The sequence below is a fragment of the Hydrogenophaga sp. UC242_53 genome, assembly GCF_042696965.1.
GTDB lineage: Bacteria > Pseudomonadota > Gammaproteobacteria > Burkholderiales > Burkholderiaceae_C > Hydrogenophaga.
The window spans coordinates 2,181,572-2,239,242 of the sequence record NZ_CP170552.1 but is presented as its reverse complement, the minus strand read 5'-3'; the positions used below and the strand labels follow the sequence as shown (position 1 = coordinate 2,239,242).

General features: G+C 68.6%; 40 protein-coding genes and 8 pseudogenes (2 of these 48 running past the window's edge). 31 read left to right on the top strand and 17 right to left on the bottom strand.

Annotated features, from left to right (window positions below):
- On the bottom strand, window positions 1–350 hold the 5' end (the start) of the coding sequence (gene dapC, locus ACFJI0_RS11170) for a succinyldiaminopimelate transaminase (protein ID WP_382324963.1). Its footprint begins 874 nt before the window's first position; 350 of the gene's 1,224 nt are visible here — the first part of the coding sequence; the start codon lies at window positions 348–350; the stop codon falls past the left edge of the window.
- A gap of 150 nt (window positions 351–500) precedes the next feature.
- On the opposite strand from dapC, the gene smc reads away from it, so the two are divergent.
- Genes smc through ligA form a run of 3 tightly spaced genes read left to right on the top strand, consistent with a single transcriptional unit; the run spans window position 501 to window position 7,243 of the window.
- Window positions 501–4,019 carry a chromosome segregation protein SMC gene (gene smc, locus ACFJI0_RS11165; protein ID WP_382324961.1) on the top strand — a complete coding sequence of 1,173 codons (3,519 nt, stop codon included), beginning with the start codon at window positions 501–503 and terminating at the stop codon, window positions 4,017–4,019.
- A 14-nt stretch (window positions 4,020–4,033) separates the two neighbouring features.
- Entirely contained in the window at window positions 4,034–5,170 is a 1,137-nt protein-coding gene (locus ACFJI0_RS11160) for a cell division protein ZipA C-terminal FtsZ-binding domain-containing protein (RefSeq protein ID WP_382324959.1), read from the top strand.
- A complete protein-coding gene (ligA, locus tag ACFJI0_RS11155; protein ID WP_382324957.1) occupies window positions 5,171–7,243 on the top strand; it encodes an NAD-dependent DNA ligase LigA in 2,073 nt (690 codons plus the stop codon). It abuts the gene before it with no gap.
- 4 nt (window positions 7,244–7,247) lie between these two features.
- Here the strand turns inward: ligA and ACFJI0_RS11150 are convergent, their stop codons facing one another.
- From ACFJI0_RS11150 to ACFJI0_RS11140, 3 genes are all read right to left on the bottom strand, one after another.
- A complete protein-coding gene (locus ACFJI0_RS11150; protein ID WP_382324955.1) occupies window positions 7,248–8,780 on the bottom strand; it encodes a ShlB/FhaC/HecB family hemolysin secretion/activation protein in 1,533 nt (510 codons plus the stop codon).
- 186 nt (window positions 8,781–8,966) lie between these two features.
- Entirely contained in the window at window positions 8,967–9,977 is a 1,011-nt protein-coding gene (locus tag ACFJI0_RS11145) for a collagen-like triple helix repeat-containing protein (RefSeq protein WP_382325620.1), read from the bottom strand.
- Entirely contained in the window at window positions 9,928–10,431 is a 504-nt protein-coding gene (locus ACFJI0_RS11140) for a hypothetical protein (protein WP_382324953.1), read from the bottom strand. Before ACFJI0_RS11140 ends, ACFJI0_RS11145 begins: the two co-directional genes overlap by 50 nt.
- Before the next feature lie 459 nt (window positions 10,432–10,890).
- Between ACFJI0_RS11140 and def the strand changes: the two genes are divergently transcribed.
- The 4 genes and pseudogenes from def to ACFJI0_RS11120 all read left to right on the top strand — a co-directional run bounded on the left by def (window position 10,891) and on the right by ACFJI0_RS11120 (window position 17,277).
- Window positions 10,891–11,430, top strand: coding sequence for a peptide deformylase (gene def / locus ACFJI0_RS11135; RefSeq protein WP_382324951.1), 540 nt, complete (start codon window positions 10,891–10,893; stop codon window positions 11,428–11,430).
- Window positions 11,431–11,551: 121 nt separating this feature from the next.
- Window positions 11,552–12,877: pseudogene (locus ACFJI0_RS11130) on the top strand (efflux transporter outer membrane subunit); the annotation flags it as partial.
- A gap of 292 nt (window positions 12,878–13,169) precedes the next feature.
- Window positions 13,170–14,102 carry an efflux RND transporter periplasmic adaptor subunit gene (locus ACFJI0_RS11125; protein WP_382325618.1) on the top strand — a complete coding sequence of 311 codons (933 nt, stop codon included), beginning with the start codon at window positions 13,170–13,172 and terminating at the stop codon, window positions 14,100–14,102.
- A 10-nt stretch (window positions 14,103–14,112) separates the two neighbouring features.
- Window positions 14,113–17,277 (top strand): efflux RND transporter permease subunit, encoded by a 3,165-nt coding sequence (locus ACFJI0_RS11120; protein ID WP_382324949.1) that lies wholly within the window; start codon window positions 14,113–14,115, stop codon window positions 17,275–17,277.
- Between the two features lie 275 nt (window positions 17,278–17,552).
- On the opposite strand, the gene ACFJI0_RS11115 is transcribed toward ACFJI0_RS11120, so the two are convergent.
- Complete coding sequence (locus ACFJI0_RS11115) at window positions 17,553–20,240, bottom strand: [protein-PII] uridylyltransferase (RefSeq protein ID WP_382325616.1); 2,688 nt, start codon at window positions 20,238–20,240, stop codon at window positions 17,553–17,555.
- Window positions 20,241–20,244: 4 nt separating this feature from the next.
- Window positions 20,245–21,069 (bottom strand): type I methionyl aminopeptidase, encoded by an 825-nt coding sequence (map, locus tag ACFJI0_RS11110; protein WP_382157755.1) that lies wholly within the window; start codon window positions 21,067–21,069, stop codon window positions 20,245–20,247.
- Between the two features lie 127 nt (window positions 21,070–21,196).
- Between map and purL the strand changes: the two genes are divergently transcribed.
- The 4 genes and pseudogenes from purL to ACFJI0_RS11090 all read left to right on the top strand — a co-directional run bounded on the left by purL (window position 21,197) and on the right by ACFJI0_RS11090 (window position 27,316).
- Window positions 21,197–25,207 (top strand): phosphoribosylformylglycinamidine synthase, encoded by a 4,011-nt coding sequence (purL, locus tag ACFJI0_RS11105; RefSeq protein ID WP_382324947.1) that lies wholly within the window; start codon window positions 21,197–21,199, stop codon window positions 25,205–25,207.
- Window positions 25,177–25,494: a DUF2164 domain-containing protein gene (locus ACFJI0_RS11100; protein ID WP_382324945.1), complete on the top strand. Its 318-nt coding sequence runs from the start codon at window positions 25,177–25,179 to the stop codon at window positions 25,492–25,494. Before purL ends, ACFJI0_RS11100 begins: the two co-directional genes overlap by 31 nt.
- A gap of 3 nt (window positions 25,495–25,497) precedes the next feature.
- On the top strand, window positions 25,498–26,331 hold the full coding sequence (locus tag ACFJI0_RS11095) for a phytanoyl-CoA dioxygenase family protein (protein WP_382324943.1): 834 nt from the start codon (window positions 25,498–25,500) through the stop codon (window positions 26,329–26,331).
- A 12-nt stretch (window positions 26,332–26,343) separates the two neighbouring features.
- A pseudogene (locus ACFJI0_RS11090) lies at window positions 26,344–27,316 on the top strand (DUF808 domain-containing protein).
- A 5-nt stretch (window positions 27,317–27,321) separates the two neighbouring features.
- On the opposite strand, the pseudogene ACFJI0_RS11085 reads toward ACFJI0_RS11090, so the two are convergent.
- A pseudogene (locus ACFJI0_RS11085) lies at window positions 27,322–29,288 on the bottom strand (U32 family peptidase).
- Between the two features lie 69 nt (window positions 29,289–29,357).
- Between ACFJI0_RS11085 and ACFJI0_RS11080 the strand changes: the two are divergent.
- Window positions 29,358–30,182 (top strand): alpha/beta fold hydrolase, encoded by an 825-nt coding sequence (locus ACFJI0_RS11080; RefSeq protein WP_382324941.1) that lies wholly within the window; start codon window positions 29,358–29,360, stop codon window positions 30,180–30,182.
- Window positions 30,170–30,865, top strand: a complete 696-nt coding sequence (locus ACFJI0_RS11075; RefSeq protein WP_382325614.1) for a heparan-alpha-glucosaminide N-acetyltransferase — start codon at window positions 30,170–30,172, stop codon at window positions 30,863–30,865. Before ACFJI0_RS11080 ends, ACFJI0_RS11075 begins: the two co-directional genes overlap by 13 nt.
- 68 nt (window positions 30,866–30,933) lie before the next feature.
- Here the strand turns inward: ACFJI0_RS11075 and ACFJI0_RS11070 are convergent, their stop codons facing one another.
- The 3 genes from ACFJI0_RS11070 to ACFJI0_RS11060 all read right to left on the bottom strand — a co-directional run bounded on the left by ACFJI0_RS11070 (window position 30,934) and on the right by ACFJI0_RS11060 (window position 32,702).
- Complete coding sequence (locus tag ACFJI0_RS11070) at window positions 30,934–31,713, bottom strand: peptidylprolyl isomerase (protein WP_382324939.1); 780 nt, start codon at window positions 31,711–31,713, stop codon at window positions 30,934–30,936.
- 100 nt (window positions 31,714–31,813) lie between these two features.
- The gene (locus tag ACFJI0_RS11065; RefSeq protein ID WP_382324937.1) at window positions 31,814–32,092 is read right to left on the bottom strand and encodes a BolA family protein; all 279 of its coding nucleotides are present in this window, start codon (window positions 32,090–32,092) and stop codon (window positions 31,814–31,816) included.
- Window positions 32,093–32,153: 61 nt separating this feature from the next.
- Window positions 32,154–32,702 carry a septation protein A gene (locus ACFJI0_RS11060; RefSeq protein WP_382324935.1) on the bottom strand — a complete coding sequence of 183 codons (549 nt, stop codon included), beginning with the start codon at window positions 32,700–32,702 and terminating at the stop codon, window positions 32,154–32,156.
- A gap of 140 nt (window positions 32,703–32,842) precedes the next feature.
- Between ACFJI0_RS11060 and ACFJI0_RS11055 the strand changes: the two genes are divergently transcribed.
- Complete coding sequence (locus ACFJI0_RS11055; RefSeq protein ID WP_382324934.1) at window positions 32,843–33,802, top strand: YcjF family protein; 960 nt, start codon at window positions 32,843–32,845, stop codon at window positions 33,800–33,802.
- A 91-nt stretch (window positions 33,803–33,893) separates the two neighbouring features.
- Here the strand turns inward: ACFJI0_RS11055 and ACFJI0_RS11050 are convergent, their stop codons facing one another.
- From ACFJI0_RS11050 to ACFJI0_RS11020, 7 genes and pseudogenes are all read right to left on the bottom strand, one after another.
- The gene (locus ACFJI0_RS11050) at window positions 33,894–34,919 is read right to left on the bottom strand and encodes an LLM class flavin-dependent oxidoreductase (RefSeq protein ID WP_382324933.1); all 1,026 of its coding nucleotides are present in this window, start codon (window positions 34,917–34,919) and stop codon (window positions 33,894–33,896) included.
- Complete coding sequence (cysK, locus tag ACFJI0_RS11045; protein ID WP_382324931.1) at window positions 34,916–35,836, bottom strand: cysteine synthase A; 921 nt, start codon at window positions 35,834–35,836, stop codon at window positions 34,916–34,918. Before cysK ends, ACFJI0_RS11050 begins: the two co-directional genes overlap by 4 nt.
- The gene (gene msrB / locus ACFJI0_RS11040; protein ID WP_382324928.1) at window positions 35,833–36,252 is read right to left on the bottom strand and encodes a peptide-methionine (R)-S-oxide reductase MsrB; all 420 of its coding nucleotides are present in this window, start codon (window positions 36,250–36,252) and stop codon (window positions 35,833–35,835) included. The genes cysK and msrB overlap by 4 nt, the downstream gene beginning before the upstream one ends.
- An 11-nt stretch (window positions 36,253–36,263) precedes the next feature.
- Window positions 36,264–37,751: a YdiU family protein gene (locus tag ACFJI0_RS11035; RefSeq protein WP_382325612.1), complete on the bottom strand. Its 1,488-nt coding sequence runs from the start codon at window positions 37,749–37,751 to the stop codon at window positions 36,264–36,266.
- A 44-nt stretch (window positions 37,752–37,795) separates the two neighbouring features.
- A complete protein-coding gene (locus ACFJI0_RS11030; RefSeq protein WP_382324926.1) occupies window positions 37,796–37,936 on the bottom strand; it encodes a helix-turn-helix domain-containing protein in 141 nt (46 codons plus the stop codon).
- A complete protein-coding gene (locus ACFJI0_RS11025) occupies window positions 37,937–38,524 on the bottom strand; it encodes an AraC family transcriptional regulator ligand-binding domain-containing protein (RefSeq protein WP_382324924.1) in 588 nt (195 codons plus the stop codon). It abuts the gene before it with no gap.
- 109 nt (window positions 38,525–38,633) lie between these two features.
- Window positions 38,634–38,792: pseudogene (locus tag ACFJI0_RS11020) on the bottom strand (AraC family transcriptional regulator ligand-binding domain-containing protein); the annotation flags it as partial.
- Window positions 38,793–39,011: 219 nt separating this feature from the next.
- Between ACFJI0_RS11020 and ACFJI0_RS11015 the strand changes: the two are divergent.
- The 17 genes and pseudogenes from ACFJI0_RS11015 to ACFJI0_RS10935 form a co-directional block, all read left to right on the top strand.
- Window positions 39,012–40,736 (top strand): carboxylesterase/lipase family protein, encoded by a 1,725-nt coding sequence (locus ACFJI0_RS11015; protein WP_382324922.1) that lies wholly within the window; start codon window positions 39,012–39,014, stop codon window positions 40,734–40,736.
- 181 nt (window positions 40,737–40,917) lie between these two features.
- Window positions 40,918–42,561, top strand: a pseudogene (locus tag ACFJI0_RS11010) (3-(methylthio)propionyl-CoA ligase).
- Between the two features lie 136 nt (window positions 42,562–42,697).
- On the top strand, window positions 42,698–43,933 hold the full coding sequence (locus tag ACFJI0_RS11005) for a branched-chain amino acid ABC transporter substrate-binding protein (protein WP_382324920.1): 1,236 nt from the start codon (window positions 42,698–42,700) through the stop codon (window positions 43,931–43,933).
- Window positions 43,934–44,014: 81 nt separating this feature from the next.
- Window positions 44,015–45,049 carry a branched-chain amino acid ABC transporter permease gene (locus tag ACFJI0_RS11000; RefSeq protein WP_382157790.1) on the top strand — a complete coding sequence of 345 codons (1,035 nt, stop codon included), beginning with the start codon at window positions 44,015–44,017 and terminating at the stop codon, window positions 45,047–45,049.
- A 3-nt stretch (window positions 45,050–45,052) separates the two neighbouring features.
- Entirely contained in the window at window positions 45,053–46,345 is a 1,293-nt protein-coding gene (locus tag ACFJI0_RS10995; RefSeq protein ID WP_382324918.1) for a branched-chain amino acid ABC transporter permease, read from the top strand.
- A gap of 2 nt (window positions 46,346–46,347) precedes the next feature.
- On the top strand, window positions 46,348–47,130 hold the full coding sequence (locus tag ACFJI0_RS10990; protein ID WP_382324916.1) for an ABC transporter ATP-binding protein: 783 nt from the start codon (window positions 46,348–46,350) through the stop codon (window positions 47,128–47,130).
- The gene (locus tag ACFJI0_RS10985) at window positions 47,130–47,825 is read left to right on the top strand and encodes an ABC transporter ATP-binding protein (protein ID WP_382157796.1); all 696 of its coding nucleotides are present in this window, start codon (window positions 47,130–47,132) and stop codon (window positions 47,823–47,825) included. The genes ACFJI0_RS10990 and ACFJI0_RS10985 overlap by 1 nt, the downstream gene beginning before the upstream one ends.
- A 342-nt stretch (window positions 47,826–48,167) precedes the next feature.
- Window positions 48,168–50,283, top strand: a pseudogene (locus ACFJI0_RS10980) (3-hydroxyacyl-CoA dehydrogenase NAD-binding domain-containing protein).
- A 31-nt stretch (window positions 50,284–50,314) separates the two neighbouring features.
- A pseudogene (locus tag ACFJI0_RS10975) lies at window positions 50,315–51,491 on the top strand (acetyl-CoA C-acyltransferase).
- Window positions 51,492–51,502: 11 nt separating this feature from the next.
- Window positions 51,503–51,940: a PaaI family thioesterase gene (locus ACFJI0_RS10970; protein ID WP_382324914.1), complete on the top strand. Its 438-nt coding sequence runs from the start codon at window positions 51,503–51,505 to the stop codon at window positions 51,938–51,940.
- Window positions 51,941–51,953: 13 nt separating this feature from the next.
- Window positions 51,954–53,778: pseudogene (locus tag ACFJI0_RS10965) on the top strand (acyl-CoA dehydrogenase).
- Window positions 53,778–54,080, top strand: a complete 303-nt coding sequence (locus ACFJI0_RS10960; RefSeq protein WP_382324912.1) for a Dabb family protein — start codon at window positions 53,778–53,780, stop codon at window positions 54,078–54,080. Before ACFJI0_RS10965 ends, ACFJI0_RS10960 begins: the two are co-directional and overlap by 1 nt.
- A 27-nt stretch (window positions 54,081–54,107) precedes the next feature.
- Window positions 54,108–54,899 carry an SDR family oxidoreductase gene (locus tag ACFJI0_RS10955; protein WP_291119432.1) on the top strand — a complete coding sequence of 264 codons (792 nt, stop codon included), beginning with the start codon at window positions 54,108–54,110 and terminating at the stop codon, window positions 54,897–54,899.
- Window positions 54,900–54,906: 7 nt separating this feature from the next.
- Complete coding sequence (locus ACFJI0_RS10950; protein ID WP_382157808.1) at window positions 54,907–55,335, top strand: PaaI family thioesterase; 429 nt, start codon at window positions 54,907–54,909, stop codon at window positions 55,333–55,335.
- Between the two features lie 29 nt (window positions 55,336–55,364).
- A complete protein-coding gene (locus tag ACFJI0_RS10945) occupies window positions 55,365–56,381 on the top strand; it encodes an NADP-dependent oxidoreductase (protein ID WP_382157810.1) in 1,017 nt (338 codons plus the stop codon).
- 16 nt (window positions 56,382–56,397) lie between these two features.
- Window positions 56,398–57,453 carry a fatty acid desaturase family protein gene (locus ACFJI0_RS10940; protein WP_382324910.1) on the top strand — a complete coding sequence of 352 codons (1,056 nt, stop codon included), beginning with the start codon at window positions 56,398–56,400 and terminating at the stop codon, window positions 57,451–57,453.
- A protein-coding gene (locus ACFJI0_RS10935; RefSeq protein ID WP_382324908.1) for an isovaleryl-CoA dehydrogenase crosses the window boundary here: on the top strand, window positions 57,437–57,671 show its 5' end (the start). 1,415 nt of this gene lie beyond the right edge of the window; only the first 235 of its 1,650 coding nucleotides appear in the window; its start codon is at window positions 57,437–57,439; its stop codon lies beyond the right edge, outside the window. Before ACFJI0_RS10940 ends, ACFJI0_RS10935 begins: the two co-directional genes overlap by 17 nt.

Sequence of the window (57,671 nt, the reverse complement as noted above, 5' to 3'; positions counted from 1 at the left end):
CCCGGGCGCGTCGGGTCGATCACGGTCTGCGCGAACGCGAACAGCGCCTCGCGCGAGCCATTGACGGGCAGCACCTGGGTGGCCGCGTCCAGCGCCACGCCGTAGCGCCGCTGCACCCAGGCGGCACAGGCCTCGCGCAGCGCCGGCGTGCCCGCCGTGGCGGGGTAGCTGCTCAATCCGGTGTCGAGCGAGGCGGCCAGGGCCTGTTTCAGGAAATCGGGCGCGGCGTGCTTGGGCTCGCCGATGCCCAGGCTGATGGGGCGCAGGGCGGGGTTGGGGGTGATGTCGGCAAAGAGCTTGCGCAGCCGCTCGAAGGGGTAGGGCTGCAGGCGCGAGAGCAAGGGGTTCATGGCCGACGATTATCGGGCTTGGCGCAAAGGGTGCACCGTACCGTACCCCGGGGCGCATGCACGGTATCATCAGCCACCCCTCCATCGCGCCTGCGATGGAGGAAATGCCTTTGAAATCAAACACTTGGCTATGCCAGGGGGCCTCCCAGCGTGCGTCTCAACTCGATCAAGCTCTCCGGCTTCAAGTCCTTCGCCGAACCCACCAACTTCATGCTCCCGGGCCAGCTCGTGGGTGTGGTCGGGCCCAACGGCTGCGGCAAGTCCAACATCATGGACGCGGTGCGCTGGGTGCTGGGCGAGTCCAAGGCCTCCGAGCTGCGCGGCGAATCCATGCAGGACGTGATCTTCAACGGCACGACCTCGCGCAAGCCCGCCAGCCGTTCCAGCGTCGAACTGGTGTTCGACAACAGCGACCACCGTGCGGGCGGCCAGTGGGGCCAGTTCGGCGAGATCGCGGTCAAGCGCGTGCTCACGCGCGACGGCACCAGCAGCTACTACATCAACAACCAGCCGGTGCGCCGCCGCGACGTGCAGGACGTGTTCCTGGGCACCGGCCTGGGCCCGCGCGCCTACGCCATCATTGGCCAAGGCACCATCAGCCGCATCATCGAGAGCAAGCCCGAAGAATTGCGCCTGTTCCTGGAGGAAGCCGCCGGGGTTTCCAAGTACAAGGAACGCCGCCGCGAGACCGCGCACCGCCTGGCCGACACGCGCGAAAACCTCACGCGGGTGGAAGACATCCTGCGCGAGCTCAACGCCAACCTCGACAAGCTGGAGAAACAGGCCGAGGTGGCCGCGCGCTACAACCACCTGCAGGCCAGCGCCACGCTCAAGCAGCAGCAGCTGTGGTTCCTCAAGCGCAGCGAGGCCGAGTCGGACCAGGTCAAGGTGAAGACCGATGCCGCCCAGGCGGTCAACGACCTCGAATCGCGCACCGCCGACCTGCGCCGCATCGAATCCGAGCTCGAAACCATCCGCCAGGCCCATTACGCGGCCGGTGACCAGGTGAACCAGGCCCAGGGCAAGCTGTACGAGGCCAGTGCCGAGGTCGGCAAGCTCGAGGCCGAGATCCGCTTCGTGGTCGAGGGTCGCCAGCGCGTCGAACAGCGCCTGGTGCAGCTGAAAGAACAGATGGGCTCCTGGGCCACGCGCAGCCAGGACGCGGCGGTGGAGCTGGAGCAGCTCGCCGAGTCCATGGTGCAGGCCGAGGACCAGTCGATCGTGCTGGCCGCGCAGGGCGAAGAGCAGTCGGGCGCCTTGCCCGCGCTGGAAGACCACCTGCGCCAGGCCCAGACCCGGGCCAACGAGCAGCGCGCCAGCGTCACGCAGGTGCAGCAGCAGATCCAGGTGCTGGCCGCCGAGCAGCGCAACGTCGAAGAACAGAGCCGCACGCTCAACCAGCGCCGCGAGCGCCTGGTGGCCGACCGCAATGCCCTGGCCGCGCCCGACGAGGCGCGCCTGCTCAGTGCCCAGACCCAGCTGGCCAGCGCGCAGGAGACCGCCGAACTCAACGACGCCGTGCTGCACGAGCTGCAGGACAGCGTGCCCCAGCTCGACGAGGCGCGCCGCGCCGCGCAGCAGGCGGTGAACCAGGAGTCCGCGAAGCAGGCCGACCTGTCGGCCCGCATGGAGGCGCTCAAGGCGCTGCAGGACAAGGTCAAGACCGACGGCAAGTTGAAGCCCTGGCTGGCCAAGCACGGCCTGGACAGCCTGCAGGGTTTGTGGAGCCGCATCCACATCGAAACCGGCTGGGAAAACGCCCTGGAAGCCGCGCTGCGCGAACGCCTGAGTGCGCTGGAGGTGTCTCGCCTGGACATGGTGCGCGCCTTCGGCAACGACGCGCCACCGGCCAAGCTGGCCTTCTACAGCCCACCGCCTGGTGCGGCCGCGAGCAGCAGCGCCACCGGCCTCAAACCCCTGGTGCAATGGCTGCGCCTGAACGACGCCGGCCAACAGGCGCTGTTGGCCGAGTGGCTGCACGGCTGCCTGACGGCGTCCAGCCTGGAAGAGGCGCTGGCCCAGCGCGCGCAGCTGCAGGCCGGCGAGTTGATCTTCGTCGCCAGCGGCCACGCCGTCACGGCGCACAGCGTGAGCTTCTACGCGCCCGACAGCGAGCAGGCCGGCCTGCTGGCGCGGGCCCAGGAAATCGAGAACATCGACAAGCAGCTCAAGGCCCAGGTGCTGATCGCCGAGCAGGCGCGCTCATCCCTGATCCGCGCCGAGGCGGCCTACACCGACGCTTCGCAGCGCCTGGTGAGCGCGCGCCGCGACGCCGCCGAGTCGCGCAGCCGAGCGCACGAGCTGCAGGTGGAAGCCCTGCGCCTGACACAGCTGGCCGAACAGACCCGCGCGCGCAGCGAGCAGATCGGCGCCGACCTGGCCGAAGTGGACGCCCAGCTCGACGAGCTGCAGGAGCGCCGCGTGACGGCCGAGGCCCGCTTCGAAGAGCTGGACATGCAGCTGGCCGACAGCCAGGAGCGCCACGCACAGTTCGACGACAAGGTGATCGAAGCCGAGCGCGCGCTGAACCAGGCGCGCGAGCAGCAGCGCTCGCTGGAGCGCACCGCGCAGGAAGCCGTCTTCGCGCTGCGCAGTCTGCAGGCGCGCCAGAGCGAGCTGCAGCGCGCCATGGAAACCGCGGCCACCCAGGAAAAATCGCTGGCGGACGAGCAGCAGCGCGCCAGCGACGAACTCGCCCGGCTGAACGACGCGGCGGCCCAGGCCGGTCTGCAGAACGCCCTGGCCATGAAGCTGGAGCGCGAGCAGGCCCTGGGGGCGCTGCGCAGCCAGTACGACGAACTTACCGCCAAGCTGCGCGCCAGCGACGAGCGCCGCCTGCAGCTGGAACGCGAACTCGAACCGCTGCGCAACCGCATCACCGATTTCCAGCTCAAGGAGCAGGCCGCCCGCCTGGGCGTGGAGCAGTACAGCCAGTTGCTCGAAGAGGCCCAGGCCGATCTGGCGGCGGTGGCGCAAAGCATCACCGAAGGCAATGTGCGGCTCGCTGGCCTGCAGGGCGAGATCGACCGCCTGCACCGCGAGATCCAGTCGCTCGGCGCGGTCAACCTCGCCGCGCTCGATGAACTCACCGCGGCGCGCGAGCGCAAGACCTTCCTCGACGCGCAATCGGCCGACCTGGTCGAGGCCATGAACACGCTGGAAGACGCGATCAAGAAGATCGACAACGAAACCCGCGAACTGCTGGGCAGCACCTTCGAGACCGTCAACGGCCACTTCGGCCGAATGTTCCCCGAGCTGTTCGGGGGCGGCAACGCCAGGCTGGTGATGACCGGTGAGGAGATCCTCGATGCCGGCGTGCAGGTGATGGCGCAGCCGCCCGGCAAGAAGAACCAGACCATCCACCTGCTCTCGGGCGGCGAGAAGGCGCTGACCGCCATCGCGCTGGTGTTCGCCATCTTCCAGCTCAACCCCGCGCCGTTCTGTCTGCTGGACGAGGTGGACGCGCCGCTGGACGACGCCAACACCGAACGCTATGCGAAACTGGTGACCGCCATCGCCAAGGAAACCCAGTTCCTGTTCATCAGCCACAACAAGATCGCCATGGAAATGGCCGAGCAGTTGATCGGCGTGACCATGCAGGAGCAGGGCGTCTCCCGCATCGTGGCGGTGGACATGGAATCGGCCGCCGGCATGCTCGAACCCACCTGATCACACTCCACACCATGAGCACATTGCAAATCGGTCTGGCCGTCATGGGCGGTCTCGTACTGGCGGGCCTGGTGGCCTACAACGCCTGGACGACCAGCCGCAGCGCGCCGCGCACGGCCCGCGAACGCAGCGAGGCGCCGCGCGACGAAGTGGCTGGCGACGAGACCCTGCCTTACACGCCGGCCGACCTCTCCGAGCACGAGATCCAGCGCATCGACCCGGTGCTCGGCGACATGCCAGGTGCCCCCGCGCCGCCCGATCCGGCGGCGATCGCGCAAGCGGCCGCGGCGGTGAGCCTCAACCCCCTGATGACCCAGCCGCTCGAGAAGCGCCCGGGCCTGGACGCGCTGATCGACATCATCGCGCCGCTGCTGCTGGAGCACGAGGTCTCTGGCGACGCCTTGCTGGCGGCTCTGCCGGGCACGCGGCGCGTGGGCAGCAAACCGTTTGCCGTGGAAGGCCAGAGCGAGACCACCGGCGAATGGGAAAGCCCCCGCCTGGGCCAGCGCTACCGCGCGCTGCAGGCCGGCGTGCAACTGGCCAACCGCTCGGGGCCGCTCAACGACATCGAGTTCTCCGAATTCGTGGTGAAGGCCCAGGCCTTCGCCGACGCGGTCGGCGCCTCGCCCGATTTCCCCGACATGCGCGCCGAGGTGGCCCGGGCCCGCGAGCTGGATGCCTTCGCCAGTGGGCACGATGCCCAGCTGGGCTTCACGCTGCGCGCGCGCCGCACTGCCTGGAGCCCGGGCTATGTCGCGCAGCACGCGTCCAAGCTCGGCTTCGTCGCGGGGGCCCTGCCCGGGCGCATGGTGCTCTCGGGCAGCCAGAGCGGCCAGGCACCGATCCTCAGCCTCATGTTCGACCCGCAGGCCGCCATGGCCGAAGACCCCGAACAGACCGCCCTGCGCGAGATCGCGCTCTCGCTCGAAGTCACGCACGTGCCGCGCAGCGAACAACCCTTTGTGCGCATGCGCCAGGCCGCCACGGCGCTGGCCGAGGCCATGGAAGGCGTCGTCACCGACGACGGCGGCCAGCCGCTGTCCACCGACACCATGGACCGCATCGGTGCCGACCTCGAAAGCCTGTACGACGCGCTCGACAGCCGCGACCTGTCCGCCGGTTCCCCGCAGGCGCGCCGACTCTTCTCCTAAATGACCGCTGACCTGTTTGCCGAGCCGCCGTCGCCGGCCGCGCGCGCCGCCGAATTGCGCGCGCAACTGCACCACCACGCCCACCGCTACTACACGCTCGACGAACCGGAGATCCCCGACGCCGAGTACGACAGGCTGTTCCGCGAGCTGCAGGCCATCGAGGCCGCGCACCCCGAACTGCTCATGCCCGACTCGCCGACCCAGCGCGTGGGCGGTGCGATCCTGAAGGAACTGGTGCCCGTGCGCCACGCGGTGCCGATGCTCAGTATCCGCACCGAGACCGACACCGAAGCCACGGGCGCGGTGGCCTTCGACGCGCGCGTGCGGCGCGAGCTCAAGCTGAGCGAAACCGATCCACCCGTCGACTACCTGGCCGAACTGAAGTTCGACGGGCTGGCCATGAGCCTGCGCTACGAGCAGGGCGTGCTGGTGCGGGCCGCCACGCGCGGTGACGGCGAGACCGGCGAGGACGTGACCCACAACGTGCGCACCATCGGGCAGATCCCGCTGCGCCTGCCCGAGGGCGTGCCGGAGGTGCTCGAGGTGCGTGGCGAGGTGTACATGCGCCGCGACCAGTTCGAGCGGCTCAACGAACGCCAGCGCGAGAAGATCGCCAGTGGCGCGAAGGGCGAGAAGACCTTCGTCAATCCGCGCAACGCCGCCGCCGGGGCCGTGCGGCAACTCGACTCGAAGATCACGCGCGACCGTCCCCTGAGCTTCTTCGCCTATTCCTGGGGCGAGGTGCTGGGCGATGCCGAGCCGCCTGCGACGCAGTACGACTGGCTCATGCGCCTGAAGGCCTGGGGGTTCCCGGTCGCCGAACAGACCACGCGCTGCCGCGGTGCCGATGAGCTCGTGGCCTTTCACCGCCGCATCGGCGAACTGCGCGACACGCTGCCGTTCGACATCGACGGCGTGGTCTACAAGGTCGATTCCCTGGCGCGGCAGAAGCAGATGGGCTTTGTCACGCGCGAGCCGCGCTGGGCCGTGGCGCACAAGTACCCGGCGCAAGAACAATTGACCACCGTCCAGGCCATCGACGTGCAGGTCGGCCGCACCGGCAAGCTCACGCCGGTGGCCAAGCTGGCACCCGTGTTCGTGGGTGGTGTCACGGTGACGAACGCCACCTTGCACAACGAGATGGAGGCGCGCCGCAAGGACGTGCGCGTGGGCGACACGGTGATCGTGCGCCGCGCGGGCGATGTGATTCCCGAGGTCGTCTCGGTGCTGACCGACAAGCGCGTCGGCGATCCTCCGCCGTTCACCATGCCCGCCCAATGCCCGGTGTGCGGCAGCGACGCGGTGCGGGAAGAGGGCGAGGCCGACCACCGCTGCACCGGGGGCCTGTTCTGTGCCGCGCAGCGCAAAGAGGCCATCCTGCACTTCGCGCACCGCCGGGCCGTCGAGATCGAGGGCCTGGGCGACAAGCTGGTGGAGCAACTGGTCGACAGTGGCCTGATCAAGACGCTGCCCGATCTCTACAAACTCGGTTTCACCGCCCTGGCCGGGCTGGACCGCATGGCCGAGAAGTCCGCCAACAACATCGTGGCCGCGCTCGAGAAATCCAAGCGCACCACGCTGCCGCGTTTCCTCTTCGGCCTGGGCATCCGCCACGTGGGCGAGGCCACGGCCAAGGAACTGGCGCGCCACTTCGGCCAGCTCGACCGCATCATGGACGCCAGCGTCGAAGCCCTCTCGGAGGTCAACGACGTGGGCCCGGTGGTGGCGCAGAGCATCCACACCTTCTTCGAACAGCCGCACAACCGCGAAGTGGTGGAGCAGCTGCGCGCCTGCGGCCTGAGCTGGGAAGAGGGCGAGCCCGCCGCGCGCGCGCCGCAACCCCTGGCCGGCAAGACCTTCGTGCTCACCGGCACCTTCCCCACGCTCAGCCGAGACCAGGCCAAGGACCTGCTCGAAGCCGCGGGCGCCAAGGTGGCCGGCTCGGTGAGCAAGAAGACCGACTACGTGGTGGCCGGCACCGAAGCCGGCAGCAAGCTGGAGAAAGCGCAGACGCTGGGCGTGGCGGTGATCGACGAAGCGGCCATGCTGGCGATGCTGGGCACCGAGGCCTGACGCTTCACTCGCCCAGCCGGTAGCTCAGCGTGAGGTTCGCGCGCCAGTGGCGCTGCGTGTTCTCCAGCGGCATGTCCCCGGTCGGCTTCGACACGGCCAGATCGAGGTTGTACTGCCGGTGGTTGGTCAGCCTCAGGCCCAGGCTGACCGAACTCAGCTGCGCAGGTGCCGGCGTGGCCAGGCGGGCGTACACACGGGCGGCCTCCAGCAGCACGTAGGGTTGCCACTGCCGCAACCAGGTGCCATCGACCGCGAACACGCGGTTGAGCTCCAGGCCCAGACCCCAACCCGAGTCGCCCACCGCTTCACCGGCGCCGTAGCCGCGCGCGAAACGGTTGCCGCCGAAGGACAGCTTCTCGCTGCTGGGCAGGTTGTGCGGGCTGTATTGCATGGCGAAGGACACCGCGGTGCCGAAGCGGTTGGCGAAGCGGTGCTGGTGGCTGGCCTCGGCCTGCAGGCGCGCGAAGTCCAGCTTCACCGCGCTGGGGCCTGAGAGCCCGGGCACGTTGCTGGTGATGCCCGCGTCGGCGCCGAGGCCCGAGAGGCCATGGGTCAGCCGCAGGTTGAGCTGCACGCTGTCGTTGGGCTTCTGCGCGGTGTAGCTCAACTGGCCGAACACGGCGCGCACCTGGGTGTCGTCGGTCAGCTGTGCGCCGTTGGCGGGGTTGGCGAGGCTGTCGCGCGTGTTCACGCCGTACAGCCCGGTGCTGGCCGCCCAGCTGGTTTCCCGTGACAGTTTCAACGGCAGGCTGGCCGTGAGTTCGGCCCGCTCGACCTCGGTTCTTCGCTGCAGCGGGTTGCTCACCCCGAGTTGCTCGTCGGGATCGCCCCGGTAATGCGAAAGCGACCCTCTGACCGACCATCCCCGGCTGCCGAGGACTTGCTCGTAGTGCAGGGCGTTGTACCGGTCGTTGTCCGCCGTGGACAACAGGGTGGAGACACCGAGCTGGCTGCCGGCCACGAGGGGATCGTTCAGCACGCCGGTGACCACGGCGCGCGGATTCGGCTTGCGCGTCTCCAGGCCCACGGCGACGTCATAGGGCTTCTGGTTCGCCTGGATGACCAGTGTGCTGGCCCCGTCGGTGCTCGTGGGCAGTTGCACCTGCGCCTGGATGCCCATGCCCGGCAGGCGGCCGAGCAGGGCGGTGAAGTGTTCGAAAGTGGCCGTGCGCAGCGGCTTCTCATGGCGGATGTGCTCGGCGATCTCGCGCAACCGGGCCTCGGCCTTGCCGGGGTGGCCTTCGATGCGCACCGTCTGCACATGGCCTTCCACGGCCACCACGCGCACCACGCCGTGCTGGAAGTCCTGCTTGGGCACGAAGAAGAACGAGAGCGCGTAGCCGCGCTGCTGGTACAGCGTGGTCGCCTGCTGGGCGCGCGCCACGATGTCGCCCACCGTGACCGACTGCCCGGCCAGCGGCGCGAACAGCGCGGCCACCGTCTCGAAGGGAATCGACTGCACGCCCTCGATGTCGAACTTGCGCGGTGTGAGCCGCGCGTTCAACACCTCGGCGCCTGGTGGGGCGGGGGCCTGCACATCCACGTCCACCCGCACATCCGCGCCCGGCTGCGTGGGCAGCGCGGGGCGGGGCAGGGTGTCCAGCGGGCTGCCGACCGGGGCGAGGGCTTGCGCCCCCGCACCCGTTGCGCACCCACCAGGCGGCCCCCGCCAGCAGCAGTGGTCGCGTGAACTGGCTTGGCATGTGCTCCCGCCCTCCGTGCGTCAGCGGCGCAGCGCGCCGGTCAGGCCACCGGTGATGCCACCGAGGGTGTTGGTCAGGGTGGTCGTCAGCGGGGTGGTGGTTCCACCGCCGGCAGCGGCGCCGCCACCCACGGTGGCGGTGATGCCTCCGGTCAGCGCGCCGACGGTGTTGACCACGGGCGCGAGCACGTTGACCGCACCGCCCGTGCTGCCGCCGCCGACGGCGCCGCCGGTCAGGCCGCTCACGGCACCGACGACGGGTGCCAGCACGCCCCCCGCGCCGCCGCCACCGCCCGTGGTGCCGCCCACGGCGCCGCCGATGTGGGCGACCAGGCCGCCGGTCTGGTTGACCACCTCACCCAGGCTGTTGACCACGGGTTGGCTGCCGTTGCCCTGCACACCCACACCCAGCTGTTGCACCGCGCCGCCGGTGGTCACCAGCAGGTTGCCGACGGGTGTGCCGACGCCGGTGGCATCGTTCACCCGGGTCGCCACTTGCGTCACACCGGTGGTGATGGGCACGATCGCGGTGTTGATCGCGCGGCCCACCTGTTCGACCGGGCTGACGGCGCCGCCGTTGGCGGGCCCGCTCACCAGGTCACCCGTGTGGCCGAGCGTGCGCGAGGTGTCGCCGAGGACCTCGCCCACATCCCGGGTGAGCGGCGTGTTGCTGCCTGCGAGCTTCCCGCCCGCCTGGCCCACGGCCGCTGAAACGGGGTCGATGACGCGGTCCACCACGGGACCCAGGCCCGTGGCCTTGCCCACGGTCTGCGTGGCGCCCACGCCGGTGTTCACCACCGTCTCCACCACCTTGCTGGCGCCGCCCAGCAACTGGTTGGCCGGGCCCGTGCCCAACTGCGTTTCCAGACCCTGCCCCACGCGGCTGACCACCTGGCCGGCCTGATCCACGGCCTGGCCCGCGACGTTGGTCACCGGACGCAGGGCCGAAGTGGCCGGGTTCTGGCCCAGGCCGGTGACGACGTCACCCGCGCTGGACACCGCGTTGCCCGCCTGATCCACCGCGCCGCCCAGGCCGGCCGCGGTGACGCCCAGGGGGTTGTCGACCTTGCCGATCTGGCCGACGCCGTTTGCGCACCGCCGAACCCAAGGCGCTGACCACGCCGCCGGTGTGGCCGACCACGCCATCCACGCCTTGCGCCGAGGCACCGCCCACCAGGGGTTTGACCACGTTGGACACCGTGCCGCCCAGGCCGGAGACGGCCTGGCCCAGGTCGGTGACCGTGTTGCCTTGCTCGCGCACGACCGCGGCCAGCGGGGAGCTGCTGGTGCCACCACCGCTTCCCCCACCGCCATTGCCGCCACCACCACCACCACCCGAGCCTCCGCCCGAGGAAACGGCCGCGCCGTCGCCGGCGGTGTTGAGTGAACCCGTGCCAGAGCACCCGCCAAGGACCAGCAGGGCCGCAGCGAGCACGGTCAAGCCGGCCCGAGCCGGGCCGTGGGAACGATCGATAATCCTTTTCATGGATATCCTCCTGGTAAAAAATAAAGCAAGTGCAGACACCCCCGGCCAATTCCGGGGGCGGTTGCCAGCAATTCATCGACGGGTCGGGAAACAACATTAATTTGTTTCACCTTGCCTCGGAATTAATTCCCGGTGCGGACATCCGGTGCGAAATGGCTGACTCCCGCGACCAGTCTAGAGACTGTTGTTGCAATTCGCAGCAGGGTTTACTTGCTCAGAAAGAGCGGCTCAATCTCGCTGCATCCGGACGGCATGGGGCCCTTTGACGAAGGGAAAGCTGTATTGCAACGGGAAATGCAAACTTTATTCAACAGGGCAATCTGTCTTTCATTTCAATTTCCATAGAATGATTTTCCAATTGGTCAAATTTGAACGAGCGGCAGAAATCCCAATGTCCCGCGACTTTTGACACGGCAGCGGCATCACCCATTCCCACTTCCAATTCCACATCGGAGCGACATGAGCATCCAGACCATCCTCAAAATGGGGGATCCGCGCCTGCTGCGGCACGCCCAGCCCGTCACCTCGTTCGACACCCCCGAGCTGCACCAGCTCGTGGTCGACCTGCAGGACACCATGGCCGCGGCCCACGGCGCCGGCCTGGCCGCGCCGCAGATCGGGGTTGATCTGCAGGTGGCGCTGTTCGGCAGCGGCCTGCCCAACCCCCGCTACCCCGATGCGCCGCCGGTGCCGCGCACGGTGCTGATCAACCCCGTGATCACGCCGCTGGGGGACGAAGAGGAGGAAGACTGGGAAGGTTGCCTGTCGGTGCCGGGCATGCGTGGCGTGGTGCCGCGCTGGCGGCGCATCCGCTACCAGGGCTTTGACGTGCAGGGCCGTTCGATCGACCGCGAAGCCGAAGGCTTTCACGCCCGCGTGGTGCAGCACGAATGCGACCACCTCTGGGGCACGCTGTACCCGATGCGGGTGCGCGACTTCCGCCGCTTCGGCTTCACCGAGGTGCTGTTCCCCGGTCTGGCGGCCGCCGAAGACGACTGAAAAACCGCCTCCAAACGGCTGTTACAAACCGCGCCGCAGTTGAAACGTATTGAAATATCCAGTCAGCGAAATCGACTAGAGTCAGTCCCCGGCATAACAACCGAACAGGGACTCCCTTTCCATGAAGCGAATGCTTGTCGTGGCGGCCAGCGCGGCCGTACTGAGCGCCTGCAGCGTGACCAAGCCGCCCGCCACTGTGCCGGTGGACTTGCCGTCCACCTGGTACGCACCGCCGCTGGCACACCAGGGCAGCACCGAACAGCTCACCGCCTGGTGGAGCCGGTTCGATGACCCGGTGCTGACCGACTGGGTGGCGCGCGCGCAGGCCCAAAGCCCTTCCGCCGCATCGGCACGCGCACAGGTGTTCGCCGCCCGCGCGGCACGCCTGGGTGTGGAGGCCGAGACCGGCCCGCAGCTCAACGCGGTGGCCAACGCCAGCCGCGGCCGCACCGATCCGACCCAGCCGCTGGGCACCTCGTTGAATGCCGGCCTGCAGGCCTCATGGGCGATCGACCTGTGGGGCGGCAACGAGGCCCGCCGGGGCAGCGCCGAGGCGCAACAGGAAGCGGCCGGCGCCGGCTGGCACCAGGCCCGCGTGCTGGTGGCCTCGGAACTCGCGCAGCTGTACTTCGCCCAGCGCCTGTGCCGCGAGCAACTGGCGGTGGCCGCGCGCGACCGCGACTCGCGCGCCGTGACAGCCGAGAACAACGCGGTCTCCGAACGCGCCGGCCTCACGGCGCCGGCCGTGGCCGCGCTGGCGCGCGCCAGCGGTGCCGAGGGCTCCGCGCGCTTCCGGCAACAGGACGAAGTCTGCGAGCGCCAGGTGAAGTCGCTCACCGCGCTCACCGGCGTGCCCGAGCCCGACGTGCGGCAGCGGCTGACCGCCGCGCCCGACCTGCAGGCACTGCTGCAATCCCCGCGCATGGACCAGTTGCTGTCGGTGAACGCCGTGCCGGCCGAGGTGATCCGCCAGCGCCCCGACGTGTACCGCGCCCAGCGCGACCTCGTGGCGGCGAGCGAAGATGTGGGCGTGGCCCGCGCCGCCTTGCTGCCCAGCCTGTCGCTCTCGGGCAGCCTGCTGCGCAACCGCTTTTCGGGCGGCGGCACCGAGGGCACCTTCAACACCTGGTCGGTCGGCCCGCTCACGCTGAGCATGCCGCTGCTCGGGCGCGATGCCCTGCGCGCCAACACCGACAGCGCCCAGGCGCGCTACGAAGCCGCCGCCATCGCCTACGCCGGCACCTTGCGCCAGGCCGTGGCCGAGGTGGAGCAGGCGCTGGTGAGCATCTCCAGCCTGCGCGAGCGCGTGGCCTCCACCGACACCGCCGTGGCCGGCTACGGCCAGTCCTTCCAGGCCACCGAGGCGCGCTACCGCGTGGGCCTGGCCAGCCTGAACGAGCTGGAAGAGGCGCGCCGCCTCAAGCTCGCGGCCGACAGCAGCGCCGTGGCCCTGCAGCAGGAACGCATCAACGCCTGGATCCAGTTGTACGTCGCCCTCGGTGGCGGCTTCGACCCCGTGAACAACCCCGACGCTCTCGAAAGACCCATCATGAACGCCGTTCCTCCGCAATCGCGCAAACGCTGGCTCTGGCTGGCCATCGCCCTGGCCGTCGTCCTTCTGGGCGTGTTCTGGGTCTTCATCAAGAAGCCGGGCAACGCCGACGCGCCCACGCCCGCCGCCGAAGCCGCACCAAGGCCCTCGCTCACCGTCACCGTGCGCCAAGCCCACGCGCGGCAACCTGCCGATCCGCCTGCAGGCCAACGGCAACATCACGGCCTGGCAGGAAGCCAGCGTGGGTGCCGAGGTCAACGGCCTGCGCCTGGCCTCGGTGAACGTGAACGTGGGCGACGTGGTGCGCAAGGGCCAGGTGCTGGCCGTGTTCGCCAACGAAACCACCAAGGCCGACAGCCTGCAGAGCCAGGCCAGCCTGGCGCAGGCCGAGGCCAGCTTCGAGAACGCCAAGGCCGACGCCGACCGCGCGCGCTCGATCCAGGACACCGGTGCGCTGTCGAAATCGCAGGTGGCGCAGTACCTCACGCAGGAACGGGTGGCCCGCGCGCAGTTCGAGGCCGCCAAGGCCGCCTTCGGCGCGACCGAGGTGCGACTGGGCAACACGCGCGTGCTCGCGCCCGACGACGGCGTGATCTCCGCGCGCACCGCCACCGTAGGCGCGGTGGTGGGCGCCGGTCAGGAGCTGTTCCGCATGGTGCGCCAGAGCCGCATGGAATGGCGCGGCGAGGTCACGCCCAACGAGGTGGGCCGCATCCGCGTCGGCCAGAAGGTGCAGGTCACGGGGGCCACCGGCCTGGAGATCAACGGCCAGGTGCGCGCCATCGCGCCCAGCGCCGACCCGCAGACGCGCAACATCCTGGTCTTCGTGGACCTGCCGCGCCACGCCGAACTCAAGGCCGGCACCTTCGCCAAGGGCAGCTTCGACCTCGGGCAGAGCGAGGCGCTCACCGTGCCCAGCCAGGCCATCGTGGTGCGCGACGGCAGCAACTACGTGTTCGTGGTCGACGCGCAGAGCAAGGCCAACCAGCGCAAGGTGCAGACCGGGCGGCGGGTGGAGGAGCGCGTCGAGGTGCTCGAAGGCCTCAAGGCGGACGAGGCGGTGGCGGTGCAGGGTGCGGGCTTCCTGAACGAAGCCGACCTGGTCAAGGTCGTTCAGTGAGGGCGCGGCCATGAACGTCTCCGCCTGGTCCATCAAGAACCCCATCCCGGCGGCGATGCTGTTCGTCATGCTCACGCTGGCGGGCCTGTTCTCCTTCAAGCAGATGAAGGTGCAGAACTTCCCCGACCTGGACCTGCCCACCATCACCGTGGTGGCGGCGCTGCCGGGCGCCTCGCCCAACCAGCTCGAAAACGACGTCGCCCGCATCATCGAAAACAGCCTGGCCTCGCTGCAGGGCCTCAAGCACATCTACACCAAGGTGCAGGACGGCACGGTCTCGCTCACGGTCGAGTTCCGCATCGAGAAGAACACCCAGGAAGCGCTGGACGACGTGCGCTCGGCGGTGGCGAAGGTGCGCAGCGAGCTGCCCACCGACCTGCGCGATCCCATCGTCAACAAGGTGGAGCTGGCCGGCGGCGCGGTGCTGGCCTACACGGTGTCCTCCGACAAGATGGACGCCGAGGCCCTGTCCTGGTTCGTTGACAACGACGTGTCCAAGCAGCTGCTGTCGGTGACCGGCGTGGGCGCTGTCAGCCGCGTCGGTGGCGTGGACCGCGAGGTGCAGGTGCTGCTCGACCCGCTCAAGCTGCAGTCGCTGGGCACCACCGCCACCGACGTGTCGCGCCAGCTGGCGCGCGTGCAGATCGAGAGCGCGGGCGGCCGGGTGGATTTGGGCGGCAGCCAGCAGCCGCTGCGCACCTTGTCGCAACTGGCCTCGGCCGAGGCGCTGTCGAAGATGGAAATCGCGCTCAGCGATGGCCGCCGCATCCGCCTGGACCAGATCGCCGAGGTGCGCGACACCGTGGCCGAACCGACCGCCGCCGCCTTCCTGGACGGCAAGCCGGTGGTGGGCTTCGAGGTCGCGCGCAGCCGGGGCGCGAGCGAGATCGAGGTGGGCGACGGGGTGCGCGCGCGCCTCAAGGACCTGCAGACGGCGCGGCCCGACCTGAAGATCACCGAATCGTTCGACTTCGTGACGCCGGTGAAAGAAGAGTTCGACGCCTCCATGACGCTGCTCTACGAGGGCGCCTTGCTCGCCGTGCTGGTGGTGTGGCTCTTCCTGCGCGACATCCGCGCCACCATCGTCTCGGCCGTGGCCCTGCCGCTGTCGGCCATCCCGGCCTTCATCGGCATGTACTACATGGGCTTCACCATCAACGTGGTGACGCTGCTGGCGCTCTCGCTGGTGATCGGCATTCTGGTGGACGACGCCATCGTGGAGGTGGAGAACATCGTGCGCCACATGCGCATGGGCAAGTCACCGTACCAGGCCGCGATGGAGGCGGCCGACGAGATCGGCCTGGCGGTGATCGCCACCACCTTCACCCTGATCGCGGTGTTCCTGCCCACGGCCTTCATGGCGGGCATTCCGGGCAAGTTCTTCAAGCAGTTCGGCTGGACCGCCGCGCTCGCGGTGTTCGCCTCGCTGGTGGTGGCGCGCGCGCTCACGCCGATGATGGCGGCCTACATCCTCAAGCCCTTCGTGTCCCGGGAGATGCCGCGCTGGGCGGCGTCCAACCCCGTCACCGCCGCGGCCTGGCGCTGGGTCAACAACCAGGAGGAGCCCGGCTGGCTCAACACCTACCAGAACTGGGCGCGCTGGTGCATCCGCCACCGCTGGATCACCAGCATCGGCGCGGGCCTGTTCTTCGTCGGCTCGCTGCTGCTGATCCCGCTGCTGCCGCAGGGCTTCATCCCGCCCGACGACAACTCGCAGACCCAGGTGTTCCTGGAGCTGTCTCCCGGCGCGACGCTGGAACAGACCATCGCCACGGCCGAGCGCGCGCGGGTGCTGGTGGCGGCGGTGCCGCACGTGCGCTCGGTCTACACCACCATCGGCTCGGGCACGGCCGGCACCGACCCGTTCGCGCCGCAGGGCGCGGCCGAGTCGCGCAAGGCCGCGCTGACCATCCAGCTCGACCCGCGCGGCGAACGGCCGCGCAAGCAGGGCATTGAAAACCAGCTGCGCGAGGCGATGTCGAACCTGCCGGGCGTGCGCAGCAAGGTGGGCCTGGGCGGCTCGGGCGAGAAATACATCCTCACGCTCACCGGCAGCGATGCCCATGCGCTGAGCACCGCGGCGCGCGCCATCGAGCGCGACCTGCGCACCATCCAGGGGGTGGGCAGCATCCAGTCCACGGCCGCGCTGGTGCGCACGGAAATCATCGTCACGCCCGACCTCGCGCGCGCCGCCGAACTCGGCGTCACGAGCTCGGCCATCGCCGAAACGCTGCGCATCGCCACCGTGGGCGACTACGACAACGCCTTGCCCAAGATGAACCTGCCCGAGCGGCAGATCCCCATCGTGGTCAAGCTGGACGTGGGCGCGCGGCACGACCTCGAGGTGCTCAACCGCCTCGCGGTGCCCGGCAGCAAGGGCCCGGTGATGCTGGGGCAGGTGGCCCAGCTCGACTTCGGCGGCGGGCCGGCGGTGATCGACCGCTACGACCGCGCGCGCAACATCAACTTCGAGGTGGAGCTCGCGGGCATCGCGCTGGGCGACATGAAGATGGCGGTGGAAAAGCTGCCCAGCCTGCGCAACCTGCCACCGGGAGTGTCGGTGCTGGAGATCGGCGACGCGGAAGTGCAGGGCGAGCTGTTCGCCAGCTTCGGCCTGGCGATGCTGACCGGCGTGTTGTGCATCTACATCGTGCTGGTGCTGCTGTTCAAGGCGTTCCTGCACCCGGTGACCATCCTGGCGGCGCTGCCGTTGTCGCTGGGTGGGGCTTTCGTGGCGCTTCTGCTGGCGAACAAGAGTTTTTCCATGCCTTCGCTGATCGGTCTGATCATGCTGATGGGGGTGGCGACGAAGAACTCGATCCTGCTGGTGGAGTACGCGATCGAGGCGCGGCGCGAGCACGGGTTGAGCCGGCTCGACGCGATCCTGGACGCCTGCCACAAGCGGGCCCGGCCGATCGTGATGACGACCATTGCCATGGGCGCGGGCATGTTGCCGATCGCGATTGGCTGGGGCGCGGCCGATGGCAGCTTCCGTTCACCGATGGCGGTGGCGGTGATCGGCGGCCTGATCACCTCGACCTTCCTGAGCCTGTTGGTGATTCCGGCGGTGTTCACCATCGTGGACGATGTGTCGCTGTGGTTCGCCGGCTTGTTCCGGCGCAAGCCGGCGGCCGATGGGCATGACCCTGTGGAGACGGGGACCCTTCGCGCCTAGTCCGTTGGGGGATCAGGGGGACGGCGGTGCGCTCAGCTCCGCGAATGTCCCCCGAGTCGGCTTCGCCGCCTCTCCTCCTTTACTTCGCTGCGCTGAACGCACCGCCGTCCCCCTGATCCTGCCGACGGGTTGGCCCATGGTCGGTGGTGTGCCAAGAGCACTTCCAAGCCCGCGAGGGTGGGTGTTCTGCGCAGCGGGGTAAAGGAGGAGGCGGCACCAGCCGCCGGGGGACACCCGCGGAGCAGGGCACCCGCCCTCGCGGGCCGCCAACCAAGTCAGCCCTCAAGCGTCTCCAGAAGCTCCGTCTCGATCTCGATCTGCCGCTTGTTCATCTGCAACTGCGCGCCACTGATCAGGAAGGTATCTTCCACCCGTTCCCCCAGGGTGGTCACCTTGGCGAGCTGCACGTTGATGTCGTAGCGCGCCAGCACCCGCGTGATGCCATAAAGCAGCCCAGCGCGGTCACTCGCCGAGACCGACAGCAGCCAGCGCTGCGCCTTCTCGTCCGGCCGCAGATCCACCCGCGGCGTGATCGGAAAACTCTTCACACGGCGCGAAAGCCGGCCCTTGGTCGGCGCGGGCAAGGGGCCGCGTTCGTCGATCGTCTGCGCCAGGTTGTTCTCCACCATCGCGATCAGCTCGCGGTAGTGCTCCGACATCGTCGGTGCCACCACCTGGAAGGTGTCCAGCGCATGGCCGGTCAGCGTGGTGTGCACGCGCGCGTCCAGGATGCTGAAGTGCGAACTGTCGAAATAACCGCAGATGCGCACGAACAAATCGGGCTGGTCGGGCGCATACACCAGCACCTGCAGGCCCTCACCCTCGGGCGAGATGCGCGCGCGCACGATGCACTTGTCAATCGGCTTCTCGGCCCCTTCTTCCAGCTTGGCCGCGGGCTTGGCCGCCGCCTGCGCGATCTGGCGAGAGAGCACCCGCGTGTGCCACGCGATCTCGTCGGCCTGGTGGCGCATGAAGTAGCTCACGTCCAGCGTGTCCCACAGCGCCTTGTGCGCCTGGTGGGGCAGGGCGTGCAAGGCCAGCATGGACAGCGCCTCGCGCTTGCGGCCTTCGATCACCGCCCCGGGGTCGGGCGCCCGGCCACCCAGCGCGCGCAAGGTGTAGCGGTACAGGTCTTCGAGCAGCTTGCCCTTCCAGGCGTTCCACACCTTGGGGCTGGTGCCCCGGATGTCGGCCACCGTGAGCAGGTACAGCGCCGTGAGGTAACGCTCGTTGCCCACGCGCCCGGCGAAGGCGGCGATCACGTCGGGGTCGCTCAGATCCTCCTTCTGCGCCATGCGGCTCATGGTGAGGTGCTCGGCCACCAGGTACTGGATCAGCTTCGTGTCTTCGCGGTCGATGCCGTGCTGGTGGCAGAAGGTGCGCACGTCGCGCGCGCCCAGGTCGGAATGGTCACCGCCCCGGCCTTTGGCAATGTCGTGGAACAGCGCCGCCACGTAGAGGATCCAGGGCTTGTCCCAGCCGGCCGCGAGCTGCGAGCAGAACGGGTACTCGTGCGAGTGCTCGGCGATGAAGAAGCGGCGCACGTTGCGCAGCACCATCAGGATGTGCTGGTCCACCGTGTAGACGTGGAACAGGTCGTGCTGCATCTGCCCCACGATGTGACGGAACACCCAGAGGTAGCGCCCGAGCACGGAAGTCTGGTTCATCAGCCGCATGGCGTGCGTGATGCCCTCGGGCTCCTTCAGGATCTGCAGGAACTGCGCGCGGTTGACCGGGTCGGCGCGAAAGCGCGCGTTCATCACCGGGCGGGCGTTGTACAGCGCGCGCAGGGTGCGCGCCGACAGGCCCTTGATGCCCACGGTGGTCTGGTAGAGGTGGAAGGTTTCCAGGATGGCGTGCGGCTGCTGCACGTACAGGTTGTCGCTCGCCACCTCGAGCATGCCGCCCTTGTCGAAGAAACGTTCGTTGAGCGGGCGCAGGCGGTCCACGCCGGCCACGTCACTCTGCAGCCGCTCCTGGATGTTGAGCAGCAGGATCTGGTTCAGCTGGGTCACGGCCTTGGCCGCCCAGTAGTAGCGCTTCATCAGCGCCTCGCTGGCGCGGCGCGTGCCCTTGGCGCTGCTGGCCATGCCGGCCGGCACCTGGGCCTTGAAGCCGAAGGACTCGGCCACGGCGTTCTGCAGGTCGAACACCAGCCGGTCTTCGCGGCGGTGGGCCAGCAGGTGCAGGCGCGCGCGGATCAGGCTCAGCAGGGCCTCGTTGGCCTTGATCTGCCGCGCCTCCAGGGGCGTGGCCAGGCCCTTGCGGGCCAGTTCGTCCCAGCTGCGGCCCAGGCCGGCGGCCTTGCGCACCCACAGGATGATCTGCAGGTCGCGCAGGCCACCGGGCGACTCCTTGCAGTTGGGCTCCAGGGAGTAGGGCGTGTTCTCGAACTTGGTGTGGCGCTGGCGCATTTCCAGCGTCTTGGCCACGAAGAAGGCCTTGGGGTCCATGGCCTCGGCCAGCTGGTTCACCAGGGTGGAAAAGGCGTTCTTGCTGCCCGCGATGAGCCGGCATTCGAGCAGCGAGGTCTGCACCGTCACGTCTTTCGCCGCCTCGTCCACGCAGTCGGCGATGGTGCGCACGCTGGAGCCGATCTCCAGGCCCAGGTCCCAGCAGGCGCCGATGAAGCCTTCCAGGCGGGCCTTGAGCGCGGCGTCGTCGTCGGGCCGGCTGCCGTCGGGCAGCAGCACCAGCACGTCCACGTCGGAATGGGGAAACAGCTCGCCGCGCCCGAAACCGCCCACGGCGATGAGCGAGAAACCGGGCCCGAAGCCCGCCAGGGACCACAGCTCGCGCAGGGTCTGGTCGGTCAGGCGGGAGAGTTGCTGCAGCGCCTTGCGCACGCCCCGGGTGGACGAGCCCTGCACGCCCAGCTGGTCGAGCAGGGCGGCCTTGTCCGTGCGGTATTGCTGCCGCAGGGTGCCGAGGTCGGGCGCGGCGGGCACCGGCGCGGGCGCCATGGCCTCAGGCAAGGGCGGGCGCCGGTGTCACGAAGGCGGGCGCGGGCAGGCTGCCGGCCGACAGGGTGAGCACCTCGTAGCCGGTCTCGGTGACCAGCACGGTGTGTTCCCACTGGGCCGAGAGCGAGCGGTCGCGCGTGACGATGGTCCAGCCGTCGCCCATTTCCTTGATGTCGCGCTTGCCGGCGTTGATCATGGGCTCGATGGTGAAGGTCATGCCGGGCTTGAGCTCGTCCAGCGTGCCGGGGCGGCCGTAGTGCAGCACCTGCGGGTCTTCGTGGAAGCGCTGGCCGATGCCGTGGCCGCAGAACTCGCGCACCACCGAGAAACCGTTGCCCTCGGCAAAGGTCTGGATCGCGTGGCCGATGTCGCCCAGGCGGATGCCGGGGCGCACCATCACGATGCCCTTCCACATCGCCTCGTAGGTCACCTGGCAGAGCCGGCGCGCCTGCACCGAGCAGGCGGCCTCGCCGCCGATCAGGAACATGCGGCTGTTGTCGCCGAACCAGCCGTCCTTGATCACCGTCACGTCGACGTTGAGGATGTCGCCCTTCTTGAGCGGTTTTTCGTTCGGGATGCCGTGGCAGACCACGTGGTTGATGGACGTGCACAGGTGGCCCGGGTAGGGCGGGTAGCCGCTGGGCTGGTAGCCGATGGTGGCCGAGACGGTGCCCTGCTGCTTCATGTACTCGGCCGCCAGGCGGTCGATTTCCAGCGTGGTGATGCCCGGCTGGATCAGCGGCGTGAGGTAGTCCAGCACTTCGGACGCCAGGCGGCAGGCCGTGCGCATGCCCGCGATGCCGGCTTCGTCTTTGTAGGTGATGCTCATGGGGTGCGATTATCCCATCTGACCCCGTCTGGAGGGCCCTCGGCAAGGCAAGGCCATGGGGGCGGCCGGGTAAAATTCCGGGTTTTCCACCTGCCGCCGGCGGGTCAACGCACCTCAGGCTCCCAACGTGTCCCTGCACCTGCGCTTTTTTGAAGGCGGCAACGCCGTCAGCGACTTCAAAGTCCAGCAGCTCCTGCCCCGCCTCGCGGGCATTTCCGACAAGATCAACGGCCTTTCGGCCCGCTTCGTGCACCTGGCGAGCTTCGACGGCGAGCCCGACGCGGCCACGCTGCAGCGCGTGGGCGAGCTGCTGACCTACGGCGAACCTGGCACCCCGGCGCACGCCCAGCTGGAAACGGCCGGCGCGCCGGCCCTGCTGGTGATGCCGCGCCTGGGGACGGTCTCGCCCTGGGCCTCCAAGGCGACCGACATCGCCCACAACTGCGGGCTGAGCCTGCACCGGGTGGAGCGCCTGGTCGAGTACCGGGTCGGCCTCAAGTCCGGCCTGCTGGGCAAGAAGGCCAGCCTGTCCGAAGAGCAGCTGCGCGCCGTGGCCGACCTGCTGCACGACCGCATGACGGAAAACGTCTCGCTCGACCGCAGCCAGGCCCAGGCCCTGTTCACCGAGCTGCACCCCGCGCCCATGGAGCAGGTGGACGTGCTCGGCGGTGGTCGCACCGCGCTGGAGCGCGCCAACGCCGACTGGGGCCTGGCCCTGGCCGACGACGAGATCGACTACCTCGTCAACGCCTTCAACGGCCTCAATCGCAACCCGACCGACGTCGAACTGATGATGTTCGCGCAGGCCAACAGCGAGCACTGCCGCCACAAGATCTTCAACGCGCAGTTCACCATCGACGGCGTGGCGCAGGACAAGAGCCTGTTCGGCATGATCCGCCACACCCACCAGCAGGCGCCGCAGCACACCGTGGTGGCCTACTCGGACAACGCCTCCATCATGGAAGGCAGCGTGGTCGAGCGTTTCGTGGCCCGCGCCGGCGGCGACGTCTCGCCGGCCTACGCCGCCGAAACCGCCACGCACCACGTGCTGATGAAGGTGGAGACCCACAACCACCCGACCGCCATTTCCCCGTTCCCGGGCGCCTCCACCGGCGCGGGCGGCGAAATCCGCGACGAGGGCGCCACCGGCCGGGGTTCCAAGCCCAAGGCCGGCCTGACCGGCTTCACCGTTGGCAAGCTCTGGGGCGGCCTCTCCGACCAGCCGGGCGGCAAGCCCGAGCACATCGCCAGCCCGCTGCAGATCATGACCGAGGGCCCCCTGGGCGGCGCGGCCTTCAACAACGAGTTCGGCCGGCCCAACCTGCTGGGCTACTTCCGCGAGTACGAGCTGGCGGTGGACGGCGTGCAGCGCGGCTACCACAAGCCCATCATGATCGCCGGCGGTGTCGGCGTGATCGACGCCATCCAGACGAAGAAGATCGAATTCCCGGCCGGCTCGCTGCTCATCCAGCTCGGCGGCCCGGGCATGAAGATCGGCATGGGCGGCAGCGCGGCCAGTTCCATGGCCACCGGCACCAACGCCGCCTCGCTGGACTTCGACTCCGTGCAGCGCGGCAACCCCGAGATCGAGCGCCGCGCGCAGGAGGTCATCAACCACTGCTGGCAGCAGGGCGAGAACAACCCCATCCTGGCGATCCACGACGTGGGCGCGGGCGGCCTCTCCAACGCCTTCCCCGAACTCACCAACGACGCCGGCCGGGGCGCGCGCTTCGACCTGCGTGCCGTGCCGCTGGAAGAAAGCGGCCTGGCGCCCAAGGAAATCTGGTGCAACGAGAGCCAGGAGCGCTACGTGCTGGCGATCGCTCCCGAATCGCTGGCCACGTTCCAGGCCTTCTGCGAGCGCGAGCGCTGCCCGTTCGCCGTGATCGGTGTGGCGACCGAAGAGCGCCAGCTGGTGCTGGCCGATGAGGGCGCGCCGAGCCCTGTGGACATGCCGATGAACGTGCTGCTGGGCAAACCGCCCAAGATGCACCGCGACGTGAAAAGCGTGGCGCGCCAGGCGGCCCCGCTGGCGCTCACCGGTGTGAACCTGCAGCAGGCCGTGATCGACGTGCTCAGCCACCCGACTGTGGCCTCCAAGCGTTTCCTCATCACCATCGGCGACCGCACCGTGGGCGGCCTGTCGCACCGCGACCAGATGGTCGGCCCCTGGCAGGTGCCGGTGGCGGACTGCGCCGTGACGCTGGCCGACTACAAGGGCTTCGCGGGCGAGGCCATGAGCATGGGCGAGCGCACGCCGCTGGCCGCGCTCGACGCCGCCGCGTCGGGCCGCATGGCGGTGGCCGAGGCCATCACCAACCTGCTGGCCGCGCCCATCGAGCTGCCGCGCGTGAAGCTCTCCGCCAACTGGATGGCCGCCTGCGGCGAACCGGGCGAAGACGCCGCGCTGTACGAGACCGTCAAGGCCGTGGGCCTGGAACTCTGCCCGGCGCTGGGCATTTCCATCCCGGTGGGCAAGGACAGCCTGTCCATGCGCACCCAATGGAGCGAAGGCGGCGAGACGAAGAAAGTGACTTCGCCGGTCAGCCTGATCGTGAGCGCCTTCGCCACGCTGGCCGACGTGCGCGGCACGCTCACGCCGCAACTCAACAATGCGCTCGAAGACACCACGCTGGTGCTGATCGACCTCGGCAAGGGCCGCCACCGCATGGGCGGCAGCGTGCTGGCCCAGGTGCTGGGGCAGGGCGGGGGCGAGGTGCCCGACCTGGACGACGCCCAGGACCTGGTGAGCCTGGTCAACGCGGTGAACGCGCTGCGGGCCCAGGGCCAGATCCTGGCCTACCACGACCGCAGCGACGGGGGCCTGCTGGCGGCGGCCGCCGAAATGGCCTTCGCCGGCCACGTGGGCGTGGCGCTCAACGTGGACCTGCTCGTGACCGAAGGCGATGGCATCAGCGACAGCCGCGCCGAGATGGGCGACGCCAAGAACTGGGCCGGCCAGGTCAGCGCGCGCCGCGAGGAACTCACGCTCAAGGCCTTGTTCAGCGAAGAGCTGGGCGTGCTGCTGCAGGTGCGCACCGAGGACCGCAACGCCGTGATGCAGACCCTGCGCGAGCACGGCCTGTCCAAACACAGCCACTTCGTCGGCAAGACCCGCCCGGCCTCGTCCACCATGGACGCCGGCAAGGGCCAGCTGCAGGTCTGGCGCGACACCAAGGCCGTGTTCTCGGCCAGCCTGTTCGACCTGCAACAGGTCTGGGACAGCGTGAGCTGGAAGATCAACCAGCAGCGCGACAACCCGGCGGGCGCCGATGCCGAACACGCGGCCGCCGGCCGGCCCGACGACGCCGGCCTGCACACGAAGCTGACGTTCGACGCCACCGACAACGTGGCCGCGCCGTACCTCAACCTGGCCCGGCCCAAGGTCGCGATCCTGCGCGAGCAGGGCGTGAACTCGCACGTGGAGATGGCCTACGCCTTCACCCAGGCCGGTTTCGAGGCCTTCGACGTGCACATGACCGACCTGCAGACCGGCCGTGCGAAGCTGGCCGACTTCAAGGGCGTGGTGGCCTGCGGCGGCTTCAGCTACGGCGACACGCTGGGCGCGGGCATCGGCTGGGCGCGCAGCATCACCTTCAACCCCGGTCTGTCCGAGCAGTTCCAGGCCTTCTTCGGCCGCGACGACACCTTCGGCCTGGGCGTGTGCAATGGCTGCCAGATGTTCGCCGAGCTGGCCGACATCATTCCCGGTGCCGAGGCCTGGCCGCGCTTCACCACCAACCAGAGCGAGCGCTTCGAGGCGCGCCTGTCCCTGGTGGAGGTGCTGGACTCGCCCAGCCTGTTCCTGCAGGGCATGGCCGGCAGCCGCCTGCCCATCGCGGTGGCGCATGGCGAGGGTTACGCCAACTTCCGCCACCGGGGCGACGCCAGCAAGGCCATCGCCGCGATGCGCTTCACCGACCACGGCGGCGCGGCCACCGAGGCCTACCCGTTCAACCCCAACGGCAGCCCGGGCGGCCTGACGGCGGTGACCACGGCCGACGGCCGCTTCACGGCCATGATGCCGCACCCCGAGCGCGTGTTCCGCAACATCCAGATGAGCTGGACCGACCAGGACCCGGCCGCTTTCAGCGCCTGGATGCGCCTGTGGCGCAACGCGCGCAAGTGGGTCGGCTGACCGGACGCATCCCATCGGCCATCGAACTGCCCAAAGCCACCCGCGACGAGGCGATCGCCTCGATCCAGCGTTACTTCGACGCGAACATGGACGAGCGCATCGGCAACATCGCCGCCGGTGGCCTGCTGGGCTTTTTCCTGGAGGAGATCGCGCCCGCGGTTTACAACCAGGCCGTGGCCGATGTGCAGGAACGCCTGCAGGCGCGCGTGGCGGAGCTCGACATCGAAGTGCACGAGGACGCTTTCACCTACTGGCGCAAGCGGGAGAAACCCGCCAAGGGGAGATGACGCATGGCCCGAGAACTCTTTCTGCCTGAGGGCACCGCCACCGATTTCGCCACCGACGGCGCCGTGGTGCTGCGCGGGGTGTTCAATGCCGACGAACTGGCCCTGCTCGAACGCGGCATCGAGCACAACCTGGCGCATCTGAGCCCGCTGGCGCTGGTGGCGAGCGAACCCGACGACCCGGGCCGTTTCGTCGAGGACTTCTGCACCTGGCAGGACAACCCGTCGTACCAGCGCATCCTGCGCGATTCGGCCCTGCCGCACATCGCCACCCAGCTCATGCACAGCCGCACGGCCCGGATCTACCACGATCATTTGCTGGTCAAGGAGCCTGGCACGCGCCAGCCCACGCCCTGGCACCAGGACCAGCCGTACTACAACGTCAGTGGCCGCCAGAACGTGAGCTTCTGGATTCCCGTGGACCCGGTGCCGCTGGCCAGCACGCTGCGTTTCGTGGCCGGCTCGCATGCCGGCACCTGGTACATGCCGCGCACCTTCCGCGACCAGCAGGCCCGCTGGTTCCCCGAAGGCACGCTGGCCGAGCTGCCGGCCATCGACGCCGAGCCCGACCGTTTCCGCCAGTTGGCCTGGGCACTCGAGCCCGGCGACTGCGTGGCCTTCCACATGCTCGCGCTGCACGCCTCCAGCGGCGTGGGCCCGGGGCAGCGCCGTCGCGTGTTCTCGGCCCGCTACCTGGGCGAAGACGCGCGCCATGCACCCCGGCCCTGGCGCACCTCGCCGCCGTTTCCCGGCCTAGCCGAGCGCATGGCCGATGGCGCCGAGCTCGACGATCCCCTGTTTCCGCCCGTCTGGCCCTCCCACGACAACACCCACTCCTGAAAGGGCCGCCCCATGGCCGGAACCAGCCTGCTCGCGCTGATCGACGACATCGCCACCATCCTCGACGATGTGGCCCTGATGACCAAGGTGGCGGCGCGCAAGAGCGCGGCCGTGGCGGACGACGTGGCTGCCATGACCCAGCTGGCGGCCAAGAAGACCGCCGGCGTGCTGGGCGACGACCTCGCGCTCAACGCCCAGCAGGTCACCGGCGTGAAGGCCGACCGCGAGCTGCCCGTGGTCTGGGCCGTTGCGCAAGGGCTCGCTCCTCAACAAGGCCATCCTGGTGCCCAGCGCGCTGGTCATCAGCGTGATCGCCCCCTGGGCCATCACGCCGCTGCTGATGCTCGGCGGCCTGTTCCTGTGCTTCGAGGGCGCCGAGAAGCTGTGGCACGCCTTCGGCCCGCACCAGGCGGAAGACGCGGCGAACCGCGAAGCGCTGGTGGAGGCCGCGGCCAACGAAAGCGTCGATCTGGTGGCGTTCGAGCAGCAGAAGATCAAGGGCGCGGTGCGCACCGACTTCATCCTGTCGGCCGAGATCATCGTGATCACCCTGGGCACGGTGGCCGCCGTCGGCATGGGCCAGCGCATCGCCGTGCTGGTGGGCATCTCGCTGATCATGACCATCGGCGTCTACGGCCTGGTGGCGGGCATCGTCAAGCTCGACGACCTGGGCCTGCACCTCAACCAGCAGGCCGCGGCCTGGAAACAGTCCCTGGGCCGCGGCATCCTCGCGGCCGCGCCCTGGCTGATGAAAACGCTGTCGGTGGTCGGCACCGCCGCCATGTTCCTGGTCGGCGGTGGCATCCTGGTGCATGGCATCCCAGCGCTGGGCCATGGCATCGAGGCCTTCGCCGCCACGCTGGGCTGGATCGGCTCGCTCGCTTCCAGCCTGGCGGGCGCGCTCGCGGGCCTGGTCGCCGGTGGGGTGGTGCTGGCCCTGGTGAGCCTGGGCAAGCGCCTGCGCGGCGGCGCGAAGACCGCCTGAGTGCCTCAGGCGGTCGTGGCAGGCCGCGTGCGGTAGAACTTCAGCGGGCTGGCCGGCACGGCCTGCATCACGGCGGGCTTGATGCGCCCGACCACGTGCATCTCGCAGGGCTTGCAGTCGAAGCGCAGCGTGAGTTTCTCGCTGCCGTGCGTGATGCTCATGGGCTCGGCGCGGATCGTGCCCTGCACACCGGTGACGCCCTTGGCCTGCTTGGGGCACAGGCTGAGCGAGAAGCGCACGCAGTGTTTGGTGATCATCAGGCTCACTTCGCCTTCTTCCTCGTGGCTCTCGTAGGCCGAGGCGATCACCTTCACGCCGTGTTTCGCGTAGAAGTCGCGCGCCTTGTGGTTGAACACGTTGGCCAGGTAGGTCAGGGTGTCTTCCGGGTAGCTCACCGGTGGCTCCACCGGGGTGGCGCGGGGCAGGCGCTGCCAGGCCGAGGCGCGCGCGGCTTCCAGCGCGGCGATGGCGTCGCGCCGCAGCGGGTTGAGCAGCGAGGCCGGCACGAACCAGGGTTGCGAGAGCTGCAGCGACACGTCGATCGGCTCGAACACCGTCTCACCCAGGCGAGAGAGCCCTTCGCGCAGCCGGGCCTCGGCCTGGGCGGCGTCCTTGGCCGGCTCCAGCGCGCCGGGCAGGGTGGCAGCGGCGCAGTGGCCGTCTTCGTCGGTGGCGGTGAGCGTCAAGCCCTCGGCCGTGTCGTCCAGCCGCAGCCAGACGCCGATGCGGCGGTCGGCCGATTTTTTCTCCAGCGTGCGCACCCAGTCCACGTCGCGGTTGCGGTTGACCACCGTGCCGCGCTTGAGGTGGCGCAGGCCCTCCATCGCGTCCTTGGGGAACACGCGCCACTGGCCCGGCGTGCCCGTGGGTTCGGCGCGGTTGATCTGCAGGCCCACCAGTTCCTTGTGCAGGTCGAGGTAACACAGGCCGTCGCCGTTGTGCACCACGGTGGCTGGGTCGTCGGTTTCGATCTCGACGAAGTTGGGCCCGACCTTGCTCACCCAGCCGATGGGCCGGCCCGGGTTCTTGGGCGTGTCGAAGGCACCGATGTCCTCCTGGCGGCCCTGCACGAAGTAGTCGGTGAACTCGCGGTTGAAGTTCTGGCCGGGGTCGGGGGTGAAGCCGAAGGTGCAGCGGCCGCTCGAGGCCCGGCCCAGCTCGGGCCGCTCGTCCAGGATCTGATCGAACAGGCGGCGGTAGTGCGCCGTGATGTTCTTGACGTAGCCCATGTCCTTGTAGCGGCCTTCGATCTTGAAGCTGCGCGCGCCCGCGTCGATGAGCTCGCGCAGGTTGTCGCTCTGGTTGTTGTCCTTCATCGAGAGCACGTGCTTGTCGTGCGCGACGATGCGGCCCTGGCTGTCCTTCACCTCGTAGGGCAGGCGGCAGGCCTGCGAGCAGTCGCCGCGGTTGGCGCTGCGCCCGGTGTGGGCATGGCTCACGTAGCACTGGCCGCTGTAGGCCACACACAGCGCGCCGTGGATGAAGAACTCGATCTGGCAGCGCTCGGCATCCAGCACGTCACGGATCGCGGCGATCTGCGGCAGCGTGAGTTCCCGCGCCAGCACCAGCTTGGACAGGCCCGCGTCCTGCAGGAAACGCGCCTTCTCGGGCGTGCGGATGTCGGTCTGCGTGCTCGCGTGCAGCTGGATCGGGGGCAGGTCGATCTCCAGCAGGCCCATGTCCTGCACGATCAGCGCGTCCACGCCCGCGTCGTACAGCTGCCAGGCCAGCTTGCGCGCGCCCTCCAGCTCGTCGTCGCGCAGGATGGTGTTCATGGTCACGTAGACGCGGCTGCCGAAGCGGTGCGCGTGCCGGGCCACGCGCGCGATGTCCTGCACGCGGTTGTCGGCGCTGGTGCGCGCGCCGAACGAGGGCCCGCCGATGTAGATCGCATCGGCGCCGTGGTTCACCGCCTCGATGCCGATCTCGGCGTCGCGGGCGGGGAGAGCAGTTCAATCTGGTGGGGCAGCATGGCGGTCGGTCGTGGAGCGGGCAGAATCGGGCCAGGAAAAACAGCCCGATATTGTCCAGGAGAACGTCCATGTCCCCAAGCCCCGACACCCCAAAAACCGCTGTCGTGCTGGTCCACGGGGCCTGGCACGGCGCCTGGTGCTGGCGCCGCGTGCTGCCGCTGCTGCGCGGCGCGGGCGTGGAGGCGCACGCCGTCACCCTCACCGGCGTGGGCGAACGCGCCCACCTGCTCAGCCTGGCCGTGGACCTGCACACCCACATCCAGGACGTGTTCGGCCTGGTCGAGGCCGAGGAACTGCAGCGCATCGTGCTGGTGGGCCACAGCTACGCGGGCGTGGTGGTCACCGGCGTCGCCGACCGCCTGCAGCGCGAGCGCCCCGGCTGCCTGGCGCACCTGGTCTACCTGGACGCGGCCGTGCCGTATCCCGGCGACAGCTGGAGCAGCCACCATTCGGCCGAAACCAAACAGGCCCGCGCCGATGCCGCGAAACCCAGCGGCGGCCTGAGCTTTCCGCCGCCCGACGCCAAGCTGTTCGGGCTGGAGGGTTCAGACCGCGATTGGGTGAACCGCCGCCAGACCCCCCAGCCTTACCGGCTCTACCAGCAACCGCTGGATTTTGACGCCGCGCTCGTGAATGCCGTGCCCCGCACCTTCATCGACTGCACCTCGCCCGCGCTGCGCCACCATCGCTCCCGCGCGCGAGCGCGTGCGCCGCGAACCCGGCTGGCAGGTGCTGGAGTTGGCCACCGGGCACGACCCGATGGTGAGCGAACCGCAGGCCCTGGCCGAGATGCTGCTGGGCATCCACCGCGCTTCCGCCGCCTGAAAGCACCGCCGTGGCACAGCGCCTGGACCGCATCGACCTGCTGCGCGCGGCGGCCATGCTGTGGATGACCGCGTTCCATTTCTGCTTCGACCTGGATTTCTTCGGCTTCATCAACGAAGACTTCTACCGCGACCCGGTCTGGACCGGGCAACGCACCGCCATCGTCAGCCTGTTCCTGTTCACCGCCGGCCTGTCCCAGGCCGTGGCCCTGCACCAGGGGCAGACCTGGGCGCGCTTCTGGCGGCGCTGGCTGCAGGTGGCCGGGGCGGCGCTGCTTGTCACGGCGGGCTCGGTGGCCATGTTCCCGAACAGCTTCATCTACTTCGGCGTGCTGCACGGCATCGCGGCCATGCTGATCATCGTGCGGCTCACGGCGGGGTGGGGCGCCTGGCTGTGGTGGCTGGGCGCGCTGGTCATCGCGTTCAAGTTCGCGGCGCCACACGCCATCGCCACCTGGCCGGCGCTGGACGTGCTCAACACCCCGGCCCTCAACTGGCTGGGCCTGATCAACCGCAAGCCGATCACCGAAGACTATGTGCCGCTGGCGCCCTGGCTGGGCGTGATGTGGTGGGGCATGGCGGCCGGCCAGTGGGCCCTGTGGCACCGGCCGCACTGGCTGGGCACGGCCGACGCGGCGGCCACCGGTGTGCGAAGGGGCCTGGTGACGCTGGGGCGCTGGAGCCTGTCTTATTACCTGCTGCACCAGCCGGTGCTGCTGGGCCTGGTCTGGGTCGCCGCCCAGATGCGCTGAGCGGACGAGCGCCGGGCACAAAAAAAGCGCGGACCGGCCGCGCTTTTTCGTGTAAGAGGCGAAACGCTTTACTGGATCTTGGCCTTTTCGCGCAGCGTCTTCTGGAACTCGGCCAGCTTCTGTTGCTGCATCTGCTGCTCGATCTGCGGCTTGATGTCCTCCAGCTTGGGCAGTTCGGCGGTGCGCACGTCGTCCACGCGGATGATGTGCCAGCCGAACTGCGTCTTCACCGGCTCCTGCGTCAGCTGGCCCTTTTCGAGCTTGACCATGGCTTCGGAGAACTCCGGCACGTAGCTGGCCGCGGCCGCCCAGTCCAGGTCACCCCCGTTGGCGCCGGATCCCGGGTCCTTCGACTGCTTCTTGGCGATCTCTTCGAACTTGCCGCCCTTCTTGAGGCTGGCGATGATGGCCTTGGCTTCGTCTTCCTTCTCCACCAGGATGTGGCGCGCGCGGTATTCCTTGCCGCCGTTGGCCGCCACGAACTTGTCGTACTCGGCCTTGACGTCGACGTCGGTCACCGGGTTCTTCTTCTGGTAGTCGGTGAAGAGGGCTCGGATCATGATGGTCTGGCGCGCCAGTTCCATCTGGTTCTTGTATTCCTCGGTGGCGGCGATGCCGCGCTTCTGCGCTTCCTGCATGAAGACCTCGCGCAGCACCACTTCTTCCTTGAGCTGGGCGCGCACGTTGTCGTCCACCGGGCGGCCGGAGGCGGCGATCTGCTGCTCCAGCACCGTCAGGCGCGCCGTGGGAACGGGCTTGCCGTTGACGATGGCCACGTTCTGTGCCAGGGCCCAGGGCGCTGCCGTGATGAGGGCAGCCGCGGTGAGGGCCGTCAGGGAGAATTTCATGGTGTTCCTCGGGATAAAAGGGGGTTGGAGCCGCCGCCAGGGGCAGGGTTTCAGCAATCAGGTATCAGAACGTAGCGGCTGAATGGGGTGTGGTCGGCCTTCAGGCCTTGATTTCGATGGCCAGGGCATGCAGCCCCGCCTCGGTGAATTTTTGCAGCGCATCATACACAAGGCGGTGCTGCGCCACCCGCGTGCGGCCAACGAACGCGGGCCCGCCGATGCGCACACGGAAATGCGTGCCATAGCCCAGGCCATTGGCGCCCGCATGGCCGGCGTGGGCCGCGCTTTCGTCCAGCACTTCGAGCACGGTGGGGGTGAGGGCTTCGCGCAGGCGCGCCTCGATCGCGGCGGCGGTGGGGACCACGGCGGTGTCGCTCATTGGAGTACCTCCACCCTGCGGGCTGCGGTGCGAGCCCCCTTCGGAGCGGCCGGGCGGGAGCTCATGGCTTCTTCTCCACGGCGTCGTCGTCCTTGAGGTAACGCGCGATGTACAGGCCCTGGCCCACGATGAAGACCACCGGGAACACATAGCCCCAGAGCTTGAAGTTCACCCAGTCTTCGGTCGAGTAGTAGGCCGCCACATAGGCGTTGATGCCCGCCATGAACAGGAAGTAGCCGACCCAGGCCACGGTGAGCCGGGCCCACACGTTCGTGGGGAGGTTGAGCTGGCTGCCCAGCAGGATCTGCAGGAAATTCTTCTTCCAGATCCACAGGGCGGCCGCCAGCACGATCGCCATGCTCGCGTACAGCACGGTGGGCTTCCATTTGATGAAGCGCTCGTCCTGAAGGAACAGCGTGAGCGCACCGAACACCAGCACCAGCACCAGCGTGACCTTGTGCAGGGTCTGCAGCTTGCGGTCGAGCGCGTAGATGAGGGCGGTCTGGACCAGGGTGGCGGCCATCAGCACACCGGTGGCGGTGTAGATGTCGGCCATCTTGTAGGCCACGACGAAAAGGCCGATGGGGAAAAAATCGATGAGAAAACGCATGCGGCGATTATCGGGCTTGGATATGACGCATCCTTAAGCGGGGCTTTGGGCGCGGCGGCCGAGCGGAACTTGCGGCCCGGCAGAGGCTCTCTATCGTGTCCCCGGTCCCGATTCACCCTTTCTCCAGGAGCCTCGCGCGCATGACCCCACAGGAACAGCAGTCCATCCTCTCCATCGCCTTGCTGGCCGCGTTCGCCGACGGCAACAAAGCCGACGCCGAGCGCGAAGCGATCCGGCGCATGGCCGAATCGCTGCCGCACGAATCGGGCGGCACCGTGCTGGTGCGCCTGTACCAGGACGTGCTGCTCAAGCGCGTGTCGCTGGCCGATGCGGTGGCCGGCCTGCCGGACGCCGGGCAACGGCAGCTCGCCTACGAAATGGCGGTCTGTGTGTGCGACGCCGACGGACGGCAAAGCCCGGCCGAGGCGGCTTTCCTGAGCGATCTCAAGGCCCGCCTGAAGCTGGACGCGGGCGAGGCCGCCGCCTTCGAGCGCGAGGCGGATGCCGTCCTGGACGCGGCGGAGAAGGCGGTGCCGGTCGCCGTGCCCGTGGCGCCCCCGGTGGTCGCCGCCAGCGTGGCGCCGGGCGTGGACCTCGACAAGTCCATCCTGAACTACGCGCTGCTCAACGGCGCGCTGGAGCTGCTGCCGCAGTCCTGGGCCTCGATGGCCATCATCCCGCTGCAGGTGAAGATGGTCTACGCGATCGGCAAGGCGCACGGCGTGGAGCTGGACCAGGGCCACATCCGCGAGTTCATCGCGGCGGTGGGCGTGGGCCTGACCTCGCAGTACCTGGAGCAGTTCGGCCGCAAGCTGCTCGGCGGCCTGCTCGGCAAGGCCGCCGGGCGCACCGTGGGCCGCCTGGGCGGCGCGGCCACCGGCATGGCGTTTTCGTTCGCCACCACCTACGCGCTGGGCCAGGTGGCCCGGCGCTACTACGCGGGCGGGCGTGTGATGAGCACCGAGCTGCTCAAGCAGAGCTTCCAGGACCTGCTGGGCCCGGCCAAGCAGATGCAGGCGCAGTACCTGCCGCAGATCCAGCAAAAAGCCGCGACCCTGGATGCAGGTCAGGTGATGCAGATGGTGCGCGGCGGGGTATAGACGAGAAGCACCCCTGCGCCGCCTTCGGCGTCTCCCCCCTCGAGGGGGCGCACCCAGCGGCCCGGCAAAGCCGGTTCCGCGGGTGCTCTGGTCAAGCGGAGGCGGCGACCGGCTGCTGCGTGGCCATCGCCTCGGCGGCGATGCTCAGCGAGCGCAGGCGCAGCGCGGGGTCGAACAGGTCGCTCACGATCATGAACTCGTCGGCCTGGGTCACCTGGGCCAGCGACTGCAGGCCCGCGCGCACGGTCTCGGGCCCGCCGATCACGGCGGCGGCCAGGAAATCGGCGATCGCCGCCTGTTCCTGCGCGTGCAGGCCTTGCATGAAGCCCTTCACCGGTGGCGGCAGCTGGCCGCGCTTGCCGGTGAGGATGCCCAGCACGCGCTGGTAGGTGCTGCTCGCGAGGTACTCGGCCTCTTCGTCGGTGGGCGCGGCCACCAGCGGCACGCCCACGACGGCGTAGGGCTCGGCCAGCGTGGGCGAGGGCTGGAAGCGCGTGCGGTAGACATCCAGCGCCTGCAGCAGCAGGCGCGGCGCGAAGTGCGAGGCAAACGCATAAGGCAGGCCGCGCTCGGCCGCCAGCTGCGCGGAAAACAGGCTCGAACCCAGCAGCCAGATCGGCACGTTGGTGCCCGCACCGGGGTTGGCGATGAGCCGCTGGCCGGGCGAGGCGGGGCCCAGCAGGTGCTGCAGCTCGGCCACGTCGCGCGGGAAGTCGGCCTCGGTCTCCACGCGGTCGCGCCGCAGCGCGCGCATGGTGTGCGGGTCGGTGCCGGGCGCGCGGCCCAGGCCGAGGTCGATGCGGCCCGGGTAGAGCTCTGCCAGGGTGCCGAAGGCCTCGGCCACCACCAGCGGCGCGTGGTTGGGCAGCATGACGCCGCCCGAGCCGATGCGCATGCGCTTCGTGCCGCCCGCGATGTGGCCGATCAGCACGGCCGTGGCCGAGCTGGCGATGCCGCTCATGTTGTGGTGCTCGGCCAGCCAGTAGCGCGTGAAGCCGAGCGACTCGGCGTGCTGCGCGGTGCGCAGGGCCACGGCCAGCGCGTCGGCCACGGTGCCGCCTTCGCGCACGGCCACCAGGTCGAGCATGGACAGGCGGATGTCGGAGAGGTTTTTCATGCCGGGAGGAAGCCTTCGATGGAGAGATACCGCTCGCCGGTGTCGTAGTTGAAACCGAGCACCACGGCCTTGGCCGGCAATTCGGGCAGCTTCTGCGCGATCGCCGCCAAGGTGGCACCCGAGGAAATGCCGACCAGGATGCCTTCTTCGCGTGCGCTGCGCCGCGCCATGTCGCGCGCGGGTTCGGCGTCGACCTGGATCACGCCGTCGAGCAGGCTGGTGTCGAGGTTGTTGGGGATGAAGCCCGCGCCGATGCCCTGGATGGGGTGGGGCGAGGGGTTGCCGCCGGAGATGACGGGCGAGGCCGACGGCTCCACCGCGAACACCTTGAGCTGGGGCCAGCGCGCCTTGAGCACGCGCGCCACGCCCGTGATGTGGCCGCCCGTGCCCACGCCGGTGATGAGCACGTCGATGCCGTCGGGGAAGTCGGCCGCGATCTCTTCGGCCGTGGTGCGCACGTGCACGTCCACGTTGGCCGGGTTGTTGAACTGCTGCGGCATCCACGCGCCCGGCGTGGCGGCCACGATCTCCTCGGCGCGCGCGATCGAGCCCTTCATGCCCTTCTCGCGCGGGGTGAGGTCGAAGCTGGCGCCGTAGGCCAGCATCAGGCGGCGGCGCTCGACCGACATGCTGTCGGGCATCACCAGGATCAGCTTGTAGCCCTTGACGGCGGCGACCATGGCCAGGCCGATGCCGGTGTTGCCCGAGGTGGGCTCGACGATGGTGCCGCCGGGCTGGAGCGCGCCCGAGCGCTCGGCGTCTTCCACCATGGACAGGGCGATGCGGTCCTTGATGGAGCCGCCCGGGTTGCTGCGCTCGGACTTGATCCAGACCTGCTGGCTCGCGTCGCCGAACAGGCGCTGCACGCGGATGTGCGGGGTGCGGCCGATGGTGTCGAGAATGTTCTGGGCTTTCATGGCGTGTCCTTCTTCGGTTGGTGCTCCAGCGAGGCGGAGTTCATGCAATAGCGCAGGCCGGTGGGGGAGGGGCCGTCTTCGAACACGTGGCCCAGGTGCGCGCCGCACTGGCTGCACACGGTCTCCACGCGCACCATGCCGTGGCTGCGGTCGGTGATCTCGGTGATGGCGCCCGGCACGGCCAGCGAGAAGCTGGGCCAGCCGCAGCCGGCGTCGAACTTGGTGTCGGCGTCGAACAGCTTGTTGCCGCAGCAGATGCAGTGGTAGCTGCCGTCGGCCCAGACCTGCTCGAACTTGCCGGTGAACGGGCGTTCGGTGTGGGCATGGCGGGTCACGTCGAAGGCGCGCGGCTCGGCGCCTTTGGCGGCCAGCAGCTCGCGCCATTCGGCTTCGGTTTTCTGGACGGGGAAGTTCATCGGGAGGTCTCCTAGGACGAGCAACTGATTTCGATCTGGCTGGCCCAGTCGGGCGGGAAGGCCGCCAGGTCTTCCTGGCCAGGGGCTTCCTCAAATGGGTGCTCCAGCGCGTTTTGCAACCGGGCAAGCTCGCTGAAGTCGCCCTGCTTGGCGCGCTGGATGGCGATTTCGCCGAGGTGGTTGCGCAGCACCACCTGCGGGTTGGTGCGCAGCATGAGGGCCTGCGTGGCGGCGGCATCGAAACCGGGCTCGGTCCGCAGGCGCTCCTGCCAGCGAATGGCCCAGGCATCGAAGGCCTCGCGCTGCAGGAACAGGTCGCGCACCGGGTCGAGCGGGCCGGCCACGGCGTGGCTCAGGCGGCGCCAGAAGATGGTGAAGTCCACCGCGTCGGCCGCCATCAGCTTCATCAGCGATTCGGTGAGCTCGGCGTCGCCATCTTCCGCGCGGCCCAGGCCCAGCTTGGCGTTCATGCGGCGCTGCAGCGCGGCCGGCATCAGCGCCTTGTAGGGCTCCAGCGCGTCCAACGCCTGCTGCTGGTCGTCCATCAACGGCAACAGCGCCTGGCCCAGCGCGAACAGGTTCCAGTAGGCGATGTTGGGCTGGCGGTTGTAGGCGTAGCGCCCGCCGGTGTCCGAGTGGTTGCAGACGTGGCCGGGGTTGAAGGCGTCGAGAAACTGGAACGGCCCGTAGTCGATGGTCAGACCCAGGATGCTCATGTTGTCGGTGTTCATCACCCCGTGGCAGAAGCCCACGGCTTGCCACTGCGCCACCATTTCGGCGGTGCGCGCGCTCACGGCCTCCAGCAGGGCCGCGTAGGGGCTGCCCGGTGCTTCGCGGCAGGCGGGGTAGAAGCGGTCGATCACGAAGTCGGCCAGCTGGCGCAGCTCGCCGTGCAGGCCGTGGTGCGAAAAGTGCTCGAAGTGGCCGAAGCGGATGAAGCTGGGCGCCACACGCGTGACCACGGCGGCGGTCTCGATCTCCTCGCGGCGCACCGGCGCGGGCGAGCCCGTGACGCACAGCGCGCGGCTGGTGGGAATGCCCAGGGCGTGCATGGCCTCGCTGCAGAGGAACTCGCGAATCGAGCTGCGCAGCACCGCGCGGCCGTCGCCCATGCGCGAATACGGCGTGAGGCCGGCGCCCTTGAGCTGCACCTCCTGCGGGCCGGCAGGCGTGTCCACCTCGCCCAGCAGGATGGCGCGGCCGTCGCCCAGCTGGCCGGCCCATTGGCCGAACTGGTGGCCGCTGTACACGCTGGCCAGCGGCTGTGTGCCCGCGATGGGCAGGTTGCCGGTGAAGGCGTCGAGCGCGGCGGGTGAGGACAGCCAGGTCCGGTCCAGGCCCAGCAGATCGGCCACGGCCGGGCTCGTGCCCACCCAGTGGGGCGAGGGCAGGGGGGTGGGGGCTCTGAGGGTGTAGAAGGCTTCGCCCAGGCTGGCGAATCGGTTGTGCCAGGCCAGGCCAAGCGCCAGGCTGGCGGCCATGTCGACGGGTCGGTTCATGTCCACCATTGTCCGCATCGGGGCCGACATGGCGGGGCGCAGGGTCAATCCGACGCGTTCAGCGACGCGGCCAGCGGCTCGCTCTCGGCCAGGCGGGCGCGGTACTGCCCCGGCGACACGCCAAACCAGCGCTTGTTGGCGCGGAAGAAGTTGCTCTGGTCGGCAAAACCCAGCAAGTCGGCCACCTAGCCCAGGGTGTAGCGGTCTTCGGCCAGGTACTTCTGCGCCAGGTCGCGCCGGGCGTCGTCCAGCAGCTGCTGGAAGTTGGTGTCTTCCTCGCGCAGGCGGCGCTGCAGGGTGCGGTCGGCCATGGCCAGGCTGCTGGCGATGTCTTCGCGGCGCGGCTCGCCGAGGTGCAGGCGGTGGATGATTTCCTCGGTCACGCGCTGGCCGGTGCTGGCATGGCCCAGCCGCACCAGGCGCGACTCGATCACGCGCTGGTGCATGTCGAACAGCACCGGGTCGCTGGAGAGCAGCGGCATCTCCAGGTCCCGGTTGGTCAGCAGCAGCCGGTTGCGCGGCTGGCCGAAGCGCACCGGGCAGCCGAACGCCGCCACATAGGGCCGGGCATCCGCCGGCTCGGGGTCGACGAACTCCACGGCCTGGGGCTGCACGTCGCGCCGCGTGATCCAGCGGCACAGCGTGGCCACCGTGAGCAGGCTGTATTCCAGGCGCTGGCGCGGCAGCGGCCGGGTGTTGCCGATCAGGCCCAGCACCATCCAGTGGTTGCTGCCGTCGGGTTCGAGGTCGAGCGTGATCGCGTCCGAGATCACGGCGTAGTAGCGCGAGAGGTTGATCAGCCCGGCCTTGAGGGTCGGGCTGCGCCAGCATCACGTAACCCACCATGTCGAAGTTGACATGCCGCGCCGGCAGCTCGCGGTCCATGCCCAGGGCCGGGTTGCCAGACCAGGCGACGGCCAGTTCCCACAGGCGGGTGATGTCATCGACTTCGACCCGCCCGTCCGGGTCCTGCAGCAGGGCGTCGTCGATGCGCGCGCCGGCCAGCAGGCGCGGCGCGTCCAGGCCCCGGGAGGCAAACATGTCGGCGAGGCATTTGACCCAGAGGGCGGAACTGCTTCTTCGGCTGGGGTGGTGGCGTCGTGAAGTCACTCGATTGGTCGTGTTGCGATAGCGGCGTATCGGGCACCCGTTCCTAGAATTTCCGAGGACGGTGGGCATCGGCGGGAAGCTGGAATTCAAAAGGATTTCAGGCGCTGGCGCAAGCGGGTTATCGCTTCAAAGAATCACAGGAGACAAGACATGGGCAGCAACACACGGTGGTGGGTGGCGGGCGCAGCCTGCCTGACTTTGATGGCCTGCGGCGGCGGCGGGTCCGGCGAGACGCCGCCCGTCCCGGGGCCGGAGGTCCGGCAGATCGCCCAGGGCACGATCAAGGGCCGCAACGACGCGGCCTCCAACGGCACCTACGCCTGGAAGGGCATTCCGTTCGCCCAGCCGCCGGTGGGCGCGCGGCGCTGGAAGGCGCCCGCGGCGGTGGCGGCCTGGAGCGGCACACGCGACACCACCCAGTTCGGCGCGGCCTGTCTGCAGAACGGCCGCCTCTACGGGCCGGGCGCCAACAACCGTTTCGACGCCACGATCGGCGCGACGCTGAACACGCCGGTGGGCAGCGAGGACTGCCTGTTCCTCAATGTGTGGCGGCCGGCCAGCGCCACCACCGGGCTGCCCGTGATCGTCTTCGTGCACGGCGGCAGCAACATCACCGGCTACACCGCCGACCCCATCTACGACGGCGCGGCCCTGGCGCGCAGCGCCAATGCGGTGGTGGTCACGCTCAACTACCGCCTGGGCGTGCTGGGCTTCATGAACCTGCCGCAGCTCAAGACCGGGCTCGACAGCGCGGAGGATTCGGGCAACTTCGCCCTGCTCGACATCGTGCAGGGCCTCAAGTTCGTGCAGCAGAACGCCGCCGTCTTCGGTGGCAACGCGGCCAACGTGACGCTGATGGGGCAATCGGCCGGCGCGACCAACGTCTGGTCGCTGGTCGCCTCGCCGCTGGGCGCGGGCCTGTTCCACAAGGCCGTGCCGATCTCGGGCGGCATTTCGCTGGCGAGCAACCTGCCGGTGGGCACCATCCCCTCGCTGAACGACGCAGCGGCCTCGCTGGCGCAGGGCAATGCGCTGCTGGCCCGGCTGGTGATCGCCGATGGCCTGGCCGTCGACCTGCCAACGGCGCAGGCCTACATCGCCACGCAGTCGGCGCCGCAGGTGGCGGACTACCTGCGCGGCAAGGCCGGCGGCACCGTGCTCACCACCTTGCTGGCCAACAACCTCACGGGTTCGGGCCCGATTCCCGACGGCACGGTGTTGCCGCTGAACCCGATCAACGAGTTCGCGGCGGGCCGTTACAACAAGGTCCCCGTTCTGGCCGGCACCACGGCGGAAGAGGGCAAGCTGTTCCCCAGCTTCCTCACGCTGCTGGGCGGGCCCGCCGGCTTCATCGTGACCGACGCCCAGCTCTTCAACCTGCTGTTCGGCTTCGACCCGAATGCGCCGACGCTGCTGACCGAGGGCGACTTCCTCAACGCCGCGTACCTGCCGTCCAACGCGGCCGTGACCGGCTGGACCGCGCGGGCCGCGCAACTCACGGCGGCGTCCTTCGGCGTTGGCCGCGACAACGTGCTCAACACGCTGCGCACGCAGCAGGCCGACATCTGGCACTACCGGTTCGACTGGGCGCAGCAACCCGCGCCGTGGAACACGGTGTATGGCGCCGCGCACGCCTTCGACCTGCCGTTCGTGTTCGGCAACTTCGGCCCTTCGCTGTTCGCCAACGCCATCGGCGGCAACGCCAACCGGGCAGGGCGCGAGGCGCTGTCGGGCCACATGATGGCCAGCGTCGGCCAGTTCGCCCGCACCGGCAACCCCAACCACGCCACACTGGGCGCCACCTGGCCGGCCTGGCCCGGTCAGCTGCATTTCAACGCCTCGCTCACGGCCGCGCAGATCAGCGCCGTGCCTTGAGGCAGATCAAGCCACCGCCATTCACCCCATTCGACGCAACACCATGTTGATGAAGGCCGAGGTATCGTGTCCCGCAACGGACACCGAGGGCATTCCCCCTGGATATCCCCGGGGCAGCCGTGCGGGGCAACCCGCTACGATGAACGCCGATTCCAACCCCCTCATCGACAGGAGACTCCCCATGCTGGGCCAGATGCAGAGCCAACCCCTTTTGATTTCCTCGCTGATCGTGCATGCCGAGCGGCACCACTCGAGTGGCGAAATCGTGTCCCGCCGTGTGGAAGGCGACATCCACCGCAGCACCTGGGGCCAGATCGCGAGCCGCTCGCGCCAGGCGCGAATGCGCTGGACGGCCTGGACCTGCCCCAGGGCGACCGCGTGGCCACGCTGGCCTGGAACGGTTATCGCCATCTGGAACTGTATTTCGGCGTGAGCGGCACCGGCCGCGTGCTGCACACCCTCAACCCGCGCCTGCACCCCGAGCAACTGGTCTGGATCGTCAACCACGCGGAAGACAAGGCGGTCTGTTTCGACATGACCTTCCTGCCGCTGGTCAAGGCGGTGGCGGCCAAGTGCCCGACGGTGAAGCACTGGATCGCGCTGTGCGACGCGGACAAGCTGCCGGCCGACAGCGGCATTCCCGGCCTGCGGAGCTACGAGGCCTGGATGGGCCAACAGCCCACGACCTACGACTGGCCGACCTTCGACGAGAACTCCGCCTCGAGCATGTGCTACACGAGCGGCACCACCGGCAACCCCAAGGCCGCGCTGTACTCGCATCGCTCCACGCTGCTGCACGCATTCGGCGCGGCGCTTCCCGACGCCATGTGCCTCTCGGCGCGCGACAGTGTGCTGCCCGTGGTGCCCATGTTCCACGTCAACGCCTGGGGCCTGCCTTACGCGGCGGCGGCCGTCGGCTGCAAGCTGGTGTTCCCCGGTGCGGCGCTGGACGGCAAATCGGTCTACGAACTGATCGAGGCCGAGAAGGTCACCATGGCCGCCGGCGTGCCCACCGTCTGGCAGATGCTGCTGGGCCACCTGCAGGCCAACAACCTCAAGTTCAGCACGCTCAACCGCACCGTCATCGGCGGCTCGGCCTGCCCGCCGGCCATGATCAGCGCCTTCAACGACGTGTACGGCGTGGACGTGCTGCACGCCTGGGGCATGACCGAGATGTCGCCGCTGGGCACGGTCTGCACGCTGAAGAACGCACAGCTGGCGCTGTCGCCGGCCGAGCAGCTCAAGGTTCGCCTCAAGCAAGGCCGCGCCATCTTCGGCGCCGACATGAAGATCGTCAACGAGGCCGGCGAAGAGCTGCCCTGGGACGGCAAGGCCTACGGCGACCTGCTGGTGCGCGGCCCCTGGATCATCGCCAGCTACTTCAAGGGCGAGGGCGGCGACCCGCTGCGCTACGACGCGCAGGGGCACGGCTGGTTCCCCACCGGCGACGTCGCGCACCATCGACGCCGACGGTTTCATGCAGATCACCGACCGCAGCAAGGACGTGATCAAGTCCGGCGGCGAGTGGATCAGCTCGATCGACGTGGAAAACATCGCGATGGCGCACCCGTCCGTGGCCATGGCGGCCTGCGTGGGCATGAAGCACCCCAAGTGGGACGAGCGCCCCATCGTGGTGGTGGTGAAGAAACCCGGCACCGAACTCAGCCGCGAGGAATTGCTGGCCTTCTACGAAGGCAAGATCGCCAAATGGCAGATCCCGGACGACGTGGTGTTCGTCGAGGCGATCCCGCTGGGCGCCACCGGCAAGATGCAGAAGATGACCCTGCGCGAGCAGCTCAAGGACTACGTGCTGCCGGGCGTGTGAAAAGGGGCCCGGGCGCACCATCGCAAGGCACCTTGTCGCCTGCGTGATAGAAGCCCGGGCAATCCCCTACGCTGCACCGCACCAGAAGCCCTTACGCTGCGCCTATTCGATTCGTCAACAACAAGGAGACATAGGTATGAAACTGACCGTGAAGATGATTGCAGGCGCCGCCATGCTGGTGGCCGCCGGTGCGTCGTTTGCCCAGGCGGGTGAAACCGTCAAGATGATCCGGATCGACCCGCTGACCGGCCTGCTCGGTCCCGTGGGCGTGAGCCAGATCAAGGGCTACCAGTTCTTCGCCGAAAAGTTCAGCGGCAAGGGCAACCCGGCCGGCGTGAAGTTCGAAGTCACCCCGATCGACAACAAGCTGAGCCCGGCCGAAAGCCTGAACGCGCTCAAGGCCGCGATCGACCAGGGCGCGCGCTACATCATCCAGGGCAATGGCTCCTCCGTCGCGCTGGCACTGGCCGACGCGGTCGAGAAGCACAACGCCCGCAACCCTGGCAAGGAAGTCCTGTACCTCAACGACTCCGCCGTGGACCCGGACCTGACCAACAGCAAGTGCAGCTACTGGCACTTCCGCTTCGATGCCGACACCTCCATGAAGATGGAAGCCATGGCCAGCTTCATCGCCAAGCAGCCCGACATCAAGAAGGTGTACTTCCTGAACCAGAACTACTCGCACGGCCACCAGGTCGTGAAGTTCGGCAAGGAAGCCCTCACGCGCAAGCGCCCGGACATCCAGTTCGTCGGTGAAGACCTGCACCCGCTGGCCCAGACGCGCGACTTCGCCCCCTACATCGCCAAGATCAAGGCCTCGGGCGCCGACACCGTGATCACCGGCAACTGGGGTTCCGACCTCTCGCTGCTGATCAAGGCGGCCAACGAGAACGGCTACACCGGCAAGTTCTTCACCTACTACGCCGGCGTCACCGGCACGCCCACCGCGCTGGGCTCCAACGGCGCCGGCCGGGTCTACCAGATCGCCTACAACCACTACAACATGGGTGGGCAGATGGACGCCTGGATGAAGGAGTTCAACCAGAAGTACAACGACGACTTCTACACCGGCTCCACCATCCGCATCTTCGAGTTCCTCGGCGCGGCCATCGCCAAGGCCAAGTCCACCGACCCCGTGAAGGTGGCCGCCGCCATGGAAGGCCTCACCGTCAAGAGCTTCAACGGCGAAGTGCAGATGCGCAAGAACGACCACCAGCTGCAGCAGCCGCTGTACATGTCGGTCTGGCAGAAGGCCGATGCCAAGTACCCCTACAGCCCCGAGAAGACCGGCATGACGCTGGCGCCGGTGGCGGAGTACCCCAACTACGTGTCGAGCACGCCGACGAGCTGCCAGATGAAGCGCCCCGGGTAAACCACCACACCCATCCAAAGAGCCCGAGCGGGTTGCCGTATCGGGCTCTTTTTCATTCATCGATGAGGAAGGTTTGAGGGAATGGAGTTTTTCATCATCTCGATGCTGAACGGGCTGAGCTACGGGCTCCTGCTGTTCATGCTGAGTTCGGGTCTCACGCTGATCTTCAGCATGATGGGCGTGCTCAACTTCGCGCACGCCAGCTTCTACATGCTGGGGGCCTACGTGGGTTACACGGTGGCGCAGTTCGTGGGCTTCTGGCCCGCGCTGCTGATCGCGCCGATCGTGGTGGGCCTGCTGGGTGCGGCGTTCGAACGCCAGTGCCTGCGCAAGGTGCACAAGTACGGCCACGTGCCTGAACTGCTGGTGACTTTCGGCCTGTCCTACGTCATCGTCGAGCTGGTGCAGCTCGTCTGGGGCCGCATCGCGGTCGAGTTCCGCCCGCCCGAAGAGCTGCGCGGTCCGGTCTTCACCCTGATCAACAACTCCGTCGAAGGCCTGCGCATGGTCTGGGGCGCCGCGCCGCCCGAGCTGTGCAGCGCCGCCGACGCGGCCATCCGCGTGGTCTGCTCGCCGTTCCCGGCCACACGCGGTTTCATGATGCTGGTGGCGGTGGTGATGCTGGCCTCGGTCTGGCTGCTGCTCACGCGCACCCGCATCGGCCTGGTGATCCAGGCCGCGCTCACCCACCCCGAAGCCGTCGAGTCGCTGGGCCACAACGTGCCGCGCGTCTTCATGCTGGTGTTCGGCGCGGGCTCCGCGCTGGCCGGCCTGGCCGGCGTCATCGGTGGCAGCACCTTCCTCACCGAACCGGCCATGGCCGCCACGGTGGGCTCGGTGATCTTCGTGGTGGTGGTGGTCGGTGGCATGGGCTCGCTCTCGGGTGCCTTCGTCGCCTCCATCCTCATCGGTGTCATCCAGACCTTCGCCGTGGCCTTCGAGTACTCGCTGGCGACGCTGGCCCAGCAGATCGGCCTGCCGCTGTCGGACGCCGTGGCCAACAACTCGTACGTCAAGCTCACGCTGTCCCAGGTCGCGCCCATCCTGCCGTACCTGTTCCTGGTGCTGATCCTGATCTTCCGGCCGCGTGGCCTGCTCGGCAAACGGGAGGGCTGAGCGATGACCTCCAAACACTACGCATTCAAGCCGCTCAACGTCGGGCGCTGGCTGACCTGGGGCCTCTTCGCGCTGCTGCTCATCGTGGCGCCGAGGATCTTCACCAGCGGCCTGGCGATGACGGTGCTCTCGCAGATGGGCATCGCCATCATCGCCTGCCTGTCCTACAACATCCTGCTGGGGCAGGGCGGCATGCTCAGCTTCGGGCACGCGGTCTACACCGGCCTGGGCTCCTTTCTGGCGATCCACGCGCTCAACAGCGTGACCTCCGGCTCGCTGCCGCTGCCGGTGTCGCTGATCCCCATCGTGGGCGGCCTCGCGGGCGTGGGCTTCGCGGTGCTGTTCGGCTACGTGACCACCCGCAAGTCGGGCACCACCTTCGCCATGATCACGCTGGGCCTGGGCGAACTCGTGTTCGCGCTCTCGCTCATGATCCCCGAGTTCTTCGGTGGCGAAGGCGGCGTCTCGGGCGACCGCATGGCCGGCAAGCCCTTCATGGGCATCACCTACGGGCCGCAGGTGCAGGTGTACTACCTGATCGCCGTCTACACCTTCATCTCGGTCGGGCTCATGTTCGCCTTCACCCGCACGCCGCTGGGCCGCATGCTCAACGCCGTGCGCGACAACCCCGAGCGCGTGGAGTTCGTGGGCTACGACACCCAGCGCGTGCGCTACATGGCCTTCATCATCGCCGGCTTCTTCGCCGGCATCTCGGGCGGCCTGGGGGCCTTGAACTTCGAGATCGTCACCGCCGAGGTGGTGGGCGCGGCGCGCTCGGGCGCCTACCTGCTGTTCACCTTCCTGGGTGGCGCCACCTTCTTCTTCGGGCCCATCATCGGCGGCATCCTCATGGTGCTGGCCTTCGTGCTGCTCTCGGAGTTCACCAAGGCCTGGCTGCTCTACCTGGGCCTGATCTTCCTGTTCATGGTGATGTACGCCCCCGGCGGCATCGCCAGCCTGATCATGATGAACCTGCGCGTGGCGGCCTTCGGGCGCCTGCGCGAACTCTGGGTGAGCTACCTCGCGCTGGCCGGCACCGCCCTGGTGATGCTGGTGGGCGCGGCGGCCATGATCGAGATGGTCTACCACCTGCAGCTCAACACCACCCTGGGCTCCGAACTGCGCTTCCTCGGCGTGCCACTGGACGCCAAGGGCATCAACAGCTGGTTCGGCGCGGGCATGGTCATGCTCACCGGCCTGGGCCTGTTCGAACTCACGCGCCGCGCCTTCCTGCGCGAATGGGGCGAGATCCAGGAATACATCGAAAAAGAAATCAAGCGGCGGGAGGCGCTGTGAGCATGAACGCACCATCAACCTACGCGCTGGAACTCAAGGACCTGCGCAAGAGCTTCGGCAAGACCGAGATCATCCGGGGCGTGAACCTGGCTGTGAAGGCGGGCGAGCGCGTGGGCATCATTGGCCCCAACGGCGCGGGCAAGTCCACGCTGTTCAACCTCATCAGCGGGCGCTTCGCGCCCAGCAGCGGCCAGGTGCTGCTCAACGGCCAGCGCATCGACGGCAAGAAGCCGTTCGAGATCAACCGCGCCGGGCTCTCGCGCAGCTTCCAGATCACCAACATCTTCCCCAAGCTCAGCGTGTTCGAGAACCTGCGCTGCGGCGTGCTCTGGAGCCTGGGCTACAAGTACACCTTCCTGAAGTTCCTGGCCGACCTGGACGACGCCAACGAGCGCGCCGAGCAGCTCATGGAGATGATCAAACTCGACCGCAAGCGCGACACGCTGGCCATGAACCTGACCTACGCCGAGCAGCGCGCGCTGGAGATCGGCATCACCATCGCCGGCGGCGCCAACGTGATCCTGCTCGACGAGCCCACCGCCGGCATGAGCAAGAGCGAAACCAGCCGCTTCATCAGCCTCATCAAGGAAGTGACCGTGGGCAAGACCCTGCTCACGGTGGAGCACGACATGGGCGTGGTGTTCGGCCTGGCCGACCGCATCGCCGTGGTCGTCTATGGCGAGGTGCTCGCCTTCGACACACCCGCCGCCGTCCGGGCCAACCAGCGCGTGCAGGAGGCCTACCTGGGCTCGCACGTGGCAGACGCGCAGGGAGCGGCACACTGATGTTGAAAATCGAAAACCTCCACGCCTACTACGGCAAGAGCCACGTCCTGCACGGCGTGAGCTTCGACGTGCAGCCCGGCGAGATCGTCGCGCTGCTGGGCCGCAACGGCTCGGGCCGCTCCACCACCGCCAAGGCCGTCATGGGCCTGGTGGAATGCCAGGGCAGCATCCACTGGAAGGGCCAGCAGATCATGGGCAAGAAGGCCTATGAGGTGGCCCACCTGGGCCTGGGCTACGTGCCGGAGAACCGCGACATCTTCCCCACGCTCACCGTGCACCAGAACCTGATGCTGGGGCAGAAGGGCCGCGGCAAGGGCTCGCGCTGGAGCTTCGAGGACATGTACGGCATGTTCCCGCGCCTGCGCGAGCGCCAGCACACCGAAGCGGGCGTGCTCTCGGGCGGCGAGCAGCAGATGCTCACGCTGTGCCGCGCCCTCATGGGCGACCCCGACCTCATCATCATCGACGAGCCCACCGAGGGCCTGGCGCCCAAGATCGTGGAGCTGGTCGGCCAGTACCTGCAGACGCTCAAGTCGCGCGGGATCTCGGTGCTGCTGATCGAGCAGAAGCTGACGATTGCCATGGCGATTTCGGATCGCGCGCTGGTCATGGGGCACGGCAGCATCGTGTTCCAGGGCACGCCGGAGAGCCTGCGCGCCGATCCTTACACCCGCAAGGAGTGGCTGGAGGTTTAGGTGTGGCCCCCACGCTCCGCCGCTGCGCGGGTCGCTGCCCCCCAAGGGGGCTTTCCCGGCTTGGGGCGGCCCGGCGCCGGGACTCCCCCGCGCCGCCTGCGGCGGCACCCCCCACTGGGGGGCGATGCCTGTGGGCCGGCGGAGCCGGACCCACGGCATCCTGGTTGCGGGCACGCCCTCCGGAGCCAATTCCTTTTTTCGCCTCCCTGAGACAAGCCGGCGACACCCGGGTCTTGCGGCGTTGCACAATCTTTCTAGAATCGAACGATCGTTCTTTTTAAAGAAGAGCGTCACAGTCAACGCCCTCAGGCACTGTCCGACATACAACGAAGGAGCTTTTTCATGACCGCTGAGTACCAGGTCCACGGCGATGTGGCCGTCATCACCATGAACAACCCGCCGGTCAACGGCCTGGGGCTGTCCACCCGCCAGGGCATCACCGACGGGCTGCGCCAAGGCCGAGGCCGATCCGGCCGTGAAGGCCATCGTGCTGACGGGTGCCGGCAAGGCGTTTTCGGGTGGGGCGGACATCCGCGAGTTCGGCTCGCCCAAGGCGCTGGCCGAGCCGAACCTGCTGTCGGTGATCCTGGCGGTGGAAAACGCCTCCAAGCCGGTCATCGCCGCGATCCACTCCGTCGCCATGGGCGGCGGCCTGGAGCTGGCCCTGGGCTGCCACTACCGCATCGCCGCGCCCGGCACCAACGTGGCGTTGCCCGAAGTGAAGCTGGGCCTGATTCCCGGCGCCGGCGGCACGCAGCGCCTGCCGCGCGCGCTGGGCGTGGAGCCCGCGCTCAACATGATCGTGAGCGGCGAGGCCGTCAAGAGCGAGATGCTGGCGCAGGTGCCCGGCCAGATGCTGTTCAACAAGCTGTCGGCCTCGCCCGAGAGCCTGGCCGAGGAAGCCCTGGCCCTGGCCCGCGAGATGGCCGCGAAACACGCCGACGGCAGCGCGCTGCCCCGGGTGCGTGACCTGCCCTGCAAGCACCCCAAGGGCGACGCGTACTTCCAGTTCGCGCGCAACATGGTCAAGGGCATGTCCAAGAACTTCCCGGCGCCGGCCAAGTGCGTGGACGCGGTGGAAGCCGCCACCAAGAAGAAGTTCGACGACGGCATGGCCTTCGAGCGCGAGATCTTCATCAACCTGATGTGGACGCCCGAGTGCCGCGCGCTGCGCCACCTGTTCACGGCCGAGCGCGCCGCGAGCAAGATTCCCGATGTGCCGGAAGACACGCCCAAGCGCGAGATCGCCTCGGTGGCCGTCATCGGCGCCGGCACCATGGGCGGCGGCATCTCCATGAACTTCCTCAACGCCGGCATTCCGGTGAAGATGCTGGAGATGAAGCAGGAGGCGCTGGACCGCGGCATCGCGACCATCCGCAAGAACTACGAAGCCCAGGTGAAGAAGGGCAAGCTCAAGCAGGACAAGTACGAGCAGCGCATGGCGCTGCTGAGCACCACACTGAGCTACGACGACATCGGCTCGGCCGACCTCGTGATCGAGGCCGTGTTCGAAGAGATCGGCGTGAAGGAAAAGGTGTTCAAGGAACTCGACCGCGTGATGAAGCCCGGCGCGATCCTGGCCTCCAACACCTCCACGCTGGACGTGAACCAGATCGCCAATTTCACCCAGCGCCCGCAGGACGTGGTGGGCCTGCACTTCTTCAGCCCGGCCAACGTGATGAAGCTGCTGGAAGTGGTGCGCGGCGAGAAGACCGCCAAGGACGTCATCGCACCCGTGATGGCCGTGGCCAAGAAGATCAAGAAGACGGCGGTGGTCTCCGGCGTGTGCGACGGCTTCATCGGCAACCGCATGATCGAGCAGTACGGCCGCCAGGGCGGTTTCCTGCTGGACGAGGGCTGCACGCCCGAACAGGTGGACAAGGCGATGGAGAAGTTCGGCATCGCCATGGGCCCGTTCCGCATGGGCGACCTGGCCGGCAACGACATCGGCTGGGCGATCCGCAAGCGCCGCTACCAGGAAAAGCCGGACATGAAGTACAGCAAGACGGCCGACCTGCTGTGCGAGAAGGGCCGTTTCGGCCAGAAGACCGGTGCCGGCTGGTACGACTACGTGCCGGGCAAGCGCGACGCGATCCCGAACGCCGAGGTCGTGAAGATGATCGAGGACCACCGCAAGTCGCTCGGCATCACGCCGCGCAAGATCTCCGACGAGGAGATCGTGCAGCGCCTGGTGTACTCGCTGGTGAACGAGGCCGCGCACATCCTGGAAGAGGGCATCGCCAACAAGGCCAGCGACATCGACGTGGTCTACATCTTCGGCTATGGCTTCCCGATCCACCGCGGCGGTCCGATGATCTACGCCGACACGGTGGGCCTGTTCAACGTGGTGCAGAGCATGAAGCGCTTCGCCAAGAACCCGCTGGACGACGCGAAATTCTGGGAGCCGGCACCGCTGCTGGCGCGACTCGTGGCCGAAGGCAAGACCTTCAACGCCTGAGCCCACGAACCCCACACTAGGAGAACATTTCATGACCAACGCCGTCATCGTTTCCACCGCCCGCACCCCCCTGGCCAAGAGCTGGAAGGGCGCTTTCAACATGACCCATGGCGCCACGCTCGGCGGCCACGCGGTGCAGCACGCCGTGCAGCGCGCCGGCATCGAAGCCGCTGAAGTGGACGACGTCATCATGGGCTGCGCCAACCCCGAAGGCGCCACCGGCGCCAACATCGCGCGCCAGATCGCGCTGCGCGCCGGCCTGCCCATCACCACCTCGGGCATGACGGTGAACCGGTTCTGCTCGTCCGGCCTGCAGACCATTGCCATGGCCGCGCAACGCATCATCGCGGGCGAGGGCGACGTGTACGTGGCCGGCGGTGTGGAGAGCATTTCCTGCGTGCAGCAGGAAATGAACACCCACATGCTGGCCGACCCCTGGCTGGTGAAGAACAAGCCCGAGATCTACTGGAACATGCTGCAGACCGCCGAGCAGGTTGCGCAAGCGCTACAACATCTCGCGCGACGCCATGGACGAGTACGGCGCCGCCAGCCAGCAGCGGGCCACGGCCGCGCTGGAAGCGGGTCTCTTCAAGGCCGAGATCGCCCCCATCACCGTGACCGCCGGCGTGGTCGACAAGGTCATGGGCCTGAGCACCAAACAGGTGACGGTGGAGAACGACGAAGGCATCCGCGCCGGCACCACCAAGGAAGGCATCAGCGGCATCCGCCCGGCGATTCCCGGAGGCGTGATCTCGGCCGGCAACGCCAGCCAGTTCAGCGACGGCGGCGGTGCCTGCGTGCTGATGAACGAGACCCTCGCCGAGAAGCGCGGCCTCAAACCCCTGGGCCGTTTCCTTGGCTTCGCGGTGGCCGGCTGCGAGCCCGATGAAATGGGCATCGGCCCGGTCTTCGCCATTCCCAAGGTGCTCGCGCGCCTGGGCCTGAAGGTGAGCGACATCGATCTGTGGGAGCTCAACGAAGCCTTCGCGGTGCAGGTGATCTACTGCCGCGACAAGCTGGGCATCCCCGGCGACCGCCTCAACGTGAACGGCGGCGCGATCGCCGTGGGCCACCCCTACGGCGTGTCGGGCCAGCGCCTGACCGGCCACGCGCTGCTCGAAGGCAAGCGCCGTGGCGCCAAGCGCGTCTGCGTGACCATGTGCATTGGCGGTGGCATGGGCGCCGCCGGCGTGTTCGAAGTCCTCTGAGGGCCGGCACCATGGCCGAGGCCAGCGTCAGCCCCGAGGTGTTTCTGGCGATGGGGCGCGAGGTGCTGGCCGCGCAGCCGTTCTCGCGCCTCATCGGCGCCGAGCTGGCCGCGTTTTCCAAGGGGCATTGCGAGCTGCACGTGCCCATCGGCGAATCGGTGAAGCAGCAGCACGGCTTCGTCCACGGCGGCGTGCTGAGCTACGCCGCCGACAACGCGCTTACCTACGCCGGTGGCAGTGCCCTGGGCTTGCCGGTGGTCACGGCTGAGTTCAAGATCAACTATTTGCGGCCTGCGATTGGTGAGCGCCTGATCGCCCGGGCCGACGCCGTGCACACCGGCAGGACGCAATCGGTCTGCCGCTGCGACGTCTTCGTGGTCAAAGATGGGGTGGAGAAACTCTGCGCGGTGTCGCAGGGCACCATCGCCGCGCTGCCACCCAAGAACTGAAGAAGAGACATCCATGAGCCTGCGCCCCACCGTCGATTTCCTGCTTTACGACTGGCTCGATGCGCCCGCGCTGAGCGGGCGCGAGCGCTTCGCCGACCACAGCCGCGAGACCTTCGACGCCGTGCTCGACACCTGCGAGCGCATCGCGCGCGAGAAGTACGCGCCGTTCAACCGCGTGGTGGACACGCAGGAACCGCATTTCGACGGTGAGAAGGTGATCCTGCCCCAGGCCACGCACGACGCGCAGAAGGCCTACGCCGAGAGCGGCATGCTCAGCGCCGCGCAGGATTACGAGGTGGGCGGCATGCAGCTGCCCTACACGGTGGAGGCCGCGGCCAACGCCTTCTTCGCCATGGCCTCGGTGAGCATCGGCAGCGGCATGCTCACCACCGGCAACGCCAACCTGCTCATGGTGCACGGCACCGAGGCGCAGAAGAACGTGTTCGCGCTCAACGAGTTCTCGGGCCGGTTCTCCGGCACCATGTGCCTGTCCGAACCGCAGGCCGGTTCGTCGCTGAGCGACGTGACGACCCGCGCCGTGCCCGATGGCGCCGGCTTCGAGAGCGACCCGCTCGGGCCGCGCTACCGCCTCAAGGGCAACAAGATGTGGATCTCGGCCGGCGAGCACGAGCTGACCGAGAACATCATCCACCTGGTGCTGGCCAAGATCCCGGACGAAAACGGCAAGCTGGTGCCCGGCACGCGCGGCATCTCGCTTTTCATCGTGCCCAAGAAGATCGTGAACCCCGCCGGGGAATTGACGGGCGAACGCAACGACGTGGCGCTCGCGGGCCTGAACCACAAGTGCGGCTGGCGCGGCACCACCAACACGCTGCTCAACTTCGGCGAGGGCAAGTACCCGGTGCAGGGCGAAGCGGGCGCGGTGGGGTATCTGGTGGGGCAGGCGGGCAAAGGCCTGCACTGCATGTTCCACATGATGAACGAGGCCCGCATCGGCGTGGGCATGGCCGCCACCATGCTGGGCATGGCGGGCTACCTTGCCAGCCTGGACTACGCGAAGAACCGCCCGCAGGGCCGCCCCATGGGCCCGGCCGGCAAGGACCCGGCGCAGCCGCCGGTGCGCATCATCGAACACGCGGACGTCAAGCGCATGCTGCTGGCGCAGAAGGCGTATTGCGAAGGCGCGCTCGCGCTGGAGCTGTATTGCGCGCGCCTGGTGGACGAGCAGCACACGGCCAACGCCGCCACGGCTGACGACGCGCGCCTGCTGCTGGAGGTGCTCACGCCCATCGCCAAGAGCTGGCCCAGCGAGTGGTGCCTGGAGGCCAACAGCCTGGCGATCCAGATCCATGGCGGTTACGGCTACACGCGCGATTTCCCGGTGGAGCAGTACTGGCGCGACAACCGCCTGAACATGATCCACGAAGGCACGCACGGCATCCAGGCCATGGACCTGCTGGGCCGCAAGGTGCTGATGGAAGGTGGCAAGGGCCTGAGCCTGCTGGCCGGGCGCATCAACGACACCATCCAGCGCGCCATCCACGTGCCCGAACTGGCCGCCCACGCGAATGCGCTGGGCCAGGCGCTCGCGCAGGTGGGCGCCGCCACCAAGGCCGCCTGGGCCACCGGCGAACCCACCGACGCGCTGGCCGAATGCCGTGCCCTACCTGCAGGCCTTCGGCCACACGGTGCTGGCCTGGGTCTGGCTGGACGTGGCGCTCGCCGCGCACGTGGCACCCGAATCGAACGCCCGCACCGGCCGCCTGGCCGCCATGCGCTTCTTCTTCCACTACGAGCTGCCCAAGATCGGCGCGTGGCTGCAGGTGGTGAGCAGCCGCGACCAGACCTGCGCGGCCCTGCCCGAGGAGGCCTTCTGATGTTGCATCACATCGTCATGTGGAAGATCAAGGCCACGGCCGACGGCAGCAGCCACGAGGCCAACATCGCCAAGGCCAAGGCCTTGCTCGATGCCTGTGCCAAGCTGGTGCCCGGCATCGTTCGCTTCGAGGTCGCCACCGCCGGCGGCGACCTGGAATGCACCTACGATCTGGTGCTCAACAGCAGCTTCACCGGCCGCGACGCGCTCGCCGCGTACCAGAACCATCCCTCGCACACCGCCCTCAAGCCGTTCATGCGCCTGGTGGTGGAGCAGCGGCAGTGCATGGACTACGAGACCTGATTCTTCACAGACACCACAGGAGACCACATGACCCGAACCATTCCCCAACTCTTCGACCTCAAGGGCCGGACCGCCCTGATCACCGGTGGCTCGCGCGGCCTGGGCCTGCAGATGGCCCACGCCCTGGGCGAGGCCGGCGCGCGCGTGCTGGTGAGTTCGCGCAAGGCCGAGGACCTGGAGAGCGCCACCGCCGAACTGCAGGCCGCCGGCATCGACGCGCGCTGGATCGCGGCCGACTGCTCGAAGGAAGAAGACATCCACCGCCTGGCCGACGAGAGTCTGCAGCGCCTGGGCGACATCGACATCCTGGTGAACAACGCGGGCGCCGCCTGGGGCGCGCCGGCCGAAGACCACCCGGTGGAGGCCTGGGACAAGGTGATGAACCTCAACGTGCGCAGCTACTTCATCCTGAGCCAGGTGATCGCCCGGCGCAGCATGATCGCGCGCAAGTCGGGCCGCATCATCAACACCGCGTCCATCGCCGGCCTGGGCGGCAACCCCTCGGGCATGAACACCATCGCCTACAACACCTCCAAGGGCGCGGTGATCAACTTCACCCGCGCGCTGGCCGCCGAGTGGGGCAAGTACGGCATCACCGTCAACGCGATCTGCCCGGGCTTCTTCCCGAGCAAGATGACCGTGGGCACGCTCAAGACCATGGGCGAGGAAAAACTCGCTTCGCACGCACCGCTGCGCCGCCTGGGCGACGACGAAGACCTCAAGGGCCTGACCGTGCTCTACGCCTCCGACGCCGGCAAGCACATCACGGGCCAGTGGCTGGCGGTGGACGGTGGCGTCAGCGTGATCACCGGAGGCTGAGCGTTTCATGGAGTTTTCCGTCCGCATCCCTTTCGTCGAGCTGCTGGGCTTCGAACTGCACCGGTTCGAAGGCGGGGAGGCGGAGCTTCGCTTCGACCCGGGGCCCGACCACCTGAACTCGTTCGACGTGGTGCACGGCGGCGCCAGCATGACGCTGCTCGACGTGGTCATGGCCCACGCCGCGCGCTCCACCGAGCCCGACATGGGCGCGGTCACCATCGAGATGAAGACCAGTTTCATGCGCGCCGCCAAGGGGCCGCTGCGGGCCACGGGCCGCACGCTGCACCGCACCGCCACGATGGTCTTCACCGAAGGCCACATTCACGACGCCGCCGGCAAGCTCTGCGCCCACGCCACCGGCACCTTCAAGCTCATGCCGCGCCTGGCCACCGGCGCCAGCAGCGCGCAGCCCCTCAACCGCATCCGGACCGACTGACGGTCCTTGTCGCCCAACGGAGAAACACCATGCCCGCCAACCAACAGATCCTGCTCGACAACCGCCCCGACGGTGAAGCCACCGTCCACAACTTCAAGCTCGTCACCACCCAGACGCCCGCGCTGGCCGACGGCCAGGTGCTGGTGCGCCACCACTTCCTGAGCCTGGACCCCTACATGCGCGGCCGCATGAACGACAGCAAGAGCTACGCCGCCTCGCAGCCGCTGGGCGAGGTGATGATCGGTGGCACCGTGGGCGAGGTCGCTGAATCGAAGCACCCCAAGTTCCAGCCCGGCGACAAGGTCGTGGGCATGGGCGGCTGGCAGGAATACAGCGTGGTCGATGCCGGCCAGCCCGGCGCGCTGCGCAAGGTGGACACCACCCACGTGCCGCTGTCGCACTACCTGGGCGCGGTCGGCATGCCGGGCGTGACCGCCTGGTACGGCCTGGTGAAGATCATCAACCCCAAGGCCGGCGACACCGTGGTGGTGAGCGCCGCCACGGGCGCGGTGGGCAGCGCCTTCGGTGCTTTGGCCAAGGCGCGCGGCTGCCGCGCGGTTGGCATCGCCGGTGGCCCGGACAAGTGCAAGTACGCGGTGGAAGAGCTGGGCTTCGACGCCTGTATCGACTACAAGGTCCACAAGGACATGTACTCGCTGGCCAAGGCCTTGAAGGAAGTCTGTCCCAAGGGCATCGACGGCTACTTCGAAAACGTGGGCGGCATGGTGCTCGACGCGGTGCTGCTGCGCATGAACGCCTTCGGCCGCATCGCGGTGTGCGGCATGATCGCCGGCTACGACGGCCAGCCGCTGCCGCTGGCCAACCCCGCGCTGATCCTGGTGAACCGCCTCAAGGTCGAGGGCTTCATCGTCAGCGAGCACATGGAAGTCTGGCCCGAGGCCCTGACCGAGCTGGGCACGCTGGTGGGCACCGGCAAGCTGCGCCCGCGCGAAACGGTGGCGCAGGGCCTGGCCGCCGCGCCCGAGGCCTTCATGGGCCTGCTCAAGGGCAAGAACTTCGGCAAGCAGCTCGTCAAGCTGGTCTGAGCCACCGGGGTCGCGCGTGGACACGCCGGGCCAGCAGCAAGGTGAAGAGTTCCGCCAGGACCTGCGGGCACCCGGCGCGCGCAACGCGCAGGCGCGCCGCCTGCTCAGCACGGCCGAGCTGGCGCCGCTGACGCGGCTGTCCACGGCGCGCTCCCTGCTGGCGATCGCGCAGACCCTGGGCTGGATCGCCGCGGCCGTGGCGCTGGCGGTGCTTACCTGGCCCAGCCCGTGGCTGGTGCTCAGCGTGCTGGTGCTCGGTGTGGCGCAGCACGCCGTCTTCATCCTGATCCACGAGGCCGCCCACTACCGCCTGTTCGCCGCGCGCTGGGCCAACGACGGCCTGGGCCGGCTGATGGGCATGGCCGTGGGCCTGTCGATGTGCACCTACCGCGTCACGCACCGCCTGCACCACAACCACCTCTACACCGAGGAAGACCCGGACACCGCCATCCACGGCGGCTACCCGCGCGGTCGCCTGTACCTGTTGCGCAAGCTGGGTGAAGACCTGCTGGGCCTCAACGCCTGGAAGACCTACGCCTACTTCTTCGGTGCGCCCGCCATCAACGACGACACGCGGCGCGAGATCCGCCCGCTGGACGACACCTCGCCCGCCTTGCGCGCCGCCGCGCGGCAGGACCGCTGGCTGGTGCTGGCCTTCCAGCTGACCGCGCCGCTGGCGGCCTTCGCCTGGGGTGGTGCGCAAGGCCTGCTGATGTACGCGGTGCTGTGGCTGTTGCCCCTGGTCACGGTGCTGCAGCCCATCTTGCGCCTGCGTGCGATCTGCGAGCACGGCGCGGTGACCGACCTGTCCTCGCCGCTGACCGCGGCGCGCTGCAACCGCACCAGCGGCTCGCTCGCCAATTGGCTGGGCCGCGCGCTGCTGTTCCCGCACCACGTGAACTACCACCTGGAACACCACCTGTACCCGGCCGTGCCGCACTACCACCTGCCGCGCCTGCACCGGCTGCTGCGCGACAAGGGCGCGCTGGACGCCGCCGAGGTGCGCGACCTGAGCGACACCTGGACCCGGATCTTTGCCCCGAGGAGACCCCGAGATGCCCGCCACGCATGACGTTTTCAACCAGCCCGAGCCGCTGGTGGATGTGAACCTGTTCGACGGCAACCGGCCGATGCAGGCGGCGTTGAAATTCAACGCGCCCGCGCTGGACACCGCGCCGCTGCAGGCGCTGGGCGCCACGGTGGGCAACGGCGAGATGCAGACGCACGCGCGCCTGGCCAACGTGCACACGCCGCAGCTCAAGACGCACAGCCGCTTCGGCCACCGCATCG

Coding starts and splice junctions, on each gene's coding strand:
- ACFJI0_RS11160 (WP_382324959.1), top strand. CDS start 4,034: ATGAGCACATTGCAAATCGGTCTGGCCGTCATGGGCGGTCTCGTACTG.
- ligA (WP_382324957.1), top strand. CDS start 5,171: ATGACCGCTGACCTGTTTGCCGAGCCGCCGTCGCCGGCCGCGCGCGCC.
- ACFJI0_RS11140 (WP_382324953.1), bottom strand. CDS start 10,431: ATGAAAAGGATTATCGATCGTTCCCACGGCCCGGCTCGGGCCGGCTTG.
- def (WP_382324951.1), top strand. CDS start 10,891: ATGAGCATCCAGACCATCCTCAAAATGGGGGATCCGCGCCTGCTGCGG.
- ACFJI0_RS11120 (WP_382324949.1), top strand. CDS start 14,113: ATGAACGTCTCCGCCTGGTCCATCAAGAACCCCATCCCGGCGGCGATG.
- ACFJI0_RS11115 (WP_382325616.1), bottom strand. CDS start 20,240: ATGGCGCCCGCGCCGGTGCCCGCCGCGCCCGACCTCGGCACCCTGCGG.
- map (WP_382157755.1), bottom strand. CDS start 21,069: ATGAGCATCACCTACAAAGACGAAGCCGGCATCGCGGGCATGCGCACG.
- ACFJI0_RS11095 (WP_382324943.1), top strand. CDS start 25,498: ATGGCCCGAGAACTCTTTCTGCCTGAGGGCACCGCCACCGATTTCGCC.
- ACFJI0_RS11080 (WP_382324941.1), top strand. CDS start 29,358: ATGTCCCCAAGCCCCGACACCCCAAAAACCGCTGTCGTGCTGGTCCAC.
- ACFJI0_RS11075 (WP_382325614.1), top strand. CDS start 30,170: ATGCTGTGGATGACCGCGTTCCATTTCTGCTTCGACCTGGATTTCTTC.
- ACFJI0_RS11070 (WP_382324939.1), bottom strand. CDS start 31,713: ATGAAATTCTCCCTGACGGCCCTCACCGCGGCTGCCCTCATCACGGCA.
- ACFJI0_RS11065 (WP_382324937.1), bottom strand. CDS start 32,092: ATGAGCGACACCGCCGTGGTCCCCACCGCCGCCGCGATCGAGGCGCGC.
- ACFJI0_RS11060 (WP_382324935.1), bottom strand. CDS start 32,702: ATGCGTTTTCTCATCGATTTTTTCCCCATCGGCCTTTTCGTCGTGGCC.
- ACFJI0_RS11055 (WP_382324934.1), top strand. CDS start 32,843: ATGACCCCACAGGAACAGCAGTCCATCCTCTCCATCGCCTTGCTGGCC.
- ACFJI0_RS11050 (WP_382324933.1), bottom strand. CDS start 34,919: ATGAAAAACCTCTCCGACATCCGCCTGTCCATGCTCGACCTGGTGGCC.
- cysK (WP_382324931.1), bottom strand. CDS start 35,836: ATGAAAGCCCAGAACATTCTCGACACCATCGGCCGCACCCCGCACATC.
- msrB (WP_382324928.1), bottom strand. CDS start 36,252: ATGAACTTCCCCGTCCAGAAAACCGAAGCCGAATGGCGCGAGCTGCTG.
- ACFJI0_RS11035 (WP_382325612.1), bottom strand. CDS start 37,751: ATGAACCGACCCGTCGACATGGCCGCCAGCCTGGCGCTTGGCCTGGCC.
- ACFJI0_RS11015 (WP_382324922.1), top strand. CDS start 39,012: ATGGGCAGCAACACACGGTGGTGGGTGGCGGGCGCAGCCTGCCTGACT.
- ACFJI0_RS11005 (WP_382324920.1), top strand. CDS start 42,698: ATGAAACTGACCGTGAAGATGATTGCAGGCGCCGCCATGCTGGTGGCC.
- ACFJI0_RS11000 (WP_382157790.1), top strand. CDS start 44,015: ATGGAGTTTTTCATCATCTCGATGCTGAACGGGCTGAGCTACGGGCTC.
- ACFJI0_RS10995 (WP_382324918.1), top strand. CDS start 45,053: ATGACCTCCAAACACTACGCATTCAAGCCGCTCAACGTCGGGCGCTGG.
- ACFJI0_RS10990 (WP_382324916.1), top strand. CDS start 46,348: ATGAACGCACCATCAACCTACGCGCTGGAACTCAAGGACCTGCGCAAG.
- ACFJI0_RS10985 (WP_382157796.1), top strand. CDS start 47,130: ATGTTGAAAATCGAAAACCTCCACGCCTACTACGGCAAGAGCCACGTC.
- ACFJI0_RS10970 (WP_382324914.1), top strand. CDS start 51,503: ATGGCCGAGGCCAGCGTCAGCCCCGAGGTGTTTCTGGCGATGGGGCGC.
- ACFJI0_RS10960 (WP_382324912.1), top strand. CDS start 53,778: ATGTTGCATCACATCGTCATGTGGAAGATCAAGGCCACGGCCGACGGC.
- ACFJI0_RS10955 (WP_291119432.1), top strand. CDS start 54,108: ATGACCCGAACCATTCCCCAACTCTTCGACCTCAAGGGCCGGACCGCC.
- ACFJI0_RS10950 (WP_382157808.1), top strand. CDS start 54,907: ATGGAGTTTTCCGTCCGCATCCCTTTCGTCGAGCTGCTGGGCTTCGAA.
- ACFJI0_RS10945 (WP_382157810.1), top strand. CDS start 55,365: ATGCCCGCCAACCAACAGATCCTGCTCGACAACCGCCCCGACGGTGAA.